The sequence below is a fragment of the Bradyrhizobium sp. USDA 4451 genome, assembly GCF_054822585.1.
The window spans coordinates 1191083-1247534 of record NZ_JBTRCH010000001.1; the positions used below are offsets into that span (position 1 = coordinate 1191083).

Here is a 56452-nt window from a genome sequence, read left to right on the forward strand (position 1 = left end):
GCCAGCAGGCATGCCGACAGCAGCCATGTCGACGGCAGAGGCCCCTCCGCCCGGACCGGCCTCCAGCGGGCGCGATGCATGCATCCCTCCCGTCAATGGCCGGCCATCACGGCGCCGGGCACCGCGTCCTGCGGCACCGCGTCGTCGGGCCCGAGCTCGTGCTCGGCCTTCAGCTCGCCCTCCCACTTCGCGACCACCGACGTCGCCAGCGAGTTGCCGATCACGTTGGTGGCGCTGCGGCCCATGTCGAGGAAGGTGTCGATGCCCATGATCATCAACAGGCCGGCCTCGGGGATGCCGAACTGCGACAACGTCGAGGCGATCACCACCAGCGACGCGCGCGGCACGCCGGCGACGCCCTTCGAGGTGATCATCAGGGTCGCCAGCATCGCGAGCTGCGTGCCGAGCGACATCTCGATGTGGTAGGTCTGCGCGATGAAGATACTCGCGAAGGTGCAGTACATCATGGTGCCGTCGAGATTGAAGGAATAGCCGAGCGGCAGCACGAAGGCCGAGATCCGCGAGGAGGCGCCGAACTTGTTCAGTCCCTCCAGCGTCTTCGGATAGGCCGCCTCCGACGAGGCGGTCGAGAACGCGATCATCAGCGGCTCGCGGATCAGCCGCAGCAGATGACTGTAGCGCGGCCCGATCACGATGAAGCCGACCGCGACCAGGATGCCCCACAGGATCAGCAGCGACAGGTAGAAGCCGCCCATGAACACGATCAGCTTCCAGAGCACGCCGAGGCCGTTCTTCGAGACCGTCGCCATGATCGCGGCCCACACCGCGATCGGCGCGAACAGCATCACATAGCCGGTGACCTTGAGCATGATGTGCGCGAGGTCGTCGATCAGGCCCATGATCGGCTTCGACCGCTCAGGCATGGCGCCGAGCGCCACCGCGAAGAACACCGCGAACACCACGATCTGCAGGATTTCGTTCTGCGCCATCGCGTCCGCGATCGAGGTCGGGATCAGATGGGTCAGGAATTTCTCGATCGAGAACGCAGAGACCGGCAGGCCGGTCGACTGCGCCTTATCGGGGAGCGTGCCGGGGAAGTTGGCGCCGGGCTGCAGCAGATTGACCATCACGAGGCCGAGCAGCAGCGAAACGAAGGAGGCGGAGACGAACCAGCCCATGGTCTTGGCGAAGATGCGCCCGAGCTTGGCGCCGCTTCCCATATGGGCAATGCCGCCGACCAGGGTGGCGAACACCAGTGGCGCGATGATCATCTTGATCAGGCGCAGGAACAGCATCGCGATCAGGTTGACGTCTGCTGCGATCTCGGCGCGGCTGTCAGGCAGATAGTTGAAGACGAGCGTCCCCATCGCGATGCCAAGGACCATCGCAATCAGGATGTACTGCGTAAACCTGTTCGACATTCTCTTACCCCCGTAAGTTCCCGGCGAAGGGCAAGTGTGGCAGATTTACGCAGCTACGCAACACGCTTCGCGTCCAGCGGGACTTTGCCGAAACGTTCCCGTTGTGGAATGCCAGCGCGCGGATTAGCGTTGATGCAGCGCACAATCTGTGCAACGAGCTGCGCACGCGGCAGCCAACTGCATCCGAAACGACCAACGCGAGGGGGAGACATCCATGAACGACACCGTCAATCGCCAGATCCTGCTGGTTGAAAAGCCGACCGGCAAGCTTGGCCCCGAGCATTTCCGTCTGACCAAGGGCACGGTGCCCGTGCCGAAGGACGGCGAGGCGCTGGTGCGGACGCGCTACATCTCGCTCGATGCCGCCAACCGCGCCTGGATGCACGGCGCCACCTACCGCGCCGCGGTGGAGGCCAACACCGTGATGGCCGGCGGCAGCATCGCCGAGGTGGTGTCGTCGAACGACCCCGGCCTGAAGCCGGGCGACATCGTGTTCGGCGACACCGGCTGGCAGGACTATGCCGCGGTTCCCGCCAAGCATCTGGCGAAGATGCCGAAGCTCGAGCCGATGACGCATCTGCTCAGCGTCTACGGCGTCGCCGGGCTGACCGCCTATTTCGGCCTGCTCGATGTCGGCAAGCCCAAGGAGGGCGAGACCGTGGTGGTGTCGGCCGCCGCCGGCTCGGTCGGCTCGATCGTCGGCCAGATCGCCAGGATCAAGGGCTGCCGCGTGGTCGGCATCGCCGGCGGCAAGGACAAGTGCCATTGGCTGACCTCGGAACTCGGCTTCGACGCCGCGGTCGACTACAAGGACGGCGCCACCTACAAGGCGCTGCGCGCAGCCGCGCCGAAGGGCATCGACGTCTATTTCGACAATGTCGGCGGCGATATTCTCGAGGCCTGCCTGGCACAGATGAACAACCGCGGCCGGATCGCCTGCTGCGGCGCCATCTCGCAATATGACGGCGTGCCCTCCGCGCACGGCCCGCGCGGTGTGCCCGGCCTGATCGTGGTGAAGCGGCTCGTCATGCAGGGCTTCATCGTGATGGACTACATGGACCAGCGCGATGCCGCGCTCGCCGACCTGCAATCCTGGGTCTCCTCCGGCAAGCTCAAGGTGCAGGAAGACGTCATCGCCGGCATCGAGAACACCCCGCAGGCGCTGATCGGCCTGCTCGCCGGCGAGAACCGCGGCAAGCGCATGGTGAAGGTGTAACGGCAAGCACGATGTCGTAGGGTGGGTTAGCGCAGCGTAACCCACCGACGTCGTGCCGTGGAGAAGATGGCAGGTTACGCCTTCCGCCTTCGCTCGTTGGGCTACGGCGGACGTAGTCGGCTAACCCGCCCTACGCGGCTCAGTCCCGTCATGCTGAGGTGCGCGCTCTTGCGCGCCTCGAAGCATGCACGGCCCGGCTGGTGGCCGTCGACCCTTCGAGACGGCCGCTTCGCGGCCTCCTCAGGGTGACGGGGAGAAATTAGATGCGCGGAGCTAATGCACCGTGCCGGGTGCCTCCGCTGCCGCTTGCGGCGCGGCCTTGCCCTTCTTCGCCTTGCGCCAGTTCTCAAAACTCTGCACCACGACGAAGAACGCCGGCACGAACAGCACCGCAAGGCAGGTCGAGGCGATCATGCCGGAGAACACCGTGATGCCGATCGACTTGCGGGCGTTGGCGCCGGCGCCGGTCGCCAGCACCAGCGGCAGCACGCCGAGGATGAAGGCAAAGGACGTCATCAGGATCGGCCGGAATCGGGCGCGGGCGGCGTCGATCGCCGATTCCAGCACCGGCTTGCCGTCGCGGACGTGATGCTCCAGCGCGACCTCGACGATCAGGATCGCGTTCTTGGCCGAGAGCGCGATCAACAGGATGGTGCCGATCTGGGTGTAGAGGTTGTTCTCGATGCCCAGGCTCAGCAGCACCAGCGTCGGGCCGAGCAGCGACAGCGGCACCGCCAGGATCACCGAGATCGGCGCGTACCAGCTCTCATATTGCCCGGCGAGCACCAGATAGACCAGCAGCAGCGCCAGCGCGAACACATAGTAGATCTGGCCGCCGACTTCCTTCTCCTGGTACGACATCGCGGTCCACTCGAAGCCCGCGCCGGGCGGCAGCGTCCTGGCCGCGATCTCCTCCATCAGCGCCATCGACTGGCCGGACGAGTAGCCCTGCGCCGGCAGCCCGATGACGGAGGCGGACGGATAGAGGTTGTAGAGGCTGATCAGCGACGGTCCGACCGAGGGCGTGATGTTCGCCACCGTGCCGAGCGGGATCATGTCGCCGTTGCTGTTGCGCACCATCATGTTCTGGATGTCGCGCAGGGTCAGACGGTACTGCGCCTCGGCCTGGGTGTAGACCTGGAAGGTGCGGCCGAACTTGGTGAACTGGTTGACGTAGCTGGCGCCGAGATAGGACGACAGCGCCGCGAAGATCTGGTCGGTGGTGACGTGCAGGGTCTGGGTCTTGACCCGATCGACCTCGACGTCGAACTGCGGCACCATCGAGCGGAACGACGACTGCACCCGCTGCAGCGCGCTCTGGGTCTGCGCATTGGCCACGATCGCGCCGGTGATCGCCTGCAGCTTGCCGTAATCGGCATTGCCGTCGCGCAGCTCGACCTGCATGGCGAAGCCGGCGGCGTTGCCGATGCCCTGGATCGGCGGCGGCGGGATCACCAGGATGCGCGCCTCCGGGATCACCGCGAGCTTGTCGTTGAGCCCGTAGACCAGCGAACGCAGATCCTCGCCCGGCCCGCGCGCGCTCCAGTCCTTCAGGATCAGGTACGCGACGCCGGCATTGGCGAGGCTCGAGGAGTTGTCGAGCGCCGAGATGCCGGCGATCGAGACCACCTGATCGACGCCGGGCGTCTTGCCGGCAATCTCGGTGACCTTGTCGAGCACCTGCTGGGTACGGTCGAGTGCCGCGCCGTCCGGCAGCTGCACCGCGGCGAGCAGATAGCCCTGGTCCTCGATCGGAATGAAGCCGGTCGGCACCCGCGACAGGCCGTAACCGGCGAGCCCGATAATGATCAGCGCGACCGCGACCGAGGTCCTGGCATGCCCGGCGATGCCGCCGACCACACGCGTATAGCCGCGCTCCAGCCGGTCATAGACCGCGTTGAAGCCGCGATAGAAGACATTGCGTTGCTCGGCCGGCGCCGGAGGACGCAGCCACAGCGCGCATTGCGTCGGCTTCAGGGTCGCGGCGTTGACCGCACTGAGCAACGCGGTGGCGGCAATCACAAGCGCGAATTGCGCGTACATCCGCCCGGTCAGCCCGGGCAGGAAGGCCGCCGGCAGGAACACCGAGATCAAGACCAGCGTGATGCCGACGATCGGCGCGAACAATTCGTCCATCGCCTTGATCGCTGCGTCGTGGCCGTTCATGCCGCGCTCGATATTGTGCGCGGCGCCCTCGACCACCACGATGGCGTCGTCGACCACGATGCCGATCGCCAGCACGATCGCAAACAGCGTCGAGAGATTGATGGTGAAGCCGAGCGCCGCCATGCCGGCGAACGCGCCGATGATCGTGACCGGCACCGTGGTCGCCGGCACCAGCATCGCCCGCCAATCCTGCAGGAACACCAGGATCACGACCAGCACCAGCAGGCCGGCCTCGATCAGCGTCTTGTAGACCTCCGCGATCGAGGCGTTGACGAATTTGGTGGTGTCGAACGGCGTGTCGTATTTGATGTCCTGCGGAAACTGCCTGGCGAGCTCCGTCATCTTCTTCTCGACCGCCTTCTCGACCTGCAATGCATTGGCACCCGGCGACTGGAACACGCCGATGCCGACCGCAGGCTTCTGGTTCAGCGAGAATATCTGGCTGTAGGTCTGCGCGCCGAGCTCGACCCAGCCGACGTCGCGAACTCGGGTAACGTCGCCGACCGTGCCTGATTTGACGATGATGTCCTCGAACTGGCTCTTGTCGTCGAGCCGGCCGTTGACGTTCAGCGTGTACTGAAACGCCTGCCCGGCCGGTGTCGGCGGCGCGCCGACCTGGCCGGCGGTGACCTGCTGGCTCTGCTGCTGGATCGCCTGGATGACATCCTGCGGCACCAGCCCGCGCACCTGCAGCTTGTTCGGATCGAGCCAGACCCTCATCGAATATTGCCCGGCGCCGAACACCGTGACGTTGCCGACGCCGGGCAGCCGCGACAGCTCGTCCCTGATATTGATGGTGGCGTAGTTCGACAGGAACAGGCTGTCATAGGTCTTGTTCGGCGAGGTCAGCGTCACGAACAGCAGGATCGAGGTCGATTTCTTCTGCACCGTGACGCCCTGGTTCTGCACCGCGGACGGCAGCTGCGACAGCGCCGAGGAGACCCGGTTCTGCACCAGCACCTGCGCGAAGTTGAGATCGGTGCCGATCTTGAAGGTCACCGTCAGCGTATAGGTGCCGTCGGCGCCGCTGTAGGACTGCATGTACAGCATGTCCTCGACGCCGTTGACCTGCTGCTCGATCGGCAGCGCCACGGTGTCGACCACCGTCTTGGCCGAGGCGCCCGGATAGCGCGTCGTCACCTGCACTGTCGGCGGCACCACGTCGGGATATTGCGCGACCGCGAGGTTATACAGCGCCACGCCGCCGAGCAGGATCATCAGGATCGCGATGACGTTGGAAAGGACCGGGCGCTCGATGAAGAATTTCGAGATCATGGCGCGCCCCTCACTTGGCCGCGGCCGGCGTCGCGTCGCCCTTCTGCATCTGCGGATCGACCTTCTGCCCGGGGATCGCACGCAACAGTCCGGCGGTCACCACGCGGTCATCGGCCTTCAGCCCGCTCTCGATGACGCGCAGTCCCTCGTCGAGTGGACCGGTCGTCACCTTGCGCTGCTCGACCACATTGTCGGCATTGACGACCAGCACGTAGCGGCCGGCCTGGTCGCTGCCGATCGCGACGTCGGGCACCAGCAACGCGTTGTCCTGCTTGTCGAACGGCACCCGAACGCGGACATAGAAGCCCGGCAGCAGCACGCGATCCGGATTGGGCACCTGGCCACGAACCGCAAGCGTGCCGGTCGACTGGTTGACCGTCGGCGAGACGTAGTCGAGCTTGCCCTTGTGCGGATAGCCGGTCTCGGTCTGCAGGCCGACCTCGATCGGCAGCTGCCTGATCTCATTGGTCGTCATGCCACGGCGGCGCGCTTCATCGCGGACGCGCTGCACGTCCTGCTCATTGACATTGAAATTCACATAGATCGGGTCGAGCTGCACGATGGTGGCAAGCTGGGTCGGCGACGCCACGCCGACCAGCTCGCCGACCGAGACCAGATGGTTGCTGACAATGCCGTCGAACGGCGCGGCAACGTTGGTGTAGCCGTAATTGACCGCGGCGATCTTGGTGTTGACCTGAGCCTGTTGCAGATTGGCCTGGGCGTTGTCCCGCGTCGATGTCGAGGTTTCCAGCGTCGCCTGCGAGACCGCCTGGCGCTGCACCAGATCCTGCTGCCGCTTGAAGTCGGACTCGGCCTGCTTCAGCGTCGCCTGCGCGCCGACTTCGGCGGCTTGCGCCTGCTCCAGCTTCAGCTTGTAGGTCTCCGGCTCAATCGTGAACAGGGTGGTCCCCTCCTTCACCGGCGAGCCGTCCTGATAGTTGATCGACGCCAGAAAACCCTGCACGCGCGCGACCAGATCGACGGTCTTGATCGGCGCGGTGTTGCCGGTGGCATCCAGATAGCGTGTGATGGCGCGCTGCACCGGCGGCGCGACATCGACCTTTGGGGGCGACGGCGCAACAAAACTATTTTGCTCGCAGGCACTTAAACTGACAAAGGCGGATGCGATGAACGCGATGCGCGTGAGCGGCGCATTTCGCATCCGCACAAAATTGCTCTGACTGAAATGTGCCGACGCGCGCGCATGCCTCATTTCCGAGCCTCGATTCAAATGACTTAATTCAAAGCCGTCGTGGCGAGCAAAAAATCCGCGTGCGTCATCCATAGCAACAATCCGCTTGCGGCGGAACTCGAAAGCGAAAATGATGTCACTCGCCGAGGTTGTCAAAGCAAGTCATTTTCAGAACCCAGTTCAATTGAGCCGCAAGCTGCCGGCACGACGAGAGGATTTATTCCGATGATCAATGCGTTGATACGTGCAACGAAGCTGTCCGCATGGCTCGGGCTTGCGGCATTCATCAGCACGGCGCCGGCCCTGTCGCAGGCGCCAAGCCAGGCGCAGCGCGACGCCATCAAATCGCAATGCCGCGACGACTACATCGCACATTGCTCGAGCGTTCCGCCGGGCGGCGAAGCGTCACTGCAATGTCTGCAAAAGAACATGGCAAGTCTCGCGCCGGGCTGCGCCACCGCAGTGAAGGCCGTGGACGCGCCGGCCGCCGCGCCTGCGGTAGCCAAAACCGACGCGGCACCCGCAGCAGCGGCAGCCAAGCCCGCCGCCGCTGCGGCTGCACCGAAGGCGGCCGGAGCGCCATCCAGCGCGCAGGTTTCAGCGATCCGCAGCGCATGCCGCTCCGACTATCCCAAGGTCTGTGCGGGCGTGCCGACCGGTGGCGCACCGGCGCTGCAATGCCTGGAGAAGAACAAGGGCAGGCTGTCGCCGGCCTGCGAAAAGGCCGTGGCGGCTGCCGGCGGTGCCGCACCGGAGGCAGGCGCTGCGGCAACCGCTGCACCGGCCGCGGCGCCAGCGGCGGCGCCAGCCGTGATCGTCCTGCGGCCGCTGCGGCCGCGCGAAGAGCTGTTCGTGCTGCGCTCGGCCTGCGGCGCGGATGTCCGCTCGATCTGCGGCGGCGTCCAGCCCGGCGGCGGGCGGATCGTGCAATGCCTGGCGACCAATGCCGGCTCGCTCTCGCCGGGATGCCGCGACGTGCTGGCGCCGTTCGCGGCCCGGTGATCCTGTTGCCAAGCAACTGACCGGAAAGGGAAGCGAACAATGCTGCGACTTGTCCTGACCGCCGCGCTGCTCTGCGGCGCGACCGCCGTCTACGCCCAGGAGCTGACCAGCGCACAGCGCGACGCCTGCATGGGCGACTACGAGAAGTTCTGCAAGAGCGTGACGCCCGGCGGCGGGCGCATCATCGCCTGTCTCGCCAGGCAGAGCGACAAGCTGGCACCCGCCTGCAAGAAGGTGCTGGCGGAGGCGGAGAAGAAATAGCCGCACGGGCGGCGAGACGACATGTGCCCGGCGATGGCCGGGCACGGAGCCGCAGCACCTTGTTGTCATCCACAGGCCAACCAACCTCACCCCGGGAGAGGGAACATGATGCGTTCATTATTGCTGATCGCTGCGGCCCTGCTGTCCTTTGCCGCGACCATGACTTTCGAGTCCTCCGACGCCAACGCCGTCGTCTGCGCGCGCGGCCCCTATCGCGCCGGATGCGCCAGCACGCGCGGCGCGGTTGTCGTCCGCAAACCCGTCGTTGCCGGCTGCCGCTGGGTATGGGTCGACGGGGTCAAGGTCCGCCGCTGCTACTGAGCCTTTCGGCGCTGACAGGGTAGTCGCCGCGCATTTTCCCTCTGGCGTTCCCGCCAGAGGGCGATTAGTCTGGACCCAAATTGTAAGTACACTGTCAATCTGGGAGGCAGACGTTGCGGATCGCCGTGATTGGCGGAGGGCCCGGCGGGCTCTATTTCGCCTATCTCTGGAAGAAGCGTCATCCTGACGCCGAGATCGACCTGTTCGAGCAGAACGCGGCCGGCGCCACCTGGGGATTCGGCGTGGTGTTCTCCGAGCAGGCGCTGGACTTCCTGCGCGCCGACGATCCCGAGACGGTCGACGCCATCACCCCAGAGATGGAGAGCTGGAAGAACATCACCCTCAATCTGCGCGGCGAGAGCGTCGAGATCGACGGCGTCGGCTTTTCCTCGATCGGCCGGCTCAAGCTGCTGACCATCCTGCAGGAGCGGGTGCGCAGCACAGGTGTCACGCCGCGCTTCGATACTATCGTACAATCGGTCGATCAACTCAGGGGTTACGACCTGATCGTCGCCGCCGACGGGCTGAACTCGATGGTCCGCCGCAGCTTCGAGGCTGCGTTCGGCGCGTCGGTCTCGCATTCCTCCAACAAATTCGCCTGGTACGGCACCACAAAGCCCTTCGCGACGCTGTCGCAGACCTTTGTGGCGACCGGCGTGGGCTGGTTCAACGCCCATCACTATCGCTACGCCAAGGACATGAGCACCTTCCTGGTCGAATGCGACGCCGCGACCTGGGACGCTTACGGCTTCGCCGACAAGACGATCGAGCAATCGCAGGCGATCTGCGAGGACGTGTTCGCCGCGACGCTGGACGGCCATCGGCTGATCTCGAACAAATCGGTGTGGCGCAACTTCCCGTGGATCTGGAACGAACGCTGGTCGCACGGCAACATGGTGCTGATCGGCGACGCCTTGCATTCCGCGCATTTCTCGATCGGCTCGGGCACGCGGCTCGCGATCGAGGATGCGATCGCGCTGACCAAGGCACTGGAAAGCGAGGGCGGCGTCGCCCCTGCCCTTGCCCGTTACGAGGCCGAGCGCAAGCCGATCGTGAAGAAGCTCGTCACCGCGGCACGGACCAGCGCCGACTGGTACGAGCACTTCCCGGCTCATATGCAGCGCGATCTGATGGACTTCGCCTACAGCTACATCACCCGCTCCGGCCGGATCGACGACGGGCGGCTGCGCGCGATGTCGCCTGCCTTCATGGCCCGTTACGAAGCCGCAAAGGGACGCTCATGACCGGGATCGCCGACCAGGTTCCGCAGGACAATCCCGGTGCGCGCGAGATCGGCTTTACGATCCCCGAGCGCTATAATGCGAGCCGCATCCTGTTCGACAATCTCGGCAACGGCAACGCCGAGCGCCTGGCGTTGACCGGGCCGGCCGGCACGCGGACCTATCGCGAGCTCTGCGCTGACGCCGCGCGCTGGGGTCACGCCTTCCAGTCACTCGGCTTGCAGCGCGGCGACCGCGTGCTGCTGTTCCTCGATGATACCCCGGCCTATCCGGCGGCGTTCTTCGGCGCGGTGCGCGCCGGCTTCGTGCCGCTCTTGATCAACACGCTGACGACGCCGGAGCTGCTGCAATTCTATCTGTCCGACGCCGGCGCGCAGGTCGCGGTCACCGACGCCGAGTTCTGCACGCGCTTCAATGCCGAGGCCTGCAAGGATACGCCGCTGCAGACGCTGGTCGTGGTCAATGGCACAGCCGGCGATCACGCTGTTGCGGAAACGCGTAACGCCGGCGAATGGCTGCATGGCTTTCCGAGCGAGCTCGACGCGGCCGACACCCATCGCAACGAGATGGCGTTCTGGATGTATTCGTCGGGCTCGACCGGCCGCCCCAAGGGCATCGTGCATCTGCAACACGACATGGCCTATAGCGAACGCGCCTTTGCCCGCAGTGTGCTGAAGCTTGCGCCCGGCGACATCTGCTTCTCGGTGCCGAAGATCTTCTTCGCCTATGGTTTCGGCAATTCGATCACGTTTCCCTTCTCGGTCGGCGCTACCACGCTGCTGCTGCCGGGCCAGCCGAAGCCGGCCGCGATCTTCAACGCGATCGGGCAGTACCGGCCGACCGTGTTCTTCGGCCTGCCGACGCTCTACATATCCCTGACCAAGGCCGAGGGCGCGGACGCTGCCGATTTCTCCTCGCTGCGGATGGCGGTCTCGGCCGCCGAAGTGCTGTCCGCCGAGGTCTTCAATGGCTGGAAGCAGCTGACCGGGCTCGAGATCATCGAAGGGCTCGGCTCGACCGAGGTGCTGCACGTCTATCTCAGCAACCGCGCAGAACAGAAGAAGCTCGGCGCCGCAGGCCTGCGCGTGCCGGGCTACGAGATCATGCTGCGCGACAGCGACGGCCGCGAGGTCGGCGACAATCAGGAAGGCATTTTGTGGGTGCGCGGTGATTCCGCCACGCCATTGTACTGGAATCGGCCGGACAAGACCGCCGAGACGGTGCGTGAGGACGGCTGGATCTACACCGGCGACCGCTTCATGCGCGACAGCGACGGCTTCCACTTCTTCCGCGGCCGCGCCGACGACCTGATCAAGATCTCCGGCCAGTGGGTCTATCCGCTGGAGGTCGAGCTCTGCCTCGCCGATCACCCCGATGTCCGCGAATGCGCCGTCTACGCCGCCGAGCTGCCGGATCGGCGCATGACGCTGCGCGCGGTGGTGGTGATGAACAAGGCCGGCTTCGACAGCGATGAGGCAACACGGCGGCTGCAGGATTACGTCAAGGCGAAGCTCTTGCCGTACAAATATCCGCGCGAGGTGAAATTCATCGACGAGCTGCCGAAGACCGGCACGGGGAAGATCGATCGCCAGGCGGTGATGCGGATGTGAGCGGTGCTGCCGAGATCGCGCACCACGTTGCTGTCGCCTGATCTCAATCTCGACATCTCGCCCGGGGCTCACCCCTCTCCCCACCCCTGCCCCCGCAAGAGGGGAGGGAGCCCGAGCAGCGTGCTCACCTCACTCGCATGTGCGACAATCCATGCCTACGGACGTAAGAGAGGCACCGGCGGACGGGTTCCCTCCCCCCTTGCGGGGGAGAGGGGTGGCCACACGGCGTGCTCTTTAATCCGCGTGCCGCAGCTAACCGCCCAGCCCCGTCCCACCATACAGCCACGCGATATCGTCGCACCATTCAGCTTGCGACTTCGCGCTCATGATCGCGTTGCGGATGCGGGCGTGCTCGCCTGAGGGATGGTAGACGTGCTCGCCGATCGCACGCGACATCAGCTGCACCCGCGCGGTGCGCGGAAAGCGCTGCGCCCGGTAGGCATCCAGCGCTGCCGGCTGATCGTCGTGACTGGCCAGCATGTGCGACAGGCAGACCGCGTCCTCCATCGCCTGGCAGGCGCCCTGCGCAAAATATTGGAGCATCGGATGCGCGGCGTCGCCGAGCAGCACCACGCGGCCGTCGATCCAGCGCTCGGTGGGATCGCGATCGCACAGCACCCAGAGCTTCCAATTGGTGCCGTGGCGGATGATGGTCTGCGCCCGCTCATGGACGTGGGTGAAGCCTTTCATCACCTCTTCCTCGGAGACCGGCTTGCCGGCGACCGGCTCCGGCGCGTCGTTGTGATAGGTGACGACGAGGTTGAACACCTTCCAGCCCGACAGCGGATAATGCACGATGTGGCATTTCGGGCCGGCCCACAGCGTAGCTGCGTTCCAGCGCAGATCCTCCGGCATCTGCTCGGTCGGGATCACGGAACGATAGGTGGTGTGGCCGGAGACGCGCGGCGGGCCGTCTGCCGTCACCTGCTTGCGGATATTCGACCACAGGCCGTCGGCGCCGATCAGAAGACGTCCGGTGACCCGCTCGCCACTGCCGAGCCTGGCGGTCACCGATGAGCCGTCCTGTTCGTAGCCGACCACCTCGCTGCTGACGCGCAGTTCGATCAACTCGTGCCTCTCGCAGGCGCGCAGGAACACGCCGTGCAGATCGCCGCGATGCACCACGGCATAGGGGTTGCCGAACCGAGCGCGGAAGGCGTCGCCGAGGTCGATATGGGTGATCTCGTCGGCGGTGAGTGCATCCATCAGCCGCAACTGGTCGATATAGACGGCCATGTTGCGCGCCGCCTCGCCGACGCCGAGATAGTCGAAGGCATGGAACGCATTCGGCCCGAGCTGAATGCCGGCACCGATCTCGCCGAGCGCTGCGGCCTTTTCCAGCAGGATCGAGCGGATTCCCTTTTGTGCGAGCCCCAGCGCCACGGCGAGACCACCGATGCCGCCGCCCGCGATCAGGACAGGCCTCGTCTCCGCCATCAGCCCGACCTCCCGAGATGCTCGAGCGCGTCCTCGGCGCGCAGCGGCACCCGCGACGCCTCGTTGTTGAGGTCGACGAGCTGGGTCAGGAGCGCGAGAAGCGTCTTGCGATCGGCAGGCTTCAGCGGTTGCAGCATCCGCGCCTGCGCCTTGTCGACTGAGGGCATGATGTCGTTGAGCACGGACGCGCCGGCCTTGGTGAGGTAGAGCAGCTTGACGCGCTTGTCCTCGGGCGACGGTTTGCGGGCGATGAACGCCTTGGCCTGCAACCGCTCGATCACGTTGCCGAGCGTGGAGCGGTCGAACGCGATCACCGCCGAGAGCCTCGTGGCGTCGATGCCGGGATGGGTCGAGATCGTCACCAGCGCGGCGTATTGCACCGGCGTCAGGTCGAACGCCTTGCACTCCTCGATGAACAGCGCGACCGCGATCTGCTGCATCCGCCGGAACAGATAGCCGGGCGCGGTGTAGACCGCGTCCATGGTGACGGGCGTTGGCTTGCTACTCGGCATCGGGCTGCTTGTCCGGGACGGCGTCGGCGAACGCCTTGACCTGCTTTGCTGCGGCCTCGGCCTTGAGCAGGCGCGGATAGGCTGAGACATCGACGCCGAAGCGCCGCGCATTGGCGAGCTGCGGCACCAGGCAGAGATCGGCGAGCGTCGGCTGGTCGCCGAAGCAAAACGGCCCGGTCTCTTCGGCAATCAGCGTCTCGCAGGCCGACAGGCCCTCGCGATTGGCCCAGGCCGCCCATTCCGTCACCTGCGCCTCGGGCAGGCCGAGCTGACGCAGCCGCGCCAGCACCTTCAGATTCTGCACCGGATGGGTGTCGCAGGCGATCGCCTGCGCGAAGGCCCGCACCTTGGCGCGCCGCAACGGATCCTTCGGCAGCAGCGGCGGAGTGGGATTGGTCTCGTCAAGCCATTCGATGATCGCCAGCGACTGGGTGAGGATCGCCCCCGCATCGCTCTCCAGCGTCGGCACCAGCCCCTGCGGATTGATCGCGAGATAGGCCGGCGCGCATTGCTCGCCCTTGCGCAGATGATGCGGCAGATGCTCCGGTGTCAGACCCTTCAGATTGAGGGCGATCCGGACCCGGTAGGACGCGCTGCTCCGGAAATAGCCATGCAGCTTCATCGGAACCTCCCTTGCATTCGTGATTGGCTTGTTTCATTGACGCTAGCCATATTGTCAGTATACTGTCAATTAAATTGAACCGACAAGAATGATGGGAGGCTTGCCATGGAAGCCGTGCAGAAGACCCCGGAGCGCGAGGCGTTCTACAAGAAGATCGACGGCGAAAATCTCTCGGCGCTGTGGAACGTGCTGGGCGACCTGGTCACGCCGGAGCCGCGCAGCGCCTGCCGTCCGCATCTGTGGAAGTTTGACCAGATCCGCGACTACATGAACGAGGCGGGCAAACTGATCACGGCCAAGGAAGCCGAACGCCGCGTGCTGGTGCTGGAGAATCCCGGCCTGCGTGGTCAGTCGAGGATCACGACCTCGCTGTTTGCCGGCGTGCAGATGGTGGTGCCGGGCGACGTCGCGCCCGCCCATCGCCACACCCAGTCGGCGCTGCGCTTCGTGCTCGAGGGCAAGGGCGCCTATACCGCGGTCGATGGCGAGCGCACCGCGATGGCGCCGGGCGACTTCGTCATCACGCCGTCGATGACCTGGCACGACCACTCCAACGAAACATCGGAGCCGATGTTCTGGCTCGACGGGCTCGATATCCCGATGGTGCAGTTCTTCGACTGCTCGTTTGCGGAAGGCGCCAAGGAGGATCAGCAGGCGATCTCCAAGCCGGCGGGCGACAGCTTCGCGCGCTACGGCCGCAACCTGCTGCCGATCGACCAGAAGCGGTCGTCGAAAACCTCGCCGATCTTCAACTATCCCTATGAGCACACCCGCGAGACGCTGGAAAAGGCCCGCGCCCGCGACGAGTGGGACGCCTGCCACGGCCTCAAGCTGAAATTCTCCAACCCCGAGACCGGCGACTTCGCGATGCCGACCATCGGCACCTTCATCCAGCTGCTGCCGAAGGGCTTCAAGACCGCACGCTATCGCGCGACCGACGCCACCGTGTTCGCCGCGATCGAGGGCAAGGGCCGCACCCGGGTCGGCGACCAGACCTTCGAATGGGGACCGCGCGATCTGTTCGTGGTGCCGAGCTGGCACTGGGTCACCCACGAGGCCGACACCGACTCCGTGCTGTTCTCGTTCTCGGACCGCCCGGTGCAGCAGAAGCTCGATCTGTTCCGCGAGGACAGGGGTAACGCGTAACGATTGTAGGGGCGAAGCGCTGTGTCCACCCCACGTCGTCCCGGCGAAGGCCGGGAGGTGGATTCACACTCGAAGTGCAACACTTGAGAGAAGGCCTCGAGAGGGGTTTGGAAGTCAAGGCATTTGCGCGGGGTGTTGTTGTAGGCGTTGATCGACTGGCGGAGGCGGCGCGTCGGGAAGGTCGCGAGATCGGTTTTGCGTGGAATGAAGCGGCGCATCCGACCGATCGCATTCTCGATGCCGCCCTTCTGCCAGGGCGCGTGCGGATCGCAGAAGAAGGTCTCGATCGCGAGGCGGTGCAGCTCCAGGTGACAGGCGAACTCGGTCCCATTGTCGAAGGTAACGGTCTGGCACAGGCCTTCCGGCAAGGCAGCAAACAAGCGGACGAGATGACGGGCGATACCGCGCGCGAGCTTGCTGGCGATGCGGATGCCGAGCAGCAGGCGCGAGGTGCGCTCGTGCACGGTCAGGATCGCCTGACCGTATTTGGAGAACATCATCAGGTCGGCTTCCCAATGACCGGGGGCATTGCGATCGGCGGCCTCGATAGGCCGTTTGTCCAAGGAAACACGGCCTTCTATGAAGCTTGCGGGACTGCCGCCCTTCTTGCCGCGGTAGCCGCGTTTGCTCTTGCCGCGTGGCAGATAACGCCGCCAGCTGAAGTCCGAGGTGCGCCGGATCTGGGCGTATATGAAGCGGTAGATGGTCTCGTGGGAGATCACCTTGCGGCCGTGTTCGCGGGCCAGCCGGCCCGCGACCTGCTCGGGCGACCAGCCCCGACCAAGGCGCTCCAAGACCGCGCGGCGCAGGCCGGGCTCCCGTTCGAGGCGTACGCCCGTCCAGCGCCGCGCTCGCATCTGTTGCTGGGCATAGCTGGGTTTGTAGCCGACCTGGGCGCCAGAATTGCGGTTCAGCTCCCGAGAGATCGTTGATGGCGAGCGATCCAGAGCTGCCGCGATTTGCCGCACCGAGCTGCCATTGGCTGAAAGCCGGGCAATCTCGCATCGCTCGTCCAGGGATAGCTGCTCGTAACTCCGCCCCATCGCAACACCTCCTCAAGGAAGTGTTGCACTTCGTTTGTGAACTCAGGGGACCCATTACCCCGACTGCCCATGATTCACGATGCTGTGGCCCCAGCCCGGCACCACAACGAGGCCCTGTGGTAATGGGTCCCGGCCTTCGCCGGGACGACACCTTGCATGTGGCGAGCAGCGTGCCACTCACCGCCAGTGCAGCAGCCGCACTTCCAGCAGATTGATCAGCTTCCCGACCGCAAGCCCGAACAGCGACAGGATCACGACGCCGGCGAGCAGCTGATCGGTCTGCATCAGATTGCCGGCCTGCAGCACGAACGCGCCGATGCCGTATTGCGCGCCGATCATTTCGGCGCTGACCACCAGCAGCAGCGCAACCGACGCAGTGATGCGGAAGCCGGCGAGGATCGAGGGCAGCGCGCCCGGCCAGATCACGCGGCGCACGATGGCGTGGAACGGCACGTTGAAGCTCTGCGCCATCCGGATCAGGTTGCGCGGCACCGCATCGACGCCGCTATAGACCGAGATCGCGGTCGAGAAGAACACGCCGAGCGCAATGGTCGCGATCTTCGGCTCCTCGCCGATCCCAAGCCACAGGATCAGCAACGGCAGCAGCGCGATCTTCGGGATCGGGAACAGCGCCGAGATGACGGTGATGCCGACGCCGCGCGCCACGGTCGACAGCCCGATCGCGAAGCCTGTGACGACGCCGGCGGCGGTGCCGATGATCCAGCCGGTGCCGATCCGCATGATCGACCACGACAAATGCTGCCACAGCGCGCCCGACGTCGCGAGCTTATAGATCGCGACCGCGATCGCCGACGGCGCCGGCAGGAACAGCGGATTGACCCATCCTGCGCTGCCGGCCAATTGCCAGACCGCAATCACCAGCGCGAGCGCGATCCAGCCGGCGGACCGGCTGCCGCCCGGCGTGAAGCCGGCGCCGCGAAACGCGACCGGGCGGGTTGCTTCCGCGGATTGGTCCTTCGTTTCCGGCGGCGCGCGATCAAGCATGCTGGACCTCGCGCTCGGCATCGATCGCCTCTTTGCGGATCAGCGACCACAGCTCACTCTGGAGTGCGGCCATCGGCCCGCGCGCATCCGCCATGCCGCGCTCAGCGCGCGTCATCGGGATGGTCACGATCTCCCTGATGCGGCCGGGGCGGCGCGACAGCACCACGATGCGGTCGGCGAGCCGCACGGCTTCTTCGAGATTGTGCGTGACGTAGACCGCTCCCATCGCGCCGTCGGCCAGCAGGCCGACGAAATCCTCCATCAGCAGCTCGCGGGTCTGCGAGTCCAGCGCCGACAGCGGCTCGTCCATCAACAGGATCGCGGGACGCACCGCGAGCGCGCGCGCGATGCCGACGCGCTGGCGCATGCCGCCGGACAATTGCTTCGGATAGGCCGCGCGAAAATCGGTTAGGCCCGTGCGGCGCAGCGCATCGTCGATCACGGCGCGGCGCTCGCCGGCGCTCAATCCGGTGTGCAGCAGCGGAAACGCGACGTTCTCCTCGACCGTATTCCACGGCAGCAGGGCGAAATCCTGGAACACGAAGGTCAGCGGATTGAGGCTGCCGGCCGGCGACACGCCACGCAACTCCGCCGCGCCGCTGCTCGGCCGCAGCAGGCCGCCGAGGATCGACAGCAGCGTGCTCTTGCCGCAACCGGACGGCCCGACGATTGCCACGATCTCCCCGGCCGAGACCTGGAAGGAGACATCGTCGAGCACGTCGAGCGCGCCGAAGCGATGGCTGATATGATCGGCGATCAGGTCCATGATGCGCCGCTCCGCGCTGTTTGACCGTCATCCTGAGGAGCGCGAAGCGCGTCTCGAAGGATGCACGGCCGAGCTGCTGCATCCGGGCCGTCGACCCTTCGAGACGCCGCTGCGCGGCTCCTCAGGGTGACGGGGATGGAGTTGTTTGCGCGGCTCATCATCAATCCGCCTTCACATAATCCTTGGCGATGATCGCATCGGCATCAAAGCCCTTGTCGACAAAACCCTGCCCCTGCAGCCATTTGATCTGGTTGTCGAGGTTCTTCACGTCGAGCTTGCCGTCGGGATCGATGTAGGCGCAATTGCCGACCACCTGCTCGACCGGAAGATCGGTGTATTTGGCGATGATCTCGAGCAGCGGCTTTGTTTTCTCGTTGATCGGCGCCATGCCGTCCTTGATCGCGGTGAGGATCACGTCGTGGTATTCGTGGTCGGCGCGAATGAGCGCGGTGAGCAGCCGCTTCACCAGCTGCGGGTTGGCCAGCGTCTTCGGAGACGCGAAGATGGCGCCTAGCTGCCACGGCGTCTCGTCGCCGACCCAGCCGAGCAGCTTCGCACCGTTCGAATCCATCAAGGTTCGCGCGGTCGAGACCGGCAGCAGCGCGGCGTCGACGGTTTCGCCCTTCAGCGCTGCGGCGGCATTCGACAGCGATTGCAGCGGCACGACCTTCAGGTCCGACAGCTTGAAGCCGTATTTGTCGGCGAGCAGGCCGAGCGAATAGTGGAAGCTGGAGCCGATTTGGGTCACCGCGACGCGCTTGCCCGCAAGATCCTTCGGCGTCTTGAGGCCGCTCGCATAGGCGTTGTTGCTGGCGAAATAGCCGATCAGGGGATAGCCGGCCTTCTCGCGGCTCATGCCGCCGATCACCTTCAGCGTGCCCTTGCCGGCGAGATTATAGAGACCCGCGGTGACGGCGGTGACGCCGAAATCGACATCGCCGGATGCGGTCGCGACTGCGATCGGCTGTGCCGCGTCGAAGAACTTCAGCTCGACATCGAGGCCGGCGTCGCGGAAATAGCCCTCGTCCTGCGCGATGAACACCGGCGCCGAGGACGACAGCCGCAACACACCGATCTTCGCCTTCAAGAGATCATCCGCGCGCGCCACACCGCTCGCGGCCCACACCAAGAGACCCGCGAGTGCGAGCCGCGCCCAACCCTTCATTACCGTCTCCACCTACAACCCCTCGGGCACGGCCTGATCGCGGCCGATGAACGCGCCCTGCTTGCCAAGCTGTTGTTGCAACTTTTCGACGGAAATGTCGCGCGGAATCGTATTGCCCGAAAGTGCCAGCGCCGCCGCGGTTCCCGCCGCCTCGCCCATCACAAAACAGGCACCGGAGACGCGCGCGGCCGATTGCCCCTCATGGGTCATCGAGGCGCAGCGGCCGGCAACCAGCAGATTGTCGACGCTCTCCGGCACCAGCATGCGGTACGGCAATTCGTTATAGCCCCGGCTCTCCGGGATCGGCGGAAATTCGAAGGTCACATCGCCCGGCACGTGCTTTTCCATCGGCCAGCCATTGACGCCAATCGAATCCTCGAATGAAGCGCAGCCCAGTACGTCCTCGCCGGACAGCATGTAGCCGCCGATCACACGCCGCGTCTCGCGGATGCCAAGCTGCGGCGGCAGGTCGACGATGTAGGAGTTTTCAAAGCCCGGCACCGTGCGCAGGAACTTGAACGCCTCGACGGCCTGGCGGCGGCCCTCGATCTCGCCGCGCGTCATGTCGTCGGGATCGATACCTGAGATCGCACCGCCATCGCTGCGCGTCACCTGGGTGAAATTCACCCGCCATTCGATCTGCGATTTCTGCGGCCGCACGATCGCGGACTTGCGCGGGAATTTGAAGGTGCCGGCGGCCTCGGCCTGCGCCATCCGCTCCGGAATCGTTCGCCACGCATCACCGGCCTTCCCCGGATCGATACCGTTGAGGCGGAACATCATCGATGGATAGAGCATGCCGCCTTTGTTGTCGCCGACTTCATGGGGCGCGCCGGCCCACACCGCAAGATCACCGTCACCGGAGCAATCGATGAAGATGCCACCGCGCACGGCCTGCCGGCCGGCCTTGGTCTCCACCATCAGCGCGCGGATGTGTGCGCCGTCCATCACGACGGCGGCGCCGAGCGCGTGGAACAGGATGTCGACCTTGTGATGGGCTAGCAGATCGTCCGCCGCGATCTTATAGGCCGCGGTGTCGTAGGCCTGCGCAAGGATCTTGCCGAGGATCAGGTGCGGCGCGTTCAGCCCGCCGAGCCGGTCGATCCGCGCCAGCAGGTCGGAGGCGATGCCCTGCACCACGCGATGCATCTCGCCGAAGATGTTGGCATGCAGACCGCAGAAGTTGGTCACCCCCGCCGCGGTGCCCATGCCGCCGAGAAAGCCGTAACGCTCGATCAACAGGGTTCGCCGTCCGGCCCGTGCCGCGCCGACCGCGGCGGCGATGCCGGCCGGTCCGCCGCCGAGCACCACCACGTCATATTCGCCATAGAGGGGCACCTGCCGCGCAGGTTCTTCGATCGTGCTCGCTCGCATCATTTCCGCCCTGAACAAGGTTGATTGGGCAAACTATGAATTGATGCGGATTGCAGTACAATCCACCAAATTATGTGATCAGATTTCTCGAATCGAGAAAGGCGAAAGAAGAGCAAGGGGAAGGCAGATGGATACGCTCACCAATCTCGAAGCCTTCCTCGCCACCGCCGATGCCGGCGGCTTCTCCGCCGCGGCCCGCAAGCTCAACGTCGCGACCTCGGTCGTCGCCAAGCGCGTCACCCAACTCGAGGAGCGGATCGGCACCGCGCTGTTCCACCGCTCGACCCGCCAGTTGCGGCTGACCGAGGCCGGACAGCAATATGTGCACCGCGCCCGCGGCGTCGTTGCCGATGTCGGCGATCTGCTGTCGCGGATGGGCGAGAAGCAGCGCGACCTCTCCGATCATCTCCGCGTCAAGGCGCCGACCTCGCTGACGGTGGCGCGGCTCGCCGATGCCTTCACGATCTTCCAGAAGCAGAACAGAAGCGTGAAGCTCGAGATCGTGATGATCGACCGCCCGGTCGATCCGGTGACCGAAGGCTTCGACATCGCGATCGGCGCCTTTCCGCACTCGTTCGGCGGCGTCGTCGACGAGCCGCTGTGCCGGCTGCCGCGATTGTTGTGCGCTTCGCCGGCCTATCTGAAGAAACACGGCACGCCGAAGCATCCGCGCGACCTGGTCGATCACCGCTGCCTCAGCTTCCTGCCGACCGGACCGGAATGGCCGTTCGAGGGACCGCGCGGCCGCATCAACATCCAGGTCCGGCCGATCCTGTCCTCGAACGAGGGCCGCGTGCTGACGCAAAGCGCGGTCGCCGGCAATGGCATCGCGCTGCTGTCGCACTATCTGGTCGCGGAGGCGCTGCGCAAGGGCACGTTGCAACCCCTACTCCCTGAATTTCCGATCCCCGAACTGTGGGTGAAGGCCGCCGTTCCCGAACGCCGCATCGACGCCGCCGCGGTGCAGGCGCTACTCAAGACATTGAAAAAATCGCTGTCGCAGTCGCTGTGATGGTGCGGCCTTGCCTCGCAAGGGTGGACCTGAGACAACAGTACGAAAGGATCGCCCGCTTGAAACTCCTGATGTCCGTGTCGATTGGCCTCATCCTCGCAGCGCAGCCTGCGGCCGCGATCGAGACCTGCCGCTTCATCGAGGCCAAGCCGGAGCGCGAGGCCTGCTACCACCGGCAGGAGCTGGAGCTCGCCGCCAAGCGCAAGCCGGTGGCCAAGCCTGAAGCGTCGACGCGATCGAACGAAGCGAAGACGTTCGAATCGCTGCAACAGATGCGCCGCGACGACGAAGAGGTCTATCGCAGCATTCGCGGCATCTGCAACGGCTGCTGAGCGGCACGACTACACCTTGCCACCCCAGCGGCCGGCGCGCTTCTCGGCAAAGGACGCGAGCCCTTCGGCTGCTTCCGCGGTCTGCCGCTTCGCCGAGTGCAGATGAACGAGGCGCTGGTAGGCCGCATCATCCACGGCCATGCCGCCGAACGAGCTCTCCATCGCGAGCTTCTTGGTCTCAGCCATCGCATCCGGGGCGTTGCCGAGCAGCCGCTCGACGACCTTGGCACCGGCGCTGTCGAGATCGGCCAGCGGCACCACCTCATGCACCAGACCGATGCGCCGGGCATCCTCGGCACCGAACCGTTCGCCGGTCAACGCGTAGCGCCGCACCTGGCGCACGCCGATGGCGTCGCAGAGCTGCGGGATGATGATCGCCGCGGTCAGGCCCCAGCGCACCTCGGTGATCGAGAACAGCGCATTGTCGGCCGCGATCACGATATCGCAGGCCGAGATCACGCCGGTGCCGCCGCCGAAGCAGCCGCCCTGTACCAGCGCGACCGTCGGCACCGGCAGCGTGTTGAGCCGCTGCACCGCCTCGAAGGTCGCGCGCGACGCCGCCTCGTTCTCCTCTGCTGATTTCGGCCGCACGCCGTTGATCCATTTCAGGTCGGCGCCGGCCTGGAAATGCTTGCCGTTGCCGTTGAGCACGACGACGCGCACCGGCTTGGTCGAGAGATCGTCGATCGCGGCGAGCACACCGGCGATCAGCGCGCCATCATAGGCGTTGTTGACCTCGGGCCTGTTCAGCGTGACCATCGCGACCCCGCGCGCATCGAGGCTCCACAGGACTGGGCTGGCCGACATGAATTTTCTCCCTCGTTCGCCATTGCTCTTGCCCAGCCACTATGGCGACAGGAGATGGCGTGATCCATCACTTTCGAGCGCGCGCGGCCGCGCCGCATGCATGGCGGGTTGCGCAATGCCCCGCGCTTGTGGAAACTGACGCGACACGTTGCAAGGACCAGTTCCACTGATGCGCATTTGTATTTTCGGCGCGGGCGCCGTCGGCAGCCATGTCGCGGTCCGGCTGGCACGCGCCGGCCACGATGTCTCCTGCGTGATGCGCGGGCCGCATCTCGACGCGGTCAGGACCAACGGGCTGACGCTGAAGGTCGGCGACAGCAGCGTCACAGCAAAGGTGAAGGCATCGGCCGATCCCGCCGAGCTCGGCCCGCAGGACGTCGTCATCAGCACGCTGAAGGCGACCGGCACCGCCGCGCTCGCCGCCGGGCTGCCGCCGCTGCTTCAACGCGACACGATGGTCGTGTTCGCGCAGAACGGCATTCCCTGGTGGTACGGTCTCGGCCTGCCGCCGCAGCATCCTGCGATTCCCGGTCTCGGCTTCCTCGATCCCGGCGGGCGTCTGCGCAGCGCCGTCCCGCAGCAGCGGATCGTCGGCGGGGTGATCTTCTCCTCCAATGATGTGATCGCGCCCGGCGTGGTGGCGAACCTGTCGCCGGATCGCAATCGCCTCCTGATCGGCGAATGTGACGATCGGCAGAGCGAGCGCATCGCCCGGCTGCGCGCGACACTCAATGACGCCGCGATCGAATCGCCCGAGGTCAAGCAGATCCGCGAGACGATCTGGTCGAAGCTGCTCACCAACATGTCGATGTCGGTGCTCTGCCTGCTGACCGGGCTGACCGCGCGCGGCGTCCGCGACGATCCCGACATCCAGGACGTGATCCCACGCCTGCTCGAGGAGGCCAATGCGGTGGCGACACACTACATTCCCGAGGTCAAACGCGTCACCCGATCAGGGCCGGCGCCGAACCACAAGCCGTCGATCCTGCAGGATTACGAGCTCGGCCGCGCCATGGAGATCGACGTACTGGTGCGCGCCCCGGCGGCATTTGCGCGCGCGGCCGGCCTTGCGACCCCGATGCTCGACCTGATTGCCGCACTCGCGATCAGCAAGGCACGTGACAAGGGGCTGTATCAGGGCTGACGATCGCGACAATAAACAGGCAGGGACATCGAACCATGCAAATCAAGGACAAGGTCTGCGTCGTTACCGGCGGCGCCAGCGGGATCGGCGAAGCGGTGGCACGGGCCTATGCGGAGGCCGGCGCCCGCGGCGTCGTGGTCGCCGATCTGAAGACCTCGCGCGACCGGCTCGCCAGCGTCGCCGGCGATATCGACGGGCTCGCGGTCACCGCCGATGTCGGGCTCGAGGAGGACGTCAAGGCGCTGATCGCCGCGGCCGAGGACAAATATGGGCCGGTCGACGTGTTCTTCTCCAATGCCGGGCTGTCGCGCAAGGGACAGGAAGCCGCGTCCGACGCCGATTGGGAGGTCAGCTGGCGCGTGCATGTGATGAGCCACGTGTTCGCCGCCCGCGCGCTGGTGCCCGGCATGCTGGCGCGCGGCTCCGGCTATCTCATCAACACGGCGTCTGCGGCCGGATTGTTGGCCTCGCTGAACTCGATGCCTTACGGCGTCACCAAGAGCGCCGCCGTCGCGATCGCCGAACATCTCGCCATCCAGTACGGCGATCGCGGCATCCGCGTCTCCGTGCTCTGCCCGCAATCGGTGCAGACGGGCATGACGACGCCGGGCCCGAGCGCGGCGCGGGTCGACGGCGTGCTGCAGCCGAGTGAGGTCGCGCGGATGGTGCTCGAGGCGATGGCCGAGGAGCGCTTCCTGATTCTCTCGCATCCCCAGGTGCAGGACTACATGCAGCGCAAGGCCGCCAATCGCGACCGCTGGCTGTCCGGCATGCGCCGGCTGCGCGACCGAATCTATGGCGGCGCCGCAACTTGACCGAGCGTAGCCCGGATGGAGCCAACGGGGCGCGCGAACGCGCGCCCGATGACAGGCTCCGCGCAATCCGGGACGGTGTCACAGGTGGCAAGCAATCCCGGATTTCGCTGCGCTCCATCCGGGCTACAAAAACCTACGAATGCTGTGCGATCCAGGCCGCGAAGGCATCGAGCAGCTCGGCCATCACCTCGCGGTCGGTGCGGCCGGAGCGCTTGAGGACGTGGAAGGAGTGATCGGCCTCCTGCACCAGATGCAGCGTCGCACGGCTACCCAGCCCCTTCACGACGGGCTCGAGCAGATCGAGCTGGGCCAGCGCGTCGCGGGTGCCTTGCAGGAACAGCAAGGGAATCTTGACCGCGGCGAGATGCCTGGCCCGCTCGTTCGACGGCTTGCCGGCGGGATGCAGCGGGAAGCCGAGGAACACCAGCCCGCGCACGCCTTCGAGCGGCGCTTTGGCCTGCGCCTGCGAGGTCATGCGTCCGCCGAACGACTTGCCGCCGGCGAACAGCGGCAGTTCGCCGCAACGGCGCCCGGCCTCCGCCACCGCCGCCCGCACCGTCGCCTGCGCAACGGCAGGCGGATCGGGCCGCCTGCTGCCCTTCTCCATGTAGGGAAACTGATAGCGCAGCGTCGCGATGCCGCGCTCCGCCAGACCCTCCGCGATCACGGCCATCGACGGATGCGTCATGCCGGCGCCTGCGCCATGCGCAAGCACATAGGCCGCACGTGCCTGCGCCGGGCGCAGCAGCAGTGCGGGCACCGTGCTGTCATCGGCGACGGCGATCGTGAGCGGCTGTGCACCTGACGCGTTCAAGATGACATCTCGAAGAATTGTGGCTCCGGCATATCTAGCCGCAGGTCGCGATGCGCGCAAATGTCGCCACCGTCGCGATGCCGCAAGTGAACTGGCTCACAGCCAGTCAATATTTCCTTGGCAACATTTCCGTTGGTAGACCAAGCGCCGCTACTGTAGGATGGCGCGCAGCGCACTACACGCTTAGCGCGAACCTGTTTTCGGCGAATCTTAATATCTCATCCATATCACGCGCGGGTACCGCGAATTGGGGACGGGCATGCCTCGCAAGACGATCTTTTTTATCGGACTGTTGGTTGTCGCCGGCCTGCTCTACTTCAAGGACGATATCGAGACGGTGGCGAGCGGCTTCCACGTCAAGGTCGTCGACTACCAGCCGCCGGCAAAGACGGTGTGGCTGGAGCAGAATGTCACCGCGGCACAGCTACGCTGGTTTTATCACGCCGACCAGGGCACGCGGACCTTCGGCATTCCGCTGAAATGGTTCATGGCGCTTGAGCAGCCGACGCTATGGCCGCTGTTCGGCGCGGCACCGCGGCTCAGCGAGACCAATTATCTCGGCCGCTTCGGCTTTATTCCCGACACCGTGATCCCGGGCAGCCCGGATGCGCTGCCGATCGGCTTCGCCCCGAGCTCCCCGATGACCGATGCCAACGGCGCGCCCTGGCGCAACCCGCACACGAAAGAAGATATGCACGGGATCGGGCTGACCTGCGCCGCCTGCCACACCGGAAGCTTCAGCTATCGCGGCACCGAGGTCGTGATCGATGGCGGGCCGGCCAACACCAATCTGTTCGAATTCCAGAAGAGCATCGGCGTCTCGCTGCTGCTGACTCGGTTCTGGCCGGGCCGCTTTGCACGCTTTGCCGACGACATCCTCGGCAAGGAGGCCAGCCGCGACGAACGCATGGCGCTGCGCGGCCAGCTCGATCTCGTGCTGAAGCAATACGCCAACATCAACGCGCTGGAGACCAAGGTCGCCGCCAACAGCGTCGAGGAAGGCTACGCACGGCTCGACGCGCTGAACCGGATCGGCAACCAGGTGTTCTCGATCGACCTCAACAACCCGAACAACTATGCCGCGCATTCGGCGCCGGTGCATTTCCCGCGAATCTGGAACGCACCGTGGTTCAGCTGGGTGCAATACGACGGCTCCATCATGCAGCCGATGGTCCGCAATGCCGGCGAAGCGCTCGGCGTCAGTGCCGAACTCAATCTGCTCGACGAATCGAAGGGCCTGTTCAAATCGAGCGCGCGGATCGACGTCCTGCACGAGATGGAGCGAATGATCGCTGGCGAACCGCCAAGCGAGGACAAGGGCTTTGACGGCCTGGCATCGCCGAAATGGCCCGAGAACATCCTGGGACAGATCAACATGCCGCTCGTGACAGAGGGCGGCAAACTCTACAAGAAGCACTGTGAGGGCTGCCACGGCCCGGCGATCAACAGCAAGGCGCTGCCGCAGGACGAAGCCTTTGCGCTGTTCAAGGACAAGAAGCGCTGGATCAAGAACGACGCCGGCCAGTCGCTGCTCGACGTCGAGATGATTCCGATCAGCCATATCGGCACCGACAGTGCTCAGGCCGAAGGCCTCAGGAGCCGTACGGTCGAGACCCCGGCCAATCTGAAGATCAAGGACGGCAGCTTCGGGCCGGCGCTCGGCGAACTGGTCGAGAAGACGGTCGACTATTGGTATGACCAGAACAACACCCCGGCGGAAGATCGCAAGCGCATCAACGGCTACCGGCCGAACGAGATCCAGGCGCCGCTCGCCTACAAGGTCCGGCCGCTCAACGGCATCTGGGCGACCCCGCCCTACCTGCACAACGGGTCGGTCCCGACCATCTACGCGCTGCTGTCGCCGGTGAAGGAACGTCCCTCGATCGTCTATCTCGGCAGCCGCGAGTATGACCCGAAGGATCTCGGCTACGTCTCCGACAGCAAGATCAAGAACGTGTTCGCGCTCGACACCGCCAAGCGCGGCAACAGCAATGCCGGGCACGAATTCTCCAACGAGAAGGGCACCGGTGTGATCGGACCGAGGCTCGAGGAAGGCGAGCGCCGCGCCCTGATCGAATTCATCAAGACGCTGTGACATCGGTAGGTGACCAGACCTCGCCGCTTGCGGTGGAGGTCGGGTCATTCCTTCGGCGCCCTCAGCTCTTCGGCACCGGCTGCCGGCGTGCCGGGCGGGTCATGGCTTCCAGCTCGAGCAGCTGGTTGAGCTGCTCCTCGGTCAGAAGCTTCTCCTCCAGCACGATGTCGGCGACCGAGCGGTTTTCCTTCAGCGCGCGACGCGCCACGCGGGAGCTCGCCTCATAGCCGAGCGCCGGCGCCAGCGCCGTGATCAGGCCGATCGAGCCCTGCACCAGGCTGCGGCAGCGCTCGCGATCGGCCTCGATGCCTTCGACGCAGCGCCGGGTCAGCGTATCGATCGCCGCCGTCAGCATGCGCAGCGAACTCAACACGCAATAGCCGATGGTCGGCTCGAATGCGTTGAGCTGGAGCTGGCCGCCTTCGGCGCACATCGTCACCGTGAGATCGTGCCCGATCACGAGGAAGGCGACCTGATTGACCACTTCGGGAATCACAGGATTGACCTTGCCGGGCATGATCGACGAGCCGGCCTGCACCGCCGGCAGCCGGATCTCGCCGATGCCGGTGCGCGGCCCCGACGACAGGAGACGGAGGTCGTTGCAGATCTTCGACAGTTTCACCGCGACGCGTTTCAGCACGCCCGAGAACAGCACGAAGGCGCCGAGGTCGGAGGTCGCCTCGATCAGGTTCGAGGCCAGCACCATCGGCTGGCCCGACAGCCGCGACAATTCCTCGACCGCAAGCGCCGCGTAGCGCGGGTCGGCGTTGATGCCGGTACCGATCGCGGTGGCGCCGAGATTGACCTCGCGGAACAGGCTTGAGATCTCGTTCAGCCGCGCGACGTCCTCCTTCACGGTGGCGTGGAAGGCGTCGAACTCCTGGCCGAGCGTCATCGGCACCGCGTCCTGGAGCTGGGTGCGGCCCATCTTCAGGACATCGGCGAACTCCACCGCCTTGCCCTTGAAGGCATAGGCCAGATCATCGAGCGCGCGCACCAGCGGCTGGGTGGCAAAGATCACCGCGAGCCGCAACGCGGTCGGATAGGCGTCGTTGGTCGACTGCGCCATGTTGACGTCGTCGTTCGGATGCAGCGTGTGATAGTCGCCGGGCTTCTTGCCCATCAGCTTGAGCGCGACGTTGGCGATCACCTCGTTGGCGTTCATGTTGGTCGAGGTGCCGGCGCCGCCCTGGATCGCATCGACGACAAAGGACTCGGCGTAGACCTTTTCGGTTGCGACCTTGGTGCAGGCCGCCTCGATCGCATCGGCCTTCTCGCGCGCGAGATAGCCGAGGCGCCTGTTGGCGCGGGCGGCCGCCTGCTTGACCAGCGCCAGCGCGCGGACGAATTCCGGGAAATGGCCGACCGGCACGCCGGTGATCGGAAAGTTCATCGCCGCGCGCTTGGTGTGGATGCCCCACAGCGCATTGGCCGGCACCTCGTCCTCGCCGAGCAGATCGTGCTCGGTGCGCGACTGCGCCTGCTCGATCGGCACGGTACGGACGGTCGCGATCGCAAGCTCGCTGACGCCGCCGCTATCGCCGGAAGGTGGCGCGGTGCCTGCGGTGTTGGCGGTTTCAACCTTCGATTCGGCCATCGATCCCTCCGTTGCCTGCTGCAACCTCGTCGTCAGCGAAGGCCGACATGATGCGCCCGACCGGCATCGAAAGCCAATGCCTGTCGGCAAAGTCTTGCACACCGGCGAGCCGAACGAGGCAAAAAAAGCAGCGCCGCGCCGGCCATCGAAGACTTTGCCTTATCTCTCATGATAACAACAACTTATAGCTCCATGCCGCGGTTCGCCCGGCAGCCGCTGCGGCTGCTTTCTCCGTCCCGTCATCGCGTGCTAGATCAGCATCAACTGGCGCAGATGCGCCGCGACATCGAACGAACCAAGGGCCAGGCCGTGTCCAACAACAACGAAGCGATAGCGATCAAATTCCGCTGCCCGGCGGAGCTCGAGGGCAAGATCCCGCCGCCGGTGCCGGCGTCATTGGGTCTCCCCGGATGGCTCAAGGCGATGCCGACGCAGGCCTTCAATACGATGAGCAATCGCGAAGAGGACACCGTCAAGCGCTGCCCGCCATTCGTCGATGCGATGACGTCGGGTTTCCTGATGCCGCTGGTCTGCGATCTCAAGGTCGAGAACGGCGAGATCACATGGGACAACGATCTTCCCGCCGGCGGCGCGCTGGAATTCCCGCGCTCGCCGATCGGATTCCACGACGAAAGCCAGGTGATCGGCTCGCCGCTGTTCGAGGCCGACCGCCTCCTCATCAAGTTCGTCAACCTGTGGACCATCGAGGCGCCGCCGGGCTACTCGCTGTACTTCACCCATCCGGTCAATCGGTTCGACCTGCCGTTCACCACGCTGACCGGCATGGTCGATTGCGACCTGTTTCACGACAGCTGGGTTCATTTCCCCGCGCACTGGCACGACACCAATTTCAGAGGCGTCCTGCCCAGGGGCACGCCGGTTGCGCAATGCTTCCCGGTGAAGCGCGAGAACTGGGTCGTACAGACCGCGGCGATGACCCCGGACGAAACGTCGCGCGCCCAGGAGCTGTCCAACAGGATGGCCCGCGAGCCCGGCGTCTATCGCCGCCAGTTTCGGAGCTAGGCGCGCGCGTCGTTGCGAGCCACCTAGCTCTGCATCCGTCGCCGTCGTCCCGGCGAAAGCAGGACGACACCGACGATGTGGCGCGATCCTGTCATCACCCGCGAAAGCGGGTGATCCAGTATTCCAGAGACAGCAGTGCTTGAGTGGAGAAGCCGCGGCGTACTGGATCGCCCGGTCAAGCCGGGCGATGACAGCTGTGCTAACTCAAAAACTTCGCGAACGCGCTGCGACGGAAGAAGAAGCGGCCATGCGATGACATGATCAGCGCGGCCGTGGTGCGGCCGATCATTTGCGGGCGGCCGCGCATCGCCAGACGCAGATTGGCTTCGCCGGCGTTGCGATCGCCCATTTCCAGAAGACTGGCGGAGAAGCTCAGGCGTGTCAGCGGGTCGTCGGGGCGCTGCGCCACCACCTGACGGTAGAGATCCGCCGCAGCGGCATATTCGCCGTCGAGCAGCAGCACGCGCGCGAGCGCGGCCAGAACATCGGGATGTCCCGGCGCCACCGCGCGCAGCTTCTCCAGGATCTCGCGCGCGCGGCCGCGCTCATTGCGCTGAGGCAACAGTTGCGCGAGCAGGAGCTGGAATTCGAGGCTCCCGGGCGCGAGAGCAAGCGCGCTCTCAAGCACGGCAACCGCCTCGTCGATGCGGCCGGCCGCGTGCAATTGCCCTGCCAGCGCCTGAAATGAAGGCAGATATGGCGGCCGCCGCGCGGTGGTTCGCCGCAACAGATCGATCGCCTCGTCCTGGCGACCGGCGCCGCCGAGCGCCGCGCCGAGCAGGGTCTCGAGGCCGGGATCCTCGACGCGGCGCGTGGCGCGCTCGAGCGGCGCGAGCGCCTCCTCGTTGCGGTTCTGGATCATCAGCGCCCGGGCCAGGATCGATGCCGCGCCGACATCGTTGCGGTTTGCCTTCAAGACCTCCGCCGCCAGCCGCTCGGCCTCAATGATCTGCCCCATCTGCAATGCGACGATGGCGCGTTGCAGGACCGGGGACGGGCTGGGCCCGCGATTGGCTGAAGGAGGCGGAGGTTTCGGCATGCGGTCCGTCACGAGAACATTGGCTCAGCCGTTATCATCGCCGCCGACCGAGCGTCCAGCGAAACCCGCCAACGCAGTTGCCGGAACCTGGCCTCGTGGGGACATGGCGGTATTGGAAGGTCCGATTGCGTTTGGCGGACTGGCGATCCCGGGAAGACTCGAACTTCCGACCTACGGTTTAGGAAACCGTCGCTCTATCCGGCTGAGCTACGGGACCGCGAACCCGCGGCGAAGCATGCGGGGTGCCATCCCATAGCAGAGGCGAGGCGTGATCGCCAGCCCGCGCCACATCGGGCGCGCGAAGTTGCCCGGAGTTTCGCTGTTTCTAAGTGCTACGCCACCTGCCGTGCCGAGCCGGATGCCGGAGTCACCGCCGCCGCCCGGCGCGGCGGCAGAAACTCGATCGCCTCATCCTTGAGCGAGCCGAAGCGCAGCGTCATGATATCGAGCGCATAGTTCTGATAGAGCCGCCACGGCCGGCGCGAACCCTGCTTGGGGAACCTGGCCGCCGCACGCTGGATATAGCCCGAGGAGAAATCCACCCAGGGCAGTTCGGCGACATCAGGATCGTTCCGCCGCGGCGTGACTTGCGCGTAGCCATTCGTCTTCATGTGGTTGAGCATTCGGCAGACATATTCGCAGGTCAGGTCGCATTTCAGCGTCCAGGATGCGTTGGTGTAGCCGAACGCGGCGGCGAGGTTCGGCACGCCGGAATACATCAGCCCCTTGTAGTTCATGGTCTTGGACAGATCGACCGGCGCGCCGTCGACCTTGATCTCGAGCCCGCCGAGCACCTGGAGATCGAGGCCGGTTGCGGTGACCACGACATCGGCGTCGAGCACATTGCCGCTCCTGAGCTTGATACCCTCGCGCGTGAAAGTCTCGATCTGGTCGGTGACGACGGAGGAGGCGCCGCTGCGCAAGGATTGAAAGAGATCGCCGTTCGGCACCAGGCAGAGCCGCTGGTCCCACGGATTGTAGCGCGGCGTGAAATGGGTGGCGACGTCGTAGTCGGGGCCGAGCGCGTGGCGCACGCCGCCCAGGATCAGCTTCTTCACCCGCTCCGGATCGCGCTTGCAGAGCCGGTAGAAATACATGCCGAACAGCACGTTCTTCCAGCGCGTGAGGCCGTAGGCGAGTTTTGCCGGCAGCCGCGCCCGCAGCCAGTTGGCGACCTTGTCCTCGTCCGGACGCGCCACGACGTAGGTCGGCGAACGCTGCAACATCGTGACATGGGCCGCGGTCTTGGCCATTTCCGGCACCAGCGTCACCGCGGTCGCGCCGCTGCCGATCACCACCACCTTCTTGCCGGCATAGTCGATGTCGTCGGTCCATTGCTGCGGATGGACGACGCGGCCGGCGAAATCGGCGATGCCGGAGAAGTCGGGCGTGTAGCCGTGCTCGTATTTGTAGTAGCCGCTGCACATGAACAGGAAGCCGCAGGTGAAGCGCTCGATCGTCTTCTCCGGCCCGCGCTCGACCTCGACCGTCCATTGCGAGTCCGCCGACGACCAGTCGGCGCGCACGACGCGGTGGTTGAAGCGGATGTTCTTGTCGATGCCGTGGACGCGCGCGGTCTCACGCACATAGTTCAGGATCGAGGGACCGTCGGCGATCGCCTTCGGCTCGGTCCACGGCCGGAACGAATAGCCGAGCGTGTACATGTCGGAGTCTGAGCGGATGCCGGGATATCGGAACAGATCCCAGGTGCCGCCGATGCAATCGCGGCCTTCAAGAATGGCGAAGCTGCGGTCCGGGCAATTGGCCTGCAAATGATAGCCGGCGCCGATGCCCGACAGGCCCGCGCCCACGATCAACACGTCGAAATGAGCGGACATGCCCTAACCCTCCCGTGACAGTATTGACAATGCCAATTGTCAGATAGCTTGACATCTGACAATGCGTCGTGTCAATAGGCTTTCATGGCAAGCAGCCGGAAAGCCCGCCTCTACGGCGGCATGGACGCCGAGGAACGCCGCGCCGAACGGCGGCTCAAGCTGATCGATGCGGCGATCGAGGTCTATGGCGAGGTCGGCTATCGCGGCGCGACCGTGAAGGCGATCTGCGAGGCGGCCGAGCTGACCGAGCGCTATTTCTACGAATCCTTCGCCAACAGCGAGGCGCTGCTGATCGCGGCCTATAATCATGTCGTTGGCCACCTCCACGAGGAGATGACGGCGGCCGCCGCGTCCGGCGGCGACGATCCCGAGGCAAGGCTACGCGCTGCGCTGACGCTGTATTTCACGCGGCTGAAGCAGCACCCGAAGCCGGCGCGGGTCTTCCTGCTGGAGATTTCCGGCATCAGTCCCGCGGTCGATGCCGTCAAGCTCGACGCGCTGCGCGTCTTCAGCGACATCCTGGTGCCACCGGCACGCGATCCGAAAGGCAGCGACAGGGGCGCTGCGGCCACGCTGCTCTCGATCGGCATGGTCGGCGCCGTGATCTCGATCGCGCTGCGCTGGGTGTCGAAGCAATATCCGCAGGCCGTCGAGGATGTCGTCGCGATCGCGGCCAGCTTCTGCCGCGTGGCGCTGGCCGAGGCCGACCTCCGTGAGGATGGTCACTCATCGTAGCGGCCGGATCGTACCAGCCGGCCGGCCTCGCCGATTTTCGATCATGTTTCGCCAAACTCTGTGGGCACGCCCGCTCGGCATGTGATCGATTTCACTTGCATGTCGGCCGGCCCGGGTTCTCTTATGCCCGGTACCGGGCGGAAGAGGCGCGACCTGTTTCGCTTTACGAAACAAGCAAACTCTGCATAGGGCGGAGCTGAACCTTTGGTCGACCTGCACAGGCTTGACGATGTGACCGCGCGCCTCGGCGACGTGGTGCTCGATCCGACGACCTGGCCGTCCTTCATGGACGAGGTCTGCGCCGCCGTCGGTGCGACCGGGGCTGCGATGCTTCAGAGCGATATCCGCACCGAAGACATCCCGCGCACGGAATCGATCACCGACTATTTCACCAAGACCTACTTCCCCAATAACCTGCATTTGTCCGACATCCGCGCGGCGCGCGGCGTGCCGCTGATCCTCGCCGGCACCAACGTCATCACCGATGCGGACCTGTTCGAGTCCGAGACCGACATGTTGCGCGATCCGCTCTACGCCTCGCTCGGCGAGTTCGGATTGAAATGGTTTGCCGCCATCGGCTTCCGCTCCGGCCCGGCCTTGTGGGGACTGACCATCCAGCGCACGCCGAAGGAGGGCATGTTCGACGCCGACGAGGTCAAGGCGCTCTCGCGGGTGTCGGCGCGGCTGACCGAAGCGGCGACGCTCTCCGCCGCCGTCGGCCGTTCCGCGTTGTCGGGCATCACCAGCGCGCTCGACCTGATCCAGGTCGCGGCAATTGCCGTCGGCCGCTTCGGCGCCGTCATCGGCATGAACGGCCACGCGGAAGCCTGCCTCGGCCACGACCTTGCGATCCGCAACAACCGTCTCACCCTGCTCGACCGGCAGGCCAACGCCGATCTGACCAGGCTGATCGATCAACTGGCCCACAGCTCGGACCTGCACCCGCTCCCGTCGTCGCCGATCGTGGTGCGCAGGATCGACAAGCGGCCGATCGTGATCCAGATGCAGCCGGTGCCTCCTGCCGCGCGCTCGCCGTTCCTGGGCGCGCGCGCGATCCTTCTGATCCGCGATCTGGAAGGCAGCGCCGCGTTCGATCAGGCGCTGCTGGCGGCGACCTTCGAGCTGACGCCGGCACAGGCGCGGCTCGCGACGCGGCTCGCGCGCGGCGATTCAGTCGAAGCGGCCGCGCAGGAAGCCGGCATTGCCCTCGCCACCGCGCGCAATCAGCTGAAGACGATCTTCCAGAAGACGGGCACGCATCGGCAGGCGGAGCTCGTCGCATTGCTGCACCGCGTGAAGTGAACGATTCAAGTCGAATTGTTCCGATGGTCATTCGGCTTCGGATCAGAATTCTTTAGTTATTCCAATACCGCGCGGCTGTGTTCCATCAGACACAGCGGCTGGCGTGGCGGTCCACAGGCACGCAAAATCGTCGGGTTCCCGGGGTGACAAGCGTCACTAAAATGGCGACAATCTGCCCACTCTGTGTCGTTCGGATTTGGTTGCAATGTCCGTGATGCCGTCACGATCATCGACGTTGGCTGTTGCCGTTTTCGTCGCCGCCTGCGCGCTGACGACGAGCGCGCACGCACAATGGTGGCGCAGCGCCCCGAAGGACTTCGAGGATTGCGCCGACCTCGCCGAGAAGGCGAAGACCAGGGAAGACAGGACCGCGCAACTTGCCGATTGCAACGCCAAGTTTGCCGGACGCCGCAAGCCAGGCGGCGGCTACACCTATTACGACTTCATGCAGGATCGCAGCTTCGACATCGCCGGCCCCAACCCGACGCCGGACGAGCAGAAGAAGATCGACCAGGAATATACCGGCTATCTCGAGAAGGAGCGCCGCTCGAGCATCGTCGCGGCGTTCAACGCCAAGCAGCTGGAGCGGCAGGAACAGCAGCAGCCGCAGATTCAGCAGGCGTCATTGCAGAGCGAACCGGCGAAAGTCCCCGTGCCGGTCGCAAGGCCGACCAAGCCGCGGGCCGCGGCCACTCCTCTTCCCCGGGTGCGGCCGCAGGCGGGGAGCTGCGTGAAAGGCACGTTCTCCTGCGAATGGCCGCGGCTTTCCGAGGGACTGGATGGCTTGAAGAAGCTGTTCACGCCGGCCTCGCCGCCGCCAACCAAGCTGGCCAAGCGAAACTAACGTCTCTTCATCGTCGACGCGTTTTCTTCGCGCGAACCGGGATCCACTTCGCTCGAAAACGCTACGCTGCGTCAGTCGGTGATCACCATCGCCCAGAACCTGCGGTACGGCGACTTCGGATTGTCGACGAAGGCGACGCCGACGCGCTTGGCGCCCGGCATCAGCAGGTTCTCGCGATGGCCCGGCGAATCCTCCCACTGCTTCAGCATCTCGGCGAAGGCGATGAACCCGGCACCGATATTCTCCGCGGCGCGTTGCTTCCTCAGCGGCGCGATGCGGGTAAAGAAGCTGCCGCCCGCGGAATGGCTCACCGAGCCGGTCGCCGACATCGCCTGCGCCTGCTTCAGCGCCATCGCGTTCAGCTTCGCGTCGAGCGTCACCGCGGGCATGCGGTTGGCGTGCCGGTAGGCACTGATCGAACCGGCATAATCGGCGGCGCCGGCCGTCGTGGTGACGCCGAGCACGAAGGTGAGCGCGAGGACGAGCGGCTTCATTGAGATCTTCTCTGCGGTGGATCAGCGCGCGCGACTGCGCTTGTGGTGGCGATGCGTGACGGGTTTGCGCGCAGCCATGGCCGATCGGCTCGTTGCCGCGGCAGCCGCCGCGCGCTGCTCCTGCAAGCGCGCATCATAGCCCGGCGATGGCGTCACGGTCGGCGGCGCCGCGCGCGCCGGGCCCAAGCCCAGCGCAACAAGCATGAGCAGCATGATGCAAGATCGTTGCATGATGTCACCTCCTCGGTTGTCCATCGCGGATTTGCTCCGGCGTCAGCCCGGGCGATCCCTTGCCGTCGACCTCCGCCTTCCGGATCAGCGCGATGATCCGGCGCGACAACGGAGCCTGAAGGCCGCGGCGATCCGCGATCGCAACGATCACGCCTTGCAGATAGTCGATCTCGGTGCGGCGCCCGCGCTGCAGGTCTTCCCACATCGAGGAGCGCGCCTCGGGGTCGATCTTCATGGTGCGGCCGAGCAGCATGTCGAACAGCGCGTCAGGCAGCCGCAACAAAGGCGGCATCCAGCTCGACGGCAGCGGCGTCGGCGACACCGGCGCGATGCCTTCGGCGCGCACCGCGGCCAAGCCTTCGGCCATCTGGTCGGCGAACAATTGTCGCCAGCCGCGCTGCGCGAGCTGTCGTCGCAGCGGAATGTCGGACAGCGCATTGAGCGCGTTGTTGAGATTGACGATCAGCTTGCCCCACTGCACGCCATCGATATTGGAGGTCGCCTTGATCGCAAGGCCCGGCACCGAGAGCCGCGCTGCAGTGCTGGAATCATCCCGCGCAATCGCGACGTCGCCTGAGGTCGAGCGATGGAAGCGCCCATCGCCGAGCGCGACCACGTTGAACGGCACCATGCCGCCGAGCACCTTGCGGTCCGGCAGGCGGTCGCGCAGCAGCGGCAGGTTGCCGACGCCATTTTGCAGGCTGACCACCGCGGCGTCGGCGGGTGCGTGGCGTGCGATCAATTCCGCGATCTCTCCGGTATCGGCGCTCTTCACCGTCACCAGCACGGTCTGGGCATCGCGCAGCACTGCCGGATCGTCGGACAGAATCAGCCGGTCGGCAGATACCATCCGCTCCGAGCCGTCGAAACTGCTGACCCGCAAGCCGTTGCCCGTGATCTCCTGGATCAACCGCGGCCGCGCCAGCAGCGCGACGCGACGACCCGCAGCCGCGAGCATACCGCCGACGAAACAGCCGATGCTTCCGGCGCCCGCAATCCCGATTGGCCGGTCCGCGTTCATCTGGCTAAACGTCCGTTCATCAAGTCTCTAGCGGACGTCGATAGCAGACCTGGGGTTGCCTGCCTATTCGATGCGCCGCGGCCCGGGTGGTCCGCCTTGTAACCGTCATGGGCCGAAGCTATGTTTCCGGCTCGGGGCACGGTTGCGGCAGGAGACGATCATGGGTCTACTCGACGTACTCAACGGCATGCAGAACGGGCCCCGCGGTCCGAGCGCGCCGAGCACATCATCCGACAGCTCCAGCGGCGGCGGGATGTCGCCGATGACGATGGCCATCCTGGCGCTGCTCGCCTGGAAGGCGGTCAAGCATTTCTCCGGTAGTCAGCCGAGTGCGGGCGAGCCTGAGCCGAAGCCGGCGCAAGCGCCGTCGCTGCCCGGCAACGTCACCGCGAGCCTGCCCGGCGGCACGCCCCTGCCCGGCGGCGCCGGTGGTGGCGGGCTTGGCGATCTGCTCAAGGGCGGCCTGGGCGGACTTCTCGCCGGCGGCGCGGCCGGCACGGTGCTCAGCGGCGGCCTCGGCGATCTGCTCAATCAATTGCAGCAGAAGGGCCATGGCGATGCGGCCAATTCCTGGGTCAGCAACGGGCCCAACAAGCAGATCGCGCCCGGCGATCTCGCCAACGCGCTCGGCGCCGACCAGATCGACTCGCTGGCGTCGCAGAGCGGCATGTCGCGCGACCAATTGCTGCAGGGCCTCAGCCAATACCTGCCCGACGCGATCAATCATCTGACGCCGGACGGCCGGCTGCCGAGCGGCGACGAGCTGAACCGCAGGCTTTAGCGGCAGCGTTGATTCCATCTGAGGAGGACGACAGTCATGGGCGGCATCATCTGGATCATCATCGTCGGCTTTGTCGCGGGGATCATCGCGCGGTTCCTGTCACCGGGGCCAAATAATCCGAGCGGCTTCATTCTCACCACCGTGCTCGGCATCGCCGGCGCGTTTCTCGCGACCTTCATCGGCCAGGCGATCGGCCATTACGGCCCCGAACAGGGTGCCGGCTTCATCACCGCCACGATCGGCGCGCTGGTGGTGCTGTTCATCTGGAATCGGCTGGTCGCGGCGCGCGTGATCCCGGATATCGGCAACAAATGACGGCGAAGCCGTCATCCCGGAGCGATGCATCACTCTGACTTGCTCAGTGTCATCACCCGCGCATGCGGGTGATCCAGTATTCCAGAGACTGCAGTGCTAGAGCCGAGTGGGCGCGGCGTACTGGATCGCCCGGTCGAGCCGGGCGAGGACAGCGGTAGATGAGGATATAGCCTCACATTCGGCTCACTGAATGAGATGCATGCCGGCGTCCATGCGGACGAACTCGCCGGTCATGTTGCTCGACGCCGGGCTCGCCAGGAAGCAGACCAGATTGGCGATGTCCTCGGCGGTCGAGGCAACCTTCAGCGGCACCCGCGCGATCACGGCATCGCGCACCTGCTTGGCGCCATCAGCGCCGCGACCCTTGGTGAACCAGGGCGTATCGATATAGCCCGGGCACACCGTGTTGACGCGGATCAACGGCGCCAGCGCGCGCGCCAGCGACTGCGTCATGGTGTTGAGCGCGCCCTTGCTCGCGGCATAGGCGACCGACGAACCGCCGCCGGAAATGCCGGCGACCGAGGAGACGTTGACCACCGCCGAGGGACGGCCGGAGGCCTTCGCGCCGGCTTCGAGCAACGCGCGCGCGGCACGGACCATCTGGAACGGACCGATGGTGTTGACCGCATAGATGCGCTGAAAATCTTCCGCCGTCAGGCCGTCGAGATCGTGATGCGGCACATGCTTGGTGGTACCGGCATTGTTGACCAGCACGTCGAGGCGGCCCCAGCCCTGCGCAGCGGCGGCGATTGTCTTGCAATCCTCATCGCGCGAGACGTCGCCCTGCACCACCAGCACCTCGGCGCCCTGCTTGCGGCAGGCTTCCGCGGTCGCCTCGGCTTCCGCCTTGCTGTTCGAATAGTTGATGATGAGGCGCGCGCCCGGCGTGGCGAGGATTTGCGCGGTCGCGGCGCCGAGTCCCGACGCCGACCCCGTCACGATCGCGCACAAACCATCCTTGGACATCCGCATTTTCCTTGTTGTTGTAAGCCAGACGATCTCCGGCGGTGGCACACCATATCGCGCGGCACAGCATCTGCAAACAGCGCGAAGCTCTCAGATACGAGGCCTCACGTATACGCGTTCGGCCCCTTTTTCAGGCCGGCCCACTGCGCCTCGTCATGGCCGCAGATGATCTTGACGCCCGACGCCTCGAGCCTGGCGATCTCGTCGAGCGATTTCAGGAATTGATCGACATCGAGGCTGTTCCGAGGCGAGACCCGCTGGTCGAGATTGGCGCGCACGCTGAGCGCGTCGGACGCCAGCAGATATTCGCCGCTCTTGTCGAGCTTGACCAGCGCGCCGGTCGTGCCCTTCGAATGTCCCGGCAGCGGGATCAGCGTCAGTTTGCCATCGCCGAACACATCCATCTGCCGATCGAAGATCTCCATCTTCAGCGGATGATCCCAATCCGCCTTGATGTATCCGCGATCGAACGCGTTGTCGGCATTCGCGGCCTCGATCTCGAGCGCGTGGACGAAGATCGTCGCCTTCTTGAAGAAGGCGTTGCAGCCGCAATGATCGGTGTGCAGGTGAGAGCAGATCACCACGTCGATATCATCAGAACCAAGTCCGACGGCCTTCAGGCTCGTCAGCACGTGATCGTCCGCCGGCATGATCGGGCGCATGTATTTGGCGAGCATGCCGAGCCGCCCCTCGGGATCGGTGGCGACATCGGGATGGCATCCGGTGTCGAACAGCACGTTGCCCTGCGTATGCCGCAACAGCACGCAGGACACCGGAAGGTCGATCGTCTCGCCACGCGGCGCATCAGGCAGATAGGTCCGCTTCGACATCTGCAGACGGCCGCCCGACAACATATGCATCTTCATCTCGTTACCTCCCGATTCGCCTTCAAACTACATATGAGTTTTTTGGAAACTCATAGCGGATTTGACAGCACGTTACTCGCCCCTATAGCTTCCGCGCAACGCCGCGATCGCGGCAACGCGCTCAACGAAGCAGCACCCGCAGGCCGGCATCGTTGACGTCGACCCGCGGCCGTCAGGGGAAACATTCGCGACGATGTACACCGTCTTCAACGTGTTCGCTGCGACCGCAGATGCTGCGGCGTTCAAACCCTTTCTCTGCATTCCCGCGCGTCCCAACCGCACATACTTTCCCGACGGCGTCGAACTGTCCTATGGCGACATTGCGCGGCAGGTCTGCGCATTGCGCGACCGGTACCGCACGTCGGGCTTCGGCCATGGACATCGCGCCTGCCTGCTGCTGGAGAACCGGCCCGATTTCATCGTGCACTGGCTGGCGCTCAACAGCCTTGGCGTCTCGATCGTCCCGATCAATCCGGCCTATCGCGCGGCGGAAATCGAATATCTCATTGCGCATGCCGAGCCCGATTTGATCGTCACGCTGCACGGTCAGACGGAGTTGCAGAAGGCGTTGACCGGCGCGGTGCCCGTGCTTGAGGTGTCCGGTGATGACCTCGGCGCGAGCCTGGCGCAAATCCCGTTTGCCAGGCGGCCGCCACCGCGTACCGGCGAACCGGGAAGCGAAACCGAGGCCGCCCTGCTCTACACCTCGGGCACCACGGCGCGGCCGAAGGGCTGCATCCTGACCAACGAATACGTGGTCTCGACCGGCCGCTGGTACGTCAGCCACGGCGGCGAGGCGACGTATCACATGGGAACGGAGCGTCTCTACAGCCCGCTGCCGCTATTCCACATGGCCGGCCTGACGCTGACTCCGATCGCGATGATGCTGACCGGCGGCTGCCTGATCCTCCCCGAACGCTTCAACGCGAAATTCGCCTGGCGCGACATCGTCGCGTGCCGCGCCAGCGTACTGCACTATCTCGGCGTGATCGTCGCGGCCTTGCTGGCGCAGCCGGAAACGCCGGACGAGACAGCGCATGCGCTGCGCTTCTCGATGGGCGTCGGCGCCAATCCCGAGCAGCGCGCGCGGGCCCGCGACCGCTTCGGCATCGCCTTCGTCGAGGGCTGGGGCATGACCGAGACCGGACGCAGTCCGTTCAACACCATCGAACCGCGCCACCTCGAGACCAACACGATCGGCCGCAGCGCGCCCGGCCTCGAAATGACGATCCTCGATGCCGACGGCCATGCGCTGCCGCCAGGCGCGGTCGGCGAACTCTGCGTGCGCCATTCGGAAGCGACGCCGCGGCGCGGCTTCTTCTCCGGCTATCTGAAAGACCCCGAGGCCACCGAGCACGCCTGGCGCGGCGGTTGGTTTCACACCGGCGACAGCGCCTGGCAGCATCCGGATGGCGCCTTCGTGTTCGTCGACCGGTTGAAGCATCTGGTCCGGCGCGCCGGCGAGAACATCTCGGCCGCCGAGGTCGAGGCCGTGCTGACGACGTCGCCGCTGGTCAAGCAGGCCGCGGTTGTTGCCGCGCACGATCCGATCCGCGACGAAGAGGTCGCGGCTTTCATCGTGATCAACGATGGCGCTGACGCTTCCCACAAGCTTGCGCAGGACATCTTCCGTTTCTGCCGCGAACGCCTGGCGCCGTTCAAGCTGCCGGCGTGGATCGCCTTCGTGGCCGAGCTGCCGCTGACCTCGACCAACAAGATCCAGAAGCACGTGCTGCTCGGCGCCGACAGGGACCCGCTGTCGCATCCGGGCATGATCGACCTGCGACAAGACAAGACCAAGGCCATAAGGCAATCGAACTAGAGGAAACCAGGGACAATGACACCGAGTTACGGATGGATCGCCGCGAGCGCTGCAATCCTCTCAGTCGCCTTCGCCGCGCCATCGCACGCGCAGATCTCCGACGACATGGTCAAGATCGGCGTGCTGACCGATCAGGCCGGGCTGTATGCCGACGCGGCCGGCCCCGGCGCGGTCGAAGCGGTCCGGATGGCGATTGCGGATTTCGGCGGCAAGGTGCTGGGCAAGCCGATCGCGATGGTCGATGCCGACCATCAGAACAAGGCTGATATCGGCGCCGGCATCGCGCGGCGCTGGTACGAGCAGGAGAATGTCGACGTCATCGTCGATTTCGCCAATTCCGCGGTCGCCTTCGCGGTGCTCGAGCTCACCAAGCAGAAGAACAAGGCGATGCTGGTGTCGTCGGCCGGCTCTTCAGACCTGACCGGAAAGGGCTGCTCGCCGAATTCGGTGCAATGGACCTACAACACCTATGCGCTCGCCAACAGCACGGTGCGGGCGCTGGCCAAATCAGGCGCCAGGAGCTGGTACTTCGTCACGGTCGACTACGCCTTCGGCCACGCCTTGCGCAACGACGCCGCCAAGACCGTGGAGAAGGTCGGCGGCAGCATCGCCGGCGAAGTGCGGCATCCGCTCAACAGCATGGATTTCTCGTCCTATCTGCTGCAGGCCCAGAGCTCGAAGGCCGACGTGATCGCCTTTGCCAACACTGGCGGCGACCTCGCCAATTCGATCCGGCAGGCGCAGGAGTTCGGCATGGCGCAGAAGCAGAAGCTCGCAGCCTTCCTGATGCAGACCAGCGACATCCACGCCATCGGTTTGCAGGCCGCCCAGGGCCTGCAGCTCGCGACCGCGTTCTACTGGGATCTCGACGACAAGACCCGCGACTTCGCCGCGCGCTTCATGGCCAGGACCAAGAAGCGGCCGACCATGGTGCAGGCCGGTCTCTACTCCGCGGTCATGACCTATCTCAAGGCGATCGAGAAGTCCGGCACCGACGACGGCCCCAAGGTGATCGCGCAGATGAAGGACATGCCGATCGATGATTTCTTTGCCCGCAACGCATTCCTGCGCGAGGACGGCCAGCTGATCCACGACATGTATCTGGTGCAGGTGAAATCGCCGGCGGAATCCAAGGGCGCCTGGGATTACGAGAAGCTGGTTCAGGTCATTCCGGGCAAGGAAGCGTTCGCGACATCAGAGGAAAGCGCCTGTCCGCTGCTGAAGAAATGATGGCTCTGACGAATCCGCAAACCACAAGCAAGGCTGGACATCGCATGACCGAACTGCCGCTGCTGTTTACCCCGCTGCGACTGCGCGACCTCGAACTGAAGAACCGGATCATGGTCTCGCCGATGGCGACCTATTCGGCGCGCGAGGGACGTGCCACCGATTGGCACACCGCGCATATCGGCAAGCTCGCCGCCGGCGGCGCTGGTCTCGTGTTCGTCGAGCAGAGCTCGGTGAACACCCAGGGCCGCATCACCCATGGCTGCCTCGGCATCTGGGATGATGCGCATATCGCCGACCATGCCGCCCTCGCCGCGCTGATCCACGGTTTCAACGCCAAGGCCGCGATCCAGATCGCCCATGGCGGCCGCAAGGGCTCGTCGCAGCGGCCGTGGGAAGGCGGCAATCCGCTCGGCGAGGCCGACATCAAGGCGCGCGGCGAAGGCCCGTGGCAGATCGCGGCCTCGAGCGGCATTCCTTTCGACGACGGCTGGCCCGCGCCGCTGATGATGACCTCAGAGCAGATCGACACCCTGGTGGACGACTACCGCCAGGCGTTCCGCCGGGCCAGGGCCGCCGGATACGACGTCATCGAGCTGCACTGCGCGCACGGCTATCTGATGCACTCGTTCCTGTCGCCGCTGGCTAACAACCGCAACGACGAGTATGGCGGCTCGCGCGAGAACCGCATGCGCCTGCCGCTGCGGATCGCCGCAATCATGCGCGAGGAATGGCCGGATCATCTGCCGGCCTTCGTCCGCATCTCGTCGGTCGACGGCGTCGATATCGGCTGGTCGATCGAGGATTCGGTTGCGTTTGCGCGCGAGTTGAAGGCGATTGGGATCGACATGGTGGACTGCTCGTCGGGCGGCATGAAACTGCCGCGCGGCAATTCGCTGGTGTCGCGCACCCCCAGCTTCCAGGTGCCGTTCGCCGAACGGATCCAGAAGGAAACCGGTATCCCGACCGTGGCGGTCGGGTTGATCCGCGAGCCGGACTACGCCGAAGCCATCTTGCGGGACGGCAAGGCGACGCTTATTGCGCTCGGCCGCGAACTGCTGTGGAATCCGAACTGGCCCGCGCAGACCGCGCTTGCGCTCGGCTGCGATCCCGAGTGGACGAGCTGGCCGGAGCAATATGGCTGGTGGCTGAAGCGGCGGGTGGCACAGCAGGGACGATAACGATGCCGGTGGCGAAGAAAGATGCAGCGACGACCGGCCCGGCAGCCGGCGCCCGGTCTTTCGATTTTCCCGGCGATACCTCGCGCGACCTGCCGAAGATGGACAATGCGGTCAAGTCGGCGCGGCGCGTGTTCGACGTGCTCGAATTCTTCGAGGAGCACCAGCGCGCCGCCTCCGCCATCGAGGTCGCCGCCGCGCTGAAATTCCCGCAATCCAGCACCTCGGCGCTGATGCGGACCATGACCGCGTTCGGCTATCTGCACTACGACACCAGCCGCCGCACCTATATCCCGACGCCGCGGATCTCGATGCTGGGGCACTGGCTGAGCCCGGCGCTGTTCACCAGGGGGCGCCTGGTCAATTTGATGGAGGAGCTCTCCGCGCGGACCGGCGAGACCATCATGCTCGCGGTGCGTAACGGGCTCAGCGCGCAATATGTCCATATCATTCAGGCCAAGCTGCCGATGCGGCTCTATGTCAAGGCCGGAACGCTGCGGCCGCTGGCACGCTCCGCGTCGGGTTACGCGCTGCTGTCGGCCTACCCGGACAAGGAGGTCCGCCGCCTGGTGCGCCTGATCAACGCCAACGAGACCCGGCCGGACCGGCAGGTCGACATCAAGGCCCTCATGCTCGAGCTGAAGAAGGTCCGCGCCAAGGGGCATGCCTTCTCGCTCGGCCTGGTCACGCCGGGCGCCGGCGCCGTTGCCATGAACCTGCCGCCGATTGCTGAGTCGAACGAGCCGCTGGTGCTGTGCGTGGCCGGACTGAACGACGCGCTGGTCACCCAGGAGACCGAATTCGCCGACCTGATGCGGAAGGCGATCGAGTTTCATCTGGCGGACTGAACTGATGTCACCGACCGATTTACGATCGCGCGTGGCATACAAAACGAGGCGCGGCAAAGTTCACTCTGCGGAATTCATGTGCCGCGTCCGGCTTCATGCCGTCCGCGCAAGTGGCCCTGCGGGCAGCGCTTGTCACGGCTATGGCTTTTCCCCATCATTGAGCGCAAGACAACATCGCAAGCAGGGCACGGCCGAACGGCCGGCCCGAGCCAATCAACACGAGGAACGCTGTGGCGGAGAGTGAGAACATCGTCGCCGAGACCGCGGAAAAGATTTTCGCCGATCTCGCGGATGCCCAAACCATCAATCACGACAAGCAGGGCGCATGGAAAGCGCCGCTGTGGCAGGCGCTGACCGAAGCCGGCCTGCCGCTGTCCTGGGTGCCCGACGATCTCGGCGGTTCCGGTGCCAGTCTCGCCGAAGGTTTCAGCGTCCTCAATGTCGCCGGACGACATGCGATCGCTGTTCCGCTGGCCGAAACGATGCTGGCCGGCTGGCTGCTGATGCAGGGAAAGATCGCATCTCCCGAAGGCGAGATGACGGTCGTCCCGGCGAGCCCGAAGGACCGCGTCACGGTTGGCGCCGACGGCTCGCTCTCCGGCCGTGCCCGCGGCGTGCCGTTCGCGAAGGACGCAAAGCATTTCGCGGTGCTGGCTGGTGGCAATGGTGGCGTGTCGATTGCGCTGGTCGATGCTGCGAAGTGCCGGATCGAATCCGGGATCGGCCTTGGCGGCGATCACAACGACACCGTCACGCTCGACAAGGTGCAGCCGGTCACCACCAAGCCCGCGCCCGAGGGTTTTGACCAGACCACGCTGATGCTGATGGGCGGCGTGGTGCGCAGCCTGCAGATCGCGGGCGCGCTGGAAGCGATGCTCGACATCTCCGTGCGCTACTCCAACGAGCGCGTCGCCTTCGAGAAGAAGATCTCGAAATTCCAGGCGGTGCAGCACAACCTCGCGCGCCTCGCCGGCGAAAACGCCGCGGCGCTGGCCGCCGCGACCTCGGCGGCGGATACCATCGTCAACGCGACCTCGCTCACTACCGACGCGGTGTTCCTCGAGGCGGCGTCGGCAAAAATCCGCTGCTCGGAAGCCGCCGAGAAGGGCAGCGGCATCGCGCACCAGGTGCATGGCGCGATCGGCTTCACCATCGAGCACATCCTGCACCGCTACTCGCTGCGCGCATTGGCATGGCGCGACGATTTCGGCTCGGAGAGCTACTGGGCGGTCGAGCTCGGCAAGCTCGTCGCCGAACGTGGCGCCGATGAATTGTGGCCGCTGGTGGCTTCGCGCTGAGATCAGGCAGAAAGATTAGGACTGGACATCATGACCGCAGCCCTTCGTTTCGATCCGATCCGCCTGCCGGAGAAATGCGAGCAGCTCCGCAAGGAGGTGCGCGCCTTCCTCGCCGAGGAAATCGCCGCCGGCACCTTCGATCCCCATGCACCGAACCGCGAGGACAATGACGCGCCGGAATTCTCCCGCCGCGTCGGCGCCAAGGGCTGGCTCGGCATGACCTGGCCGAAGAAATATGGCGGCCAGGAACGCTCATTTCTCGAGCGCTACGTCGTCACCGAGGAGATGCGGGTGGCCAACGCGCCGACCCGCCGCTTCTTCGTCGCCGACCGCCAGAGCGGCCCGGTGCTGCTGAAATATGCGCCCGAGCACATCAAGATGGACATCCTGCCGCGGATCTGCCGCGGCGAGGTCTGCTTCGCCATCGGCATGAGCGAGCCGAACTCCGGCTCCGATCTGTTCGCGGCGAAGACCCGCGCCACCAAGACCGAGGGCGGTTATCTGATCAACGGCACCAAGATCTGGACCTCGTCGGCGCACATCGCCGACTACATGATCGCGATCTTTCGCACCTCGCCGCCGACCAAGGAAAACCGCCGCCACGGCCTGACCCAGTTCCTGGTCAAGATGAAGCAGCCGGGCATCCAGGTGAACCCGATCGGCCAGATCACCGGCCAGTTCGAATTCAACGAGGTGGTGTTCACCGACTACTTCGTGCCCGACGATCACGTGCTGGGCGAAGTCGACGGCGCCTGGAAACAGGCGACATCAGAGCTTGCGTATGAGCGGAGTGGCCCCGAGCGCTTCCTCGAAACCTATTACGTGCTCACCGAGTTGGTGCGCGCGGTCGGCAAGAACCCGGACACCCGCAGCGCCGAGGGCATCGGCCGGCTGGTGGCGCAGGTGCACACCATGCGCCGCATGTCGGTGTCGGTTGCGGGCATGTTGCAGGCCGGCAAGGAGCCGGTGGTGGAAGCCTCGATCGTCAAGGACATCGGCACGGTGTGGGAGCAACAGCTGCCGCATCGGGTGCGCGATCTCGCGGCGTTCGTCGAGGAGACCGCGACCAACCGCGAGACGCTGGAGAAGCAGCTCGATTTCGCCATCAAGACCGCACCCAAGCTGACGATCCAGGGCGGCACCACCGAGGTGCTGCGCGGCATCATCGCCCGCGGGCTCGGCTTGCGCTAATTCAACGAGGACAGATCATGACCAAGTACACTGATATCGGCGTCGAGACCCACGGCCATGTCGGCCTGATCGAAATCCGTAAACCCCCGCTGAACTTCTTCGACGTCGCGCTGATCAACCAGATCGCCGACGCGCTGGAGGAGTTCGACAACAATATCGAGATCCGCGCCTCGGTGCTCGCAGCCCAGGGCAAGGCGTTCTGCGCCGGCGCCAATTTCGGCGATCCCGCCCGCCAGGAGCAGGAAGAGCGCGCCAAGTCTGATCCGGCCTCCAATCTGCCGATCAACCATCTCTACGTTCAGGCGGTGCGCATCTTCCGCAACAAGAAGCCGATCGTCGCGGCGATCCATGGCGCCGCGATCGGCGGCGGCCTTGGGCTTGCGGTCTCCGCCGACTTCCGCGTCGCCTGCCCCGAGGCCCGCTTCTCCGCCAACTTCACCAAGCTCGGCTTCCATCCGGGCTTCGGCCTCACCACGACGCTGCCGGAGCTGATCGGCAAGAACAATGCCGAGCTGATGTTCTACACCAGCCGGCCGCGTCACCGGCGAGGAAGCTTATCGCTGGGGTCTCGCCAACGTGCTGGTGCCGCAGGACCAGGTGCGGGCTGAAGCGATGAAGCTCGCGCAGGAGATCGCCGAATGCTCGCCGCTCGGCCTGGTCTCGACCCGCGCCACCATGCGCGCCGGCCTCGCCGACCGCGTGCTCGCCGCGACCAACCATGAGCTCGCCGAGCAGACCAAGCTGCGCGCCACCGAAGACTTCAAGGAAGGCGTCAAGGCCACCGCCGAGCGCCGCGTCGCCAACTTCAAGGGGCGGTGAGCGCCGAGCGGCACTCTCTCCACGGGTCGTCCCGGCGAAGGCCGGGACCCAACCACTGAACTGAGTTGTAAGGAACGCCGACGCCGCTTGTGTCTCTTTCGTCGGCCGCGGCGTATGGGTCCCGCTATCCCCTCGGCACCACCAGCGCGTCGGCGATGGTCACGCCCTGCCCCTCGGGATGCACCAGCACCGGATTGAGCTCGATCTCGGCGATCTGGTTCGCATGCTGCGCTGCCAGCACTGAAATCTGCGAGATAAACCGCGCCAGCGCTGCGACATCCGCCTTTGGCGCACCGCGGAAACCGTGCAGCAGCGGCGCGGCCTTCAGCGTCTCCAGCATCGCGGTCGCCTCGGCCCCGCTCACCGGCGCCGGGCGATAGACCACATCCCTGAACAGCTCGGTGGTGATGCCGCCGAGCCCCACCATCACCATCGGTCCGAAGGTGGCATCCGTCATGGTGCCGACGATGATCTCGACGCCCCTCTTCGCCATCGGCCCGACCAGCACGCCCTGGATCGCAGCGTCCGGCCGCCGCCTCTGCACGCTCTCCAGCATGTCGCGATAGGCCGTGAACGCCGCGCCCTTGGCTGAGATGTTGACGCGGACGCCGCCGACCTCGCTCTTGTGCGCGATGTCAGGCGATTGGATCTTCATGACAAGTGGAAACCCGGCCCGCTCGATCGCGGCATCGAGCCCGTCGCGATCGGTCACCAGCACCTCGTCCGGCAACGCGATCCCCGCCGCGCGCAGCAGCGACTTGCTGTCATATTCGGAGAACGTCTTCGCTGCGAGATGCGCGGAGAGATCGCGCGCTTGCGACGCAGATGCCGCCATCTCGGGCGCGGGCTTGAAGCCGGCATAATCAGCCAGCCGCCGCATCGCGACGCCGACATGGGTCAGGCCCGACAGCACCACCACGCCCGATTTCGCCAGCTCCTGTCGCGCAAACGACGACGGCAGCGTATAGGAGTAGAACACCACCGGCTTGTGCTGCGCTGATATCACCGGCTTCAGCTCTTCTTCCTTGAACGGCATCCGCGTCTCGCTCGACAGCGACAGCACGACCAAGGTCGCGTCGACCTCGTCGGAAGCGTTGAACAGTTCGATGCTCTTCTGCAGGCCGCCGGAGGAGACGCCCTGCGCGGTCACGTCGACCGGATTGCCCGCCGCGCCATAGGACGGCATCCATTGCTTGATCTGGCTCTGGATCTCGGCCGACAGCTCCGGCACGCGCAGGCCCTGCATCGAGACGGTATCGGCGCCCCAGATGCCCGCTCCGCCGGACACCGTCAGCACCGCGACGCGGTCGCCTTTCGGCAACGGATTGGTGGTGAGGACGGCGGCAATCGTCACCGCCTCGTCGAGGTCGTTGGAGACGATGAAGCCGTATTTCGCGAACACCGCATCATAGGCCGCCGACCAGCCCGCCATGCTCGCGGTGTGCGAGGCCGCGGCGCGCTCGCCGGCGCCGGAGCGGCCCACTTTAGTTACGATGACGGGCTTCCTGAGCTCTGCCGCGCGCTTCGCCGCCGCCAGGAACTTGTCGACGTCGCGGATGCCCTCGATGAACAGCAGGATCACGTCGGTCGAGGCATCCTGCACCATGTAGTCGAGGAACTCGCCGGCACCGAGATCGCTTTCATTGCCGGCGCTGACCACATAGCTGAGCGCGACGCCGAGCGCCTTGGCGCGATGATAGATCGCAAAGCCGATGCCGCCGCTCTGCGCGACGATGCCGATCCGCCGCTGGCTTGCGACCAGGCCGGGCGCATCCGGCTTGACGTCGACGGTCGGGCTGAAGGTCGCGGCGACCTTCTGCACCTGGCTGTAGAAACCTTCGGCGTTCGGACCGGAGATCCGCATCCCCGTCCGCTTCGCGAGCGCGACGATGGCATCCTGCATCGCTGCGCTGTCGCCGCCCTCCTCGGCAAAGCCCGAGGAGATGATGACCGCGTTCTTGACGCCGGCGGCCGCGCACTGCTCCAGCGCCGGCAGCACCGCACGCGCAGGGATCACGATGACCGCGAGATCGATCGGCGCACCGATCTCGGCGACCGACTTGAAGCATCTCAGCCCGTCGATCTCGTCATAGTTCGGATTGATCGGATAGAGCCCGCCCGGATAGCCGTTCTTGCGCAGCATTGCGAGCAGCCGCCCTGGAATCTTCTCGTGATCGCGCGAGGCGCCGATCAGCGCGATGCTTTTGGGCGCGAAGAAGGAATCGAGTGGATGCGGCATGGGGCGTTCCGTTGTTGTTATTATGAGCCACGATATTGAATAGCGGCCATTCGCTCAATCTTTCCCCGTCATCCTGAGGAGCGCGTAGCGCGTCTCGAAGGATGAACGGCCCGGGCGGTGGCCGTCGATCCTTCGAGACGCCGCTTCGCGGCTCCTCAGGATGACGGATTAGGGAACGCGTAACCCGGATGGAGCGCAACGCAATCCGGGGACGGCTTATCCGACCACAGCGTAAACCCGGATTTCGCTTCGCTACATCCGGGCTACGAAACTACGCAATCAGGCGAAAGTTCACACCGCACAGAAAGAACTCATCGTCCTTCACCTCGCAGCCCCTGGCCTTCGCGGCATCCAGCACCTTGGCCTTGTCGGCGACCTTGAACGTCAGGCCGCTCATGATCTCGTCAGCCCCCTTGACGAAGCGGAAGGTGGCATTCGGCAGCTTCACCACGGTACCGTCGGCGGGAATGCCCACGATCCTGCCCCAATGCGCCGCCAACCCTTCGGGGTCGGGGCTCTGCATCTCGACCTCGGTCAACGCCAACGTCGTGTCCTTGCGGATCGACTTCTGCCAGTCCGGGCCGGCCGGCGGATATGGCCCCAGCACGTTATCGCTGCCGTCGGTGTGGTTGAACTCGATGAAGGCGGCGCGGCAGTCGCGCGGATGCAGCTGCACGCCGTGATACGGCGCATGCGTGATCACGTTCGCGGTGCGCACGCCCATCGCATTGGCCTTGGCGCCGCGCGCGTCGGGGTCTTCGCAAGCGAAGATCGCCATGTAGCCGCCGCGTCCGCCCGTCTTCTCGATGAAGCGGCCGGCCGCGGTGCCCGGCCCCGGCTGGAACGGCGCGACCACTTCGAGCAGGATCGTATCGACCGGCAGCAGCGCGTTCTCGAGGCCGTATTTGGCGACGTTACCGTCGCGGTAGCAGACATCGAGGCCCATGATCGCAGAGATATCCGCGATCACGGGCGCGAGCTGCGGCGCCACCAGGCAGATCTGCCGCAACCGCATGTACTCGGCCATGTGATTGGTCACGGCTTACTGACCCTGGAAGGTGGGCTTGCGCTTCTCGACGAAGGCCTTTGCCGCTTCCTTGTGGTCGGTGGTCTCGCCGGCACGGGTGTGGTGGATCGCCTCGCCGTCGAAGCAGGCCTCCAGCGTCATGGTCTCGGCATTGTTGATGTTGCGCTTGATGTAGCCGAGCGCCACCGACGGGCCCTGCGCCAGCGAGCGCGCGAGCTCCAGCGCTTCGGCCTCGATATCGGCATCGGGCACCACCTTGGAGACCATGCCGAGATTGTAGGCCTCCTGCGCCGACAGCACCGGCGACATCATGTAGAGCTCGCGCGCCTTGGCGCTGCCGAGCATCTTGGTGAGGAAATAGGTGCCGCCGTAGTCGCCGGAGAAGCCGACCTTGGCGAAGGCGGTGGTGATCTTGCAGGACGCGCTGGCGACGCGCAGATCGCAGGACAGCGCGATCGAGAGCCCGGCGCCGGCCGCAGCACCATCGAGCTGCGCCACCACCGGCTTCGGCATCGTGTGCAGGATCCGCGAGACCTCCATGCCGCGGCGCAGATTGGCCATCTTGGCTTCGAACGGCAGCGGCGCACGGCCTGCCGCCATCGACTTGACGTCGCCGCCGACGCAGAAGGTGCCGCCGGCGCCGCGGATCAGCACCGCCCGCACCTCGGTATCGTCCTGCGCGCGACGCGCGGCCTCCACGAGCCCCTGCGTCATGTCGGGATTGAGCGCATTGCGCCGATCCGGGCGGTTCATGGTGATAGTGAGCAGGCCCTGTTCGAGGGATTGGAGAACCATCTGATTGTCGCTCATGGCGTTTTGCCTTTCGTTGTTTGTTGGTTGTTCCCCGTCGTTCCGGGATGGTGCGCTAGCACCAGACCCGGAACCTCGAGATCCCGGGTTCGATGCTAACGCATCGCCCCGGGATGACTGAGTGACTTCGTCACTCCGTCACTTCTTCACCAGCGGGCAGCGCGACTCCGACAGCGGCTGGAACGCCTGGTCGCCCGGCACGGTCGCGAGCAGCTTGTAGTCGTCCCAGCGACCCTTCGACTCCGAGGGCTTCTTGACCTCGAACAGATACATGTCATGCACCATGCGGCCGTCTTCACGAATCTTGCCGTTCTTGGCGAACATGTCGTTGATCGGGGTCTCCCTCATCACCTTCATGACGGCGGCGGCATCAGTGGTGCCGGCGGCCTTCACTGCCTGCAAATAATGCAGCACGGAGGAGTAGACGCCGGCCTGGGCCGAAGTCGGCACCCGCTTGGTCCGCTCCATGAAGCGCTTGGTGAACGCACGGGTGTCGTCATTGAGGTCCCAGTAAAACGCCTCCGCAAGCAGCAGGCCCTGCGCGGTCTCGAGCCCCACACTGTCGATGTCGGTGACGAAAGCCAACAGCGGCGAGATCTTCTGGCCGCCCTTGGTGATGCCGAACTCAGCGCCCTGCTTGATCGCGTTGATGGTGTCGCCGCCGGCATTGGCAAGGCCGATCACCTTGGCTTTCGAGGCCTGTGCCTGCAACAGGAACGACGAGAAATCGGAGGTGTTAATCGGATGCCGGACGCTGCCGAGCACCTTGCCGCCCGACTTCACCACGACATTGCTGGTGTCCTTTTCCAGGTCCTGGCCGAAGGCGTAGTCGGCGGTGAGGAAGAACCAGGTGTCAAGACCGGATTTGACCGCGGCAAGGCCGGTCACATTGGCCTGCGCGAAGGTGTCGAACACGTAGTGCACGGTATAGGGACCGCAGGCCTCGTTGGAGAGACGGATCGAGCCCGGACCGTTGAACATGATGATCTTGCCACGCGCCTTGGCGATCTCGCCGGCGGCAAGCGCGGTCGCCGATGCCGCGACGTCGAAGATCATCTCGACACCCTGGTTGTCGATCATGTCGCGGGCGATATTGGCGGCGAGGTCGGCCTTGTTGAGATGGTCGCCGACCACGATCTCGATCTTGCGGCCGAGCACCGTGCCGCCGAAATCCTCCGCCGCCATCTTGGCCGCGGTCTCGCTGCCCGTACCAGTGATGTCGGCATAGAGGCTCGACATGTCGAGGATGCCGCCGAGCTTCAGCGGAGGCTTGTCCTGCGCCAGCGACGCATTCGCCGAGATCGCAAACACACAGGCCAACACGCCGGCCAAAACTCGTCTCATTCATACCCTCCCTGGAGATGCGGACCTCATTGCATCAGGTCCGTTTCGAGGGCGGGATCATGCCGCATGGCCCGCAGTGCAGCAAGCCGCAGCGGCAGTAATCTGTTTTCCGCTAGCCGGAATGACGCCTCGATCAGAGATGGAAGTCAGGCACGGTCTGATATGGCGTGCCAGCCGGCAGCCCGAGGAACAGGTACTGCATGCCATAGTGCCCGGCGAACGCCGTGGCGGTCTCGTCCATGATGACATGGCCACCGAGATCGAGATGCAGTTCCGGCCGCGTGATCGACCCGAGCGTATAGGCCGGCACTGTCGTCTCGTTGATGTGCAACGCATCGAACGCCGCCGACACGGCTGACAGCGACGCCGCATTGCCGGCGAGGTCGACCACGCTGGCGCCATTGGCGGCGAAGCCGGTCACCGCCAGCGATGACGCGCGATCGGTCGACGACACGATGTGATCGAATACCAGCTTCGAGGGATCGCCGAGCAGCGTCGTGGCCGCGGCATCGTAGATCGCGCTGCCGCCGTCGTTCAGCGTCAGTGTCGGCGTGCCGCTGATCACGCGAACCGCCTCGCTGAAGCCGACCGTCAGTTGCACCAGCGCGCCCGGAGACGCAACGCCGCCGGAGGGCGTGGCGGTGATCCCGGTCAGATGGGGCGCAGTCGTGTCGAGGGTGAAGGTCAGGCTGGACGACGCGCTGACATTGCCGGCGGCATCGACCTCCTGCACCGTCACGGAATGCACGCCATCGGTCGTGAACACCGGCGCCACCGTCGAGAATCCCGACGCGCCGTCGGCCTTGAAGCGCAGCGTGTCGGCAGCATCGGCCTTGTAATAGTCGATCAGCGGATTGCTGGTGATGCGATCGGCACCCGAGACGCCGGTGTCCTGATGCAGAAATAGCGCCGGTACCAAGGGCGCCTTGGTGTCGCCGCTGAAATTGACCGAGCTGCTTGCCGCACCGGCATTGCCGGCGACGTCGGTGTAGCTCGCGCCGGCGACCGACAGGTTTGCCGACAGATAGTTGGTGACATGGGGCGTGAAGATCGCGGTGTAGATATCCTGGCCTGCGCCGTTGAGGCCGACATGAACAAGGTTGCCCATGAAGCCGCCGTGCACGGTGATGTCGCCGAGCCCGAAGCCCGCGACGGCTTCGGAGAAGGTGAACGTCATCAGCGCCGTGTCGCCCGCGTGCAGCACAGTGTGATTGGCCGCCACCGACACCGTCGGCGCATGCGTGTCGCCGCCGATGGTGGCGGTGTTACCAGCCGCACCGGTATTGCCGGCATCGTCGGCATAGCTCGAGGCCGTGACCCGGATCGAGCCCGCCAGCACATCGGTGATATCAGGCGTGAACAGCGCGGTGTAGACGTCCTGGCCCGACACATTGAGCCCGACATGGACCAGGTTGCTCAGGGCACCGCCGGCGACGACGGTATCGCCGATGGCGAAGCCCGCGACATGTTCGGAGAAGGTGAAGGTGACCACCGACGTCTGCCCGGCCAGCACCGTGCTCGGGCTCGCGGCAACCGACACCGTCGGCGCCTTGGTATCGCCGATGAAATTGACGATGTTGCTCGCTGCACCGGCGTTGCCGGCGACGTCGGTATAGCTTGACGCCGTGACCTGCACCGAGCCCGCCTCGGTGTTGCTTTCATCCGGCGTGAAGGCTGCGGTGTAGATGTCCTGGCCCGACGCGTTGATGCCGACATGGACGAGATGGCCGAGCGTCCCGCCATGCACCGTGACGTCACCGAGCGCGAAGCTCGCGACCTCTTCGGAGAAGGTGAATGTCACCAGCGCGGCCTGGCCCGCCAGCAGCGCGCTACGGTCGGCCG

At 65.4% G+C, this 56452-nt stretch carries 50 protein-coding genes, 1 tRNA gene and 2 pseudogenes (2 of these 53 cut by a window edge); 25 read left to right on the top strand and 28 right to left on the bottom strand.

Going from position 1 to position 56452, the window contains the following annotated elements; all coding sequences use genetic code 11:
• Together ACVMB0_RS05510 and ACVMB0_RS05515 are read right to left on the bottom strand one after the other, a co-directional pair.
• Positions 1 to 80, bottom strand: the 5' end (the start) of a protein-coding gene (locus ACVMB0_RS05510; protein WP_461345552.1) for an amino acid ABC transporter substrate-binding protein. Its footprint begins 871 nt before the window's first position; only the first 80 of its 951 coding nucleotides appear in the window; its start codon is at positions 78 to 80; the stop codon falls past the left edge of the window.
• A 12-nt stretch (positions 81 to 92) separates the two neighbouring features.
• Positions 93 to 1382: a dicarboxylate/amino acid:cation symporter gene (locus tag ACVMB0_RS05515; RefSeq protein WP_456751795.1), complete on the bottom strand. Its 1290-nt coding sequence runs from the start codon at positions 1380 to 1382 to the stop codon at positions 93 to 95.
• Between the two features lie 214 nt (positions 1383 to 1596).
• On the opposite strand from ACVMB0_RS05515, the gene ACVMB0_RS05520 reads away from it, so the two are divergent.
• Positions 1597 to 2598 carry an NADP-dependent oxidoreductase gene (locus tag ACVMB0_RS05520; RefSeq protein WP_461345553.1) on the top strand — a complete coding sequence of 334 codons (1002 nt, stop codon included), beginning with the start codon at positions 1597 to 1599 and terminating at the stop codon, positions 2596 to 2598.
• Between the two features lie 273 nt (positions 2599 to 2871).
• On the opposite strand, the gene ACVMB0_RS05525 is transcribed toward ACVMB0_RS05520, so the two are convergent.
• Positions 2872 to 6039 carry an efflux RND transporter permease subunit gene (locus ACVMB0_RS05525; protein WP_461345554.1) on the bottom strand — a complete coding sequence of 1056 codons (3168 nt, stop codon included), beginning with the start codon at positions 6037 to 6039 and terminating at the stop codon, positions 2872 to 2874.
• A 10-nt stretch (positions 6040 to 6049) separates the two neighbouring features.
• Complete coding sequence (locus tag ACVMB0_RS05530; protein ID WP_461349598.1) at positions 6050 to 7201, bottom strand: efflux RND transporter periplasmic adaptor subunit; 1152 nt, start codon at positions 7199 to 7201, stop codon at positions 6050 to 6052.
• 255 nt (positions 7202 to 7456) lie between these two features.
• Here ACVMB0_RS05530 and ACVMB0_RS05535 point away from each other — a divergent pair, with 255 nt between their 5' ends.
• From ACVMB0_RS05535 to ACVMB0_RS05555, 5 genes are all read left to right on the top strand, one after another.
• Positions 7457 to 8233, top strand: coding sequence for a hypothetical protein (locus ACVMB0_RS05535; protein WP_461345555.1), 777 nt, complete (start codon positions 7457 to 7459; stop codon positions 8231 to 8233).
• Positions 8234 to 8272: 39 nt separating this feature from the next.
• Positions 8273 to 8494: a cysteine rich repeat-containing protein gene (locus ACVMB0_RS05540; RefSeq protein ID WP_461345556.1), complete on the top strand. Its 222-nt coding sequence runs from the start codon at positions 8273 to 8275 to the stop codon at positions 8492 to 8494.
• 108 nt (positions 8495 to 8602) lie between these two features.
• Positions 8603 to 8815: a hypothetical protein gene (locus ACVMB0_RS05545; RefSeq protein WP_461349599.1), complete on the top strand. Its 213-nt coding sequence runs from the start codon at positions 8603 to 8605 to the stop codon at positions 8813 to 8815.
• A gap of 113 nt (positions 8816 to 8928) precedes the next feature.
• Positions 8929 to 10059, top strand: a complete 1131-nt coding sequence (locus tag ACVMB0_RS05550) for an FAD-dependent monooxygenase (protein WP_461345557.1) — start codon at positions 8929 to 8931, stop codon at positions 10057 to 10059.
• The gene (locus ACVMB0_RS05555) at positions 10056 to 11666 is read left to right on the top strand and encodes a benzoate-CoA ligase family protein (protein ID WP_461345558.1); all 1611 of its coding nucleotides are present in this window, start codon (positions 10056 to 10058) and stop codon (positions 11664 to 11666) included. Before ACVMB0_RS05550 ends, ACVMB0_RS05555 begins: the two co-directional genes overlap by 4 nt.
• 252 nt (positions 11667 to 11918) lie before the next feature.
• Here the strand turns inward: ACVMB0_RS05555 and ACVMB0_RS05560 are convergent, their stop codons facing one another.
• Genes ACVMB0_RS05560 through maiA form a run of 3 tightly spaced genes read right to left on the bottom strand, consistent with a single transcriptional unit; the run spans position 11919 to position 14237 of the window.
• The gene (locus tag ACVMB0_RS05560) at positions 11919 to 13103 is read right to left on the bottom strand and encodes a 3-hydroxybenzoate 6-monooxygenase (RefSeq protein WP_461345559.1); all 1185 of its coding nucleotides are present in this window, start codon (positions 13101 to 13103) and stop codon (positions 11919 to 11921) included.
• Positions 13103 to 13615 (bottom strand): MarR family winged helix-turn-helix transcriptional regulator, encoded by a 513-nt coding sequence (locus tag ACVMB0_RS05565; RefSeq protein ID WP_456751786.1) that lies wholly within the window; start codon positions 13613 to 13615, stop codon positions 13103 to 13105. The genes ACVMB0_RS05560 and ACVMB0_RS05565 overlap by 1 nt, the downstream gene beginning before the upstream one ends.
• Complete coding sequence (gene maiA / locus ACVMB0_RS05570; RefSeq protein ID WP_456751785.1) at positions 13605 to 14237, bottom strand: maleylacetoacetate isomerase; 633 nt, start codon at positions 14235 to 14237, stop codon at positions 13605 to 13607. Before maiA ends, ACVMB0_RS05565 begins: the two co-directional genes overlap by 11 nt.
• 105 nt (positions 14238 to 14342) lie before the next feature.
• Between maiA and gtdA the strand changes: the two genes are divergently transcribed.
• Positions 14343 to 15383, top strand: a complete 1041-nt coding sequence (gene gtdA / locus ACVMB0_RS05575) for a gentisate 1,2-dioxygenase (protein ID WP_456751784.1) — start codon at positions 14343 to 14345, stop codon at positions 15381 to 15383.
• A 56-nt stretch (positions 15384 to 15439) separates the two neighbouring features.
• Here the strand turns inward: gtdA and ACVMB0_RS05580 are convergent.
• From ACVMB0_RS05580 to ACVMB0_RS05600, 5 genes and pseudogenes are all read right to left on the bottom strand, one after another.
• Positions 15440 to 16426: pseudogene (locus ACVMB0_RS05580) on the bottom strand (IS30 family transposase); the annotation flags it as partial.
• 177 nt (positions 16427 to 16603) lie between these two features.
• On the bottom strand, positions 16604 to 17431 hold the full coding sequence (locus ACVMB0_RS05585) for an ABC transporter permease (protein ID WP_461345560.1): 828 nt from the start codon (positions 17429 to 17431) through the stop codon (positions 16604 to 16606).
• Positions 17424 to 18197 carry an ABC transporter ATP-binding protein gene (locus tag ACVMB0_RS05590; RefSeq protein WP_461345561.1) on the bottom strand — a complete coding sequence of 258 codons (774 nt, stop codon included), beginning with the start codon at positions 18195 to 18197 and terminating at the stop codon, positions 17424 to 17426. The genes ACVMB0_RS05585 and ACVMB0_RS05590 overlap by 8 nt, the downstream gene beginning before the upstream one ends.
• A gap of 160 nt (positions 18198 to 18357) precedes the next feature.
• Entirely contained in the window at positions 18358 to 19362 is a 1005-nt protein-coding gene (locus tag ACVMB0_RS05595; RefSeq protein WP_461345562.1) for an ABC transporter substrate-binding protein, read from the bottom strand.
• A gap of 12 nt (positions 19363 to 19374) precedes the next feature.
• Positions 19375 to 20736 (bottom strand): FAD-dependent oxidoreductase, encoded by a 1362-nt coding sequence (locus ACVMB0_RS05600; RefSeq protein ID WP_461345563.1) that lies wholly within the window; start codon positions 20734 to 20736, stop codon positions 19375 to 19377.
• Between the two features lie 127 nt (positions 20737 to 20863).
• On the opposite strand from ACVMB0_RS05600, the gene ACVMB0_RS05605 reads away from it, so the two are divergent.
• Together ACVMB0_RS05605 and ACVMB0_RS05610 are read left to right on the top strand one after the other, a co-directional pair.
• Positions 20864 to 21748, top strand: coding sequence for a LysR family transcriptional regulator (locus ACVMB0_RS05605; protein ID WP_461345564.1), 885 nt, complete (start codon positions 20864 to 20866; stop codon positions 21746 to 21748).
• 71 nt (positions 21749 to 21819) lie between these two features.
• The gene (locus ACVMB0_RS05610) at positions 21820 to 22080 is read left to right on the top strand and encodes a hypothetical protein (protein WP_461345565.1); all 261 of its coding nucleotides are present in this window, start codon (positions 21820 to 21822) and stop codon (positions 22078 to 22080) included.
• 9 nt (positions 22081 to 22089) lie between these two features.
• Here ACVMB0_RS05610 and ACVMB0_RS05615 read toward each other — a convergent pair whose 3' ends face one another.
• Complete coding sequence (locus ACVMB0_RS05615) at positions 22090 to 22887, bottom strand: enoyl-CoA hydratase-related protein (protein WP_461345566.1); 798 nt, start codon at positions 22885 to 22887, stop codon at positions 22090 to 22092.
• Between the two features lie 169 nt (positions 22888 to 23056).
• Between ACVMB0_RS05615 and ACVMB0_RS05620 the strand changes: the two genes are divergently transcribed.
• Together ACVMB0_RS05620 and ACVMB0_RS05625 are read left to right on the top strand one after the other, a co-directional pair.
• Positions 23057 to 24031 (top strand): 2-dehydropantoate 2-reductase, encoded by a 975-nt coding sequence (locus ACVMB0_RS05620; protein WP_461345567.1) that lies wholly within the window; start codon positions 23057 to 23059, stop codon positions 24029 to 24031.
• Positions 24032 to 24066: 35 nt separating this feature from the next.
• The gene (locus ACVMB0_RS05625; protein ID WP_456751776.1) at positions 24067 to 24846 is read left to right on the top strand and encodes an SDR family oxidoreductase; all 780 of its coding nucleotides are present in this window, start codon (positions 24067 to 24069) and stop codon (positions 24844 to 24846) included.
• Between the two features lie 133 nt (positions 24847 to 24979).
• Here the strand turns inward: ACVMB0_RS05625 and ACVMB0_RS05630 are convergent, their stop codons facing one another.
• Positions 24980 to 25660, bottom strand: a complete 681-nt coding sequence (locus tag ACVMB0_RS05630) for an alpha/beta hydrolase family protein (protein ID WP_456751775.1) — start codon at positions 25658 to 25660, stop codon at positions 24980 to 24982.
• A gap of 259 nt (positions 25661 to 25919) precedes the next feature.
• On the opposite strand from ACVMB0_RS05630, the gene ACVMB0_RS05635 reads away from it, so the two are divergent.
• Positions 25920 to 27755: a di-heme-cytochrome C peroxidase gene (locus ACVMB0_RS05635; RefSeq protein WP_461345568.1), complete on the top strand. Its 1836-nt coding sequence runs from the start codon at positions 25920 to 25922 to the stop codon at positions 27753 to 27755.
• A 61-nt stretch (positions 27756 to 27816) separates the two neighbouring features.
• Here the strand turns inward: ACVMB0_RS05635 and ACVMB0_RS05640 are convergent, their stop codons facing one another.
• Positions 27817 to 29352: an aspartate ammonia-lyase gene (locus ACVMB0_RS05640; RefSeq protein WP_456751773.1), complete on the bottom strand. Its 1536-nt coding sequence runs from the start codon at positions 29350 to 29352 to the stop codon at positions 27817 to 27819.
• Positions 29353 to 29625: 273 nt separating this feature from the next.
• Here ACVMB0_RS05640 and ACVMB0_RS05645 point away from each other — a divergent pair, with 273 nt between their 5' ends.
• Positions 29626 to 30375, top strand: coding sequence for a hypothetical protein (locus ACVMB0_RS05645; protein WP_461349600.1), 750 nt, complete (start codon positions 29626 to 29628; stop codon positions 30373 to 30375).
• A gap of 199 nt (positions 30376 to 30574) precedes the next feature.
• Here the strand turns inward: ACVMB0_RS05645 and ACVMB0_RS05650 are convergent, their stop codons facing one another.
• The 3 genes from ACVMB0_RS05650 to ACVMB0_RS05660 form a co-directional block, all read right to left on the bottom strand.
• Positions 30575 to 31414, bottom strand: coding sequence for a tetratricopeptide repeat protein (locus ACVMB0_RS05650; protein ID WP_461345569.1), 840 nt, complete (start codon positions 31412 to 31414; stop codon positions 30575 to 30577).
• 140 nt (positions 31415 to 31554) lie between these two features.
• A tRNA-Arg gene (locus ACVMB0_RS05655) sits at positions 31555 to 31631 on the bottom strand.
• Between the two features lie 115 nt (positions 31632 to 31746).
• Positions 31747 to 33252, bottom strand: coding sequence for a flavin-containing monooxygenase (locus tag ACVMB0_RS05660; RefSeq protein WP_461345570.1), 1506 nt, complete (start codon positions 33250 to 33252; stop codon positions 31747 to 31749).
• 84 nt (positions 33253 to 33336) lie between these two features.
• Between ACVMB0_RS05660 and ACVMB0_RS05665 the strand changes: the two genes are divergently transcribed.
• From ACVMB0_RS05665 to ACVMB0_RS05675, 3 genes are all read left to right on the top strand, one after another.
• Positions 33337 to 33987: a TetR/AcrR family transcriptional regulator gene (locus ACVMB0_RS05665; protein WP_461345571.1), complete on the top strand. Its 651-nt coding sequence runs from the start codon at positions 33337 to 33339 to the stop codon at positions 33985 to 33987.
• Positions 33988 to 34191: 204 nt separating this feature from the next.
• Entirely contained in the window at positions 34192 to 35289 is a 1098-nt protein-coding gene (locus tag ACVMB0_RS05670; RefSeq protein ID WP_461345572.1) for a helix-turn-helix transcriptional regulator, read from the top strand.
• Positions 35290 to 35494: 205 nt separating this feature from the next.
• Complete coding sequence (locus tag ACVMB0_RS05675; RefSeq protein ID WP_461345573.1) at positions 35495 to 36133, top strand: hypothetical protein; 639 nt, start codon at positions 35495 to 35497, stop codon at positions 36131 to 36133.
• A gap of 71 nt (positions 36134 to 36204) precedes the next feature.
• Here ACVMB0_RS05675 and ACVMB0_RS05680 read toward each other — a convergent pair whose 3' ends face one another.
• The 3 genes from ACVMB0_RS05680 to ACVMB0_RS05690 are packed head-to-tail and all read right to left on the bottom strand — an operon-like array spanning position 36205 to position 37879.
• The gene (locus ACVMB0_RS05680; protein WP_461345574.1) at positions 36205 to 36627 is read right to left on the bottom strand and encodes a CAP domain-containing protein; all 423 of its coding nucleotides are present in this window, start codon (positions 36625 to 36627) and stop codon (positions 36205 to 36207) included.
• Positions 36628 to 36648: 21 nt separating this feature from the next.
• The gene (locus ACVMB0_RS05685) at positions 36649 to 36840 is read right to left on the bottom strand and encodes a hypothetical protein (RefSeq protein WP_461345575.1); all 192 of its coding nucleotides are present in this window, start codon (positions 36838 to 36840) and stop codon (positions 36649 to 36651) included.
• A gap of 22 nt (positions 36841 to 36862) precedes the next feature.
• Positions 36863 to 37879 (bottom strand): 2-dehydropantoate 2-reductase, encoded by a 1017-nt coding sequence (locus ACVMB0_RS05690; protein WP_461345576.1) that lies wholly within the window; start codon positions 37877 to 37879, stop codon positions 36863 to 36865.
• A 160-nt stretch (positions 37880 to 38039) separates the two neighbouring features.
• On the opposite strand from ACVMB0_RS05690, the gene ACVMB0_RS05695 reads away from it, so the two are divergent.
• Positions 38040 to 38660 carry a YidB family protein gene (locus ACVMB0_RS05695; protein WP_461345577.1) on the top strand — a complete coding sequence of 207 codons (621 nt, stop codon included), beginning with the start codon at positions 38040 to 38042 and terminating at the stop codon, positions 38658 to 38660.
• Positions 38661 to 38696: 36 nt separating this feature from the next.
• Positions 38697 to 38975 carry a GlsB/YeaQ/YmgE family stress response membrane protein gene (locus tag ACVMB0_RS05700; protein WP_076864079.1) on the top strand — a complete coding sequence of 93 codons (279 nt, stop codon included), beginning with the start codon at positions 38697 to 38699 and terminating at the stop codon, positions 38973 to 38975.
• 183 nt (positions 38976 to 39158) lie between these two features.
• Here ACVMB0_RS05700 and ACVMB0_RS05705 read toward each other — a convergent pair whose 3' ends face one another.
• Together ACVMB0_RS05705 and ACVMB0_RS05710 are read right to left on the bottom strand one after the other, a co-directional pair.
• On the bottom strand, positions 39159 to 39941 hold the full coding sequence (locus ACVMB0_RS05705; RefSeq protein WP_461345578.1) for an SDR family NAD(P)-dependent oxidoreductase: 783 nt from the start codon (positions 39939 to 39941) through the stop codon (positions 39159 to 39161).
• 104 nt (positions 39942 to 40045) lie between these two features.
• Positions 40046 to 40807, bottom strand: a complete 762-nt coding sequence (locus ACVMB0_RS05710) for an N-acyl homoserine lactonase family protein (protein WP_461345579.1) — start codon at positions 40805 to 40807, stop codon at positions 40046 to 40048.
• Between the two features lie 193 nt (positions 40808 to 41000).
• Here ACVMB0_RS05710 and ACVMB0_RS05715 point away from each other — a divergent pair, with 193 nt between their 5' ends.
• The 7 genes and pseudogenes from ACVMB0_RS05715 (at position 41001) to ACVMB0_RS05745 (ending at position 49190) form a co-directional block, all read left to right on the top strand.
• Positions 41001 to 42629, top strand: a complete 1629-nt coding sequence (locus tag ACVMB0_RS05715) for an AMP-binding protein (RefSeq protein WP_461345580.1) — start codon at positions 41001 to 41003, stop codon at positions 42627 to 42629.
• Between the two features lie 15 nt (positions 42630 to 42644).
• The gene (locus ACVMB0_RS05720) at positions 42645 to 43859 is read left to right on the top strand and encodes an ABC transporter substrate-binding protein (protein ID WP_456751760.1); all 1215 of its coding nucleotides are present in this window, start codon (positions 42645 to 42647) and stop codon (positions 43857 to 43859) included.
• A 44-nt stretch (positions 43860 to 43903) separates the two neighbouring features.
• On the top strand, positions 43904 to 45037 hold the full coding sequence (locus tag ACVMB0_RS05725) for an NADH:flavin oxidoreductase/NADH oxidase (RefSeq protein WP_461345581.1): 1134 nt from the start codon (positions 43904 to 43906) through the stop codon (positions 45035 to 45037).
• Between the two features lie 2 nt (positions 45038 to 45039).
• Positions 45040 to 45882 carry an IclR family transcriptional regulator gene (locus ACVMB0_RS05730; RefSeq protein ID WP_461345582.1) on the top strand — a complete coding sequence of 281 codons (843 nt, stop codon included), beginning with the start codon at positions 45040 to 45042 and terminating at the stop codon, positions 45880 to 45882.
• A gap of 230 nt (positions 45883 to 46112) precedes the next feature.
• Positions 46113 to 47180, top strand: coding sequence for an acyl-CoA dehydrogenase family protein (locus ACVMB0_RS05735; protein ID WP_461345583.1), 1068 nt, complete (start codon positions 46113 to 46115; stop codon positions 47178 to 47180).
• A 30-nt stretch (positions 47181 to 47210) separates the two neighbouring features.
• A complete protein-coding gene (locus ACVMB0_RS05740; RefSeq protein ID WP_461345584.1) occupies positions 47211 to 48371 on the top strand; it encodes an acyl-CoA dehydrogenase family protein in 1161 nt (386 codons plus the stop codon).
• Between the two features lie 17 nt (positions 48372 to 48388).
• A pseudogene (locus tag ACVMB0_RS05745) lies at positions 48389 to 49190 on the top strand (enoyl-CoA hydratase/isomerase family protein).
• A 124-nt stretch (positions 49191 to 49314) separates the two neighbouring features.
• Here the strand turns inward: ACVMB0_RS05745 and ACVMB0_RS05750 are convergent.
• From ACVMB0_RS05750 to ACVMB0_RS05770, 5 genes are all read right to left on the bottom strand, one after another.
• A complete protein-coding gene (locus tag ACVMB0_RS05750) occupies positions 49315 to 51429 on the bottom strand; it encodes an acetate--CoA ligase family protein (protein ID WP_461345585.1) in 2115 nt (704 codons plus the stop codon).
• 271 nt (positions 51430 to 51700) lie between these two features.
• Positions 51701 to 52456 carry a VOC family protein gene (locus ACVMB0_RS05755; RefSeq protein WP_461349601.1) on the bottom strand — a complete coding sequence of 252 codons (756 nt, stop codon included), beginning with the start codon at positions 52454 to 52456 and terminating at the stop codon, positions 51701 to 51703.
• 15 nt (positions 52457 to 52471) lie between these two features.
• The gene (locus ACVMB0_RS05760; protein WP_456751755.1) at positions 52472 to 53266 is read right to left on the bottom strand and encodes an enoyl-CoA hydratase; all 795 of its coding nucleotides are present in this window, start codon (positions 53264 to 53266) and stop codon (positions 52472 to 52474) included.
• Positions 53267 to 53404: 138 nt separating this feature from the next.
• The gene (locus tag ACVMB0_RS05765) at positions 53405 to 54610 is read right to left on the bottom strand and encodes an ABC transporter substrate-binding protein (protein ID WP_461345586.1); all 1206 of its coding nucleotides are present in this window, start codon (positions 54608 to 54610) and stop codon (positions 53405 to 53407) included.
• Positions 54611 to 54743: 133 nt separating this feature from the next.
• A protein-coding gene (locus ACVMB0_RS05770) for an Ig-like domain-containing protein (RefSeq protein ID WP_461345587.1) crosses the window boundary here: on the bottom strand, positions 54744 to 56452 show its 3' portion. The gene runs 5782 nt beyond the window's last position; the window shows 1709 of its 7491 coding nt (coding positions 5783–7491); the start codon falls outside the window, past its right edge — the gene reads right to left on this strand; the stop codon is at positions 54744 to 54746.

Coding starts and splice junctions, on each gene's coding strand:
- ACVMB0_RS05740 (WP_461345584.1), top strand. CDS start 47,211: ATGACCGCAGCCCTTCGTTTCGATCCGATCCGCCTGCCGGAGAAATGC.
- ACVMB0_RS05590 (WP_461345561.1), bottom strand. CDS start 18,197: ATGGACCTGATCGCCGATCATATCAGCCATCGCTTCGGCGCGCTCGAC.
- ACVMB0_RS05705 (WP_461345578.1), bottom strand. CDS start 39,941: ATGTCCAAGGATGGTTTGTGCGCGATCGTGACGGGGTCGGCGTCGGGA.
- ACVMB0_RS05560 (WP_461345559.1), bottom strand. CDS start 13,103: ATGGCGGAGACGAGGCCTGTCCTGATCGCGGGCGGCGGCATCGGTGGT.
- ACVMB0_RS05555 (WP_461345558.1), top strand. CDS start 10,056: ATGACCGGGATCGCCGACCAGGTTCCGCAGGACAATCCCGGTGCGCGC.
- ACVMB0_RS05690 (WP_461345576.1), bottom strand. CDS start 37,879: ATGAACGCGGACCGGCCAATCGGGATTGCGGGCGCCGGAAGCATCGGC.
- ACVMB0_RS05530 (WP_461349598.1), bottom strand. CDS start 7,201: ATGCGAAATGCGCCGCTCACGCGCATCGCGTTCATCGCATCCGCCTTT.
- ACVMB0_RS05645 (WP_461349600.1), top strand. CDS start 29,626: ATGCGCCGCGACATCGAACGAACCAAGGGCCAGGCCGTGTCCAACAAC.
- ACVMB0_RS05565 (WP_456751786.1), bottom strand. CDS start 13,615: ATGCCGAGTAGCAAGCCAACGCCCGTCACCATGGACGCGGTCTACACC.
- ACVMB0_RS05625 (WP_456751776.1), top strand. CDS start 24,067: ATGCAAATCAAGGACAAGGTCTGCGTCGTTACCGGCGGCGCCAGCGGG.
- ACVMB0_RS05765 (WP_461345586.1), bottom strand. CDS start 54,610: ATGAGACGAGTTTTGGCCGGCGTGTTGGCCTGTGTGTTTGCGATCTCG.
- ACVMB0_RS05760 (WP_456751755.1), bottom strand. CDS start 53,266: ATGAGCGACAATCAGATGGTTCTCCAATCCCTCGAACAGGGCCTGCTC.
- ACVMB0_RS05525 (WP_461345554.1), bottom strand. CDS start 6,039: ATGATCTCGAAATTCTTCATCGAGCGCCCGGTCCTTTCCAACGTCATC.
- ACVMB0_RS05750 (WP_461345585.1), bottom strand. CDS start 51,429: ATGCCGCATCCACTCGATTCCTTCTTCGCGCCCAAAAGCATCGCGCTG.
- ACVMB0_RS05730 (WP_461345582.1), top strand. CDS start 45,040: ATGCCGGTGGCGAAGAAAGATGCAGCGACGACCGGCCCGGCAGCCGGC.
- ACVMB0_RS05685 (WP_461345575.1), bottom strand. CDS start 36,840: ATGCTGCTCATGCTTGTTGCGCTGGGCTTGGGCCCGGCGCGCGCGGCG.
- ACVMB0_RS05640 (WP_456751773.1), bottom strand. CDS start 29,352: ATGGCCGAATCGAAGGTTGAAACCGCCAACACCGCAGGCACCGCGCCA.
- ACVMB0_RS05725 (WP_461345581.1), top strand. CDS start 43,904: ATGACCGAACTGCCGCTGCTGTTTACCCCGCTGCGACTGCGCGACCTC.
- ACVMB0_RS05675 (WP_461345573.1), top strand. CDS start 35,495: ATGTCCGTGATGCCGTCACGATCATCGACGTTGGCTGTTGCCGTTTTC.
- ACVMB0_RS05595 (WP_461345562.1), bottom strand. CDS start 19,362: ATGAAGGGTTGGGCGCGGCTCGCACTCGCGGGTCTCTTGGTGTGGGCC.
- ACVMB0_RS05540 (WP_461345556.1), top strand. CDS start 8,273: ATGCTGCGACTTGTCCTGACCGCCGCGCTGCTCTGCGGCGCGACCGCC.
- ACVMB0_RS05615 (WP_461345566.1), bottom strand. CDS start 22,887: ATGTCGGCCAGCCCAGTCCTGTGGAGCCTCGATGCGCGCGGGGTCGCG.
- ACVMB0_RS05620 (WP_461345567.1), top strand. CDS start 23,057: ATGCGCATTTGTATTTTCGGCGCGGGCGCCGTCGGCAGCCATGTCGCG.
- ACVMB0_RS05665 (WP_461345571.1), top strand. CDS start 33,337: ATGGCAAGCAGCCGGAAAGCCCGCCTCTACGGCGGCATGGACGCCGAG.
- ACVMB0_RS05605 (WP_461345564.1), top strand. CDS start 20,864: ATGGATACGCTCACCAATCTCGAAGCCTTCCTCGCCACCGCCGATGCC.
- ACVMB0_RS05715 (WP_461345580.1), top strand. CDS start 41,001: ATGTACACCGTCTTCAACGTGTTCGCTGCGACCGCAGATGCTGCGGCG.
- ACVMB0_RS05635 (WP_461345568.1), top strand. CDS start 25,920: ATGCCTCGCAAGACGATCTTTTTTATCGGACTGTTGGTTGTCGCCGGC.
- ACVMB0_RS05680 (WP_461345574.1), bottom strand. CDS start 36,627: ATGAAGCCGCTCGTCCTCGCGCTCACCTTCGTGCTCGGCGTCACCACG.
- ACVMB0_RS05710 (WP_461345579.1), bottom strand. CDS start 40,807: ATGAAGATGCATATGTTGTCGGGCGGCCGTCTGCAGATGTCGAAGCGG.
- ACVMB0_RS05545 (WP_461349599.1), top strand. CDS start 8,603: ATGCGTTCATTATTGCTGATCGCTGCGGCCCTGCTGTCCTTTGCCGCG.
- ACVMB0_RS05720 (WP_456751760.1), top strand. CDS start 42,645: ATGACACCGAGTTACGGATGGATCGCCGCGAGCGCTGCAATCCTCTCA.
- ACVMB0_RS05515 (WP_456751795.1), bottom strand. CDS start 1,382: ATGTCGAACAGGTTTACGCAGTACATCCTGATTGCGATGGTCCTTGGC.
- maiA (WP_456751785.1), bottom strand. CDS start 14,237: ATGAAGCTGCATGGCTATTTCCGGAGCAGCGCGTCCTACCGGGTCCGG.
- ACVMB0_RS05520 (WP_461345553.1), top strand. CDS start 1,597: ATGAACGACACCGTCAATCGCCAGATCCTGCTGGTTGAAAAGCCGACC.
- ACVMB0_RS05700 (WP_076864079.1), top strand. CDS start 38,697: ATGGGCGGCATCATCTGGATCATCATCGTCGGCTTTGTCGCGGGGATC.
- gtdA (WP_456751784.1), top strand. CDS start 14,343: ATGGAAGCCGTGCAGAAGACCCCGGAGCGCGAGGCGTTCTACAAGAAG.
- ACVMB0_RS05650 (WP_461345569.1), bottom strand. CDS start 31,414: ATGCCGAAACCTCCGCCTCCTTCAGCCAATCGCGGGCCCAGCCCGTCC.
- ACVMB0_RS05535 (WP_461345555.1), top strand. CDS start 7,457: ATGATCAATGCGTTGATACGTGCAACGAAGCTGTCCGCATGGCTCGGG.
- ACVMB0_RS05600 (WP_461345563.1), bottom strand. CDS start 20,736: ATGCGAGCGAGCACGATCGAAGAACCTGCGCGGCAGGTGCCCCTCTAT.
- ACVMB0_RS05610 (WP_461345565.1), top strand. CDS start 21,820: ATGTCCGTGTCGATTGGCCTCATCCTCGCAGCGCAGCCTGCGGCCGCG.
- ACVMB0_RS05585 (WP_461345560.1), bottom strand. CDS start 17,431: ATGCTTGATCGCGCGCCGCCGGAAACGAAGGACCAATCCGCGGAAGCA.
- ACVMB0_RS05660 (WP_461345570.1), bottom strand. CDS start 33,252: ATGTCCGCTCATTTCGACGTGTTGATCGTGGGCGCGGGCCTGTCGGGC.
- ACVMB0_RS05755 (WP_461349601.1), bottom strand. CDS start 52,456: ATGGCCGAGTACATGCGGTTGCGGCAGATCTGCCTGGTGGCGCCGCAG.
- ACVMB0_RS05695 (WP_461345577.1), top strand. CDS start 38,040: ATGGGTCTACTCGACGTACTCAACGGCATGCAGAACGGGCCCCGCGGT.